Here is a 57671-nt window from a genome sequence, read left to right as displayed (position 1 = left end):
CTGCGGGAGCGGTTTCCCGACGGGGTGCTGCGCAGCGAACTGAACGGATTCGCCGACGGAGACGTGAGGCCCGCCGAACCGGACGAGGTCCTGGACGGCTTTCTGGCCGCGCTACCGCCCTACACCACGGTGACCGGAACGGAGAGCAAGAGCAACGCGCTGCGGTCGGCGCTGGCCCACCGGTCGGTGCTCATCGTCCTCGACGACGCGCTCAGCGCCCAGCAGGTGCTGCCGCTGCTTCCCGGAGACGGTACCTGCGCTGTTATCGTCACCAGTCGTAACGACCTCTTGCGGCTGCAGTCCGAGAGAAAGGTGCTGTTCCGCAAGATGGAGCCACTGCACGAGGCGGACGCGCTGGAGGTGCTCCAAGAGAAAGTGTCGGCCGAGGACCGGGCCAAGCACGCCATGGCCTTCAGCGAACTTGTCGACCTGTGTGGCCGACTGCCGCTGGCCCTTGTGGTGGTGGCCCGGCTCCTGGAAGGTGGTGCGCGTCCGCTGCACACCCTCCCTCTCCTGGTGCAAGAGATGAAGGAGGAGCGCAAGCGGGCGATGTTGGACACCCTGGACCTGCCCGAGCACGAACTGTCGGTCCGCGCAGCACTCAACTGCTCCGTGCGCGTGCTGAATGAGGAAGCCCGACTGCTGCTGTGGCAGCTCGCCGTCCACCCCGGGCCCAGCGCTTCCTGGAAGGCTGTGATGGATCTGGGACGGGCGGTGGAGGAAGGGACGCGTACCGACCGGGCCCTGGTGGACCTCGTGGCGGCGAACCTAGTGGAACATCACGGCGACCGCTACGGGCTGCACGACCTCGTGCGGGCCTTCGCCCTTCGGCACGTGCGGCCGGTGTTGGACGGAGAGAACGCGGAGATCGAGCGGGCGACCGTACGGCAGGTGCTGGAACACCAGCTGCACAACGTCCGAGCCTGTGACCGGATGCTCGACCGCGAACACCCCCTGCCCACCGGCGAGCCCGGAGCGGTCAGGGTCACCGACCCCGCGGACCTCGCGGAGGCGATGGCGTTCCTGGACGAGGAGTACCCGGCCGTCCAGCGAGGCATTCGCTTAGCGATCAATCGGTGTATCGACCGGTACGTGTGGCTGCTTCCGATGGCCCTGGTCATCTACCAGTGGCGCCGTCGCCTGCTCGATGATGCGCGGCAGAACCTCCGGTGCGCCGCCGAGGCGGCGGAAACCGTTGCCGGCCCGGTCGATTGCGCCATGGTCTACCGGTCGCTGGCAGGGACCCACTGGCGGCTCGGTGAGTACGACTTGGCTGTGGGCAACCTGCGCAGGGCCGTCCGGCTCAGCGAGGAGGACCGCAGCACGGAAGGCCGGCTGAGTCTGGCCCGTACGCTGCACCGGCTCGGACTCACCCTGCGCAAGCAGGGCGACCGGACGGGAGCGGAGGAAGCGCTCGGCCGCGCGCTGGAGTTGTGCCGGGAGGTGTCCGACCGGGTCGGGGAGGCGGCTGTTCTGAACGTTCTCGGCGCGATCGACCTCGACCGGCGCGAGCACGAGCAGGCGCTCCGTCGGTGCGCCGACGCCCTGGGCGTGGTGGAGCGCACGACGGAGCGCAGCGGCCTGGCCGATGTGCTGTTCACCCTGGCCAAGGTGCACCTGGCCCGTTCCGAACGGGACGAGGCCATCACCCTGTACCGGCAGGCCTCCGACATCTACCGCGAACAGGAGAACTGGCCCAACGAGGACAAGGTACGGATGCTCTTCGCTGAGGTCCTGGTGTCCGCCGGCGACACCGACGCGGCGGTGCGGGAGCTGGAGAGAGTCATCGTGCTGCGTGAGCTGATGGACGGTGAGGGGGTGCGGGAGGTCCGAGAGCGGCTGGAAGGGCTGAGGTGACCCGCCCGGTCGGCGGCCGTCGGTTCACCGTCAAAGTCGGGGCGAACGCGTGCGGTAGTACTCGGTCGGGTCCGGGCGCAGGGGCTTCGATGGCCGTTGCGAGCCGAGCTGGGGTAGATAGCAGCGGAGCCGATCGAACACTTCACGGACATCCGCGGGGCGCTCCGCCGCCTTCCACCGGACCATCCACAGCGCCAGGGAAGCGAACTCCGGGGGTAGTTTGGCGAGCCGGTCGGCCGGCAGCACCGGGATGCCCTCTTCCGCCCGCTCGTCCTGTCCGCCGTATGGCAGGCGCATCACGGTCATCTCCAGCAGGATGCAGCCGAGTGCGAAGATGTCCGCTTGCCGCGTCAGACCTGACGGGCACGCGTCAGACTGCTCGGGGGAGGCCCAGCCGCGCGTGCCGCGTGCGTATTCCGTCTCCTGATCCGCCACGACCGCGTGGCCCATGTCAATGAGCCGGAGACGGCCGTCCGGCTGCACGATGACGTTCTCGGGCTTGAGATCGCAGTGCACCAGATTCCGGTCGTGGACTTCTGCCAGAATTTCGCACAGTTGGCCGAGGACGGCCGCAACGGTCCCAGGATCCTTAACGGGCAGGGCCGCCGACAGGACCTTCTGCAGTTGGTGCCCTTCGACAAATTCCATGACCAGACACCGGCGTCGCCGGTGTGTCCCCTTGGCGATGACTTCGGGAATCGCCTGGATTCCCGTCAGCATCATCATGCGTGATCCCTCTTTGAGGAGTTCATCGCCGGCCCAGTGGAAATCGCTCTCCGGTCCGAGGTCCCGGGCCTTCTGAAGCTTCAACGCCACCTTCTGCCCGCTGTTGCGGTCACGCCCGAGGAAAAGGTCGCCTTGGCCGCCGTCGCCGACCATGTCCAGCACTTCGTAGCGCCTCTCCACATCGCCGACCTCCTCGATCTCCCTCACGGCCATCCACCTTTCCTCTGTACGGAAATGGAGCATGAAATGTCACAGCCATGGCTGCCCCCCGACGGGGTGACCCGCGCGTCCGACGTCATCACGGTATCCGCCGGAATGTTCAAGGGGGGAGAGTTCCGATGCCCCGCCGCTGACGCTCTCAAGACCCGCGGCTACCACACCACCGACCCTGTACCGCGGCGCCGTGAGCGGTTGGAGCACTTCGCTCTGGGCCCCTTCATGGCTGCCTGTGACATCCGTTCGAGGCCTGCCGGCCACCCGCCCCGGACACGTACCGGGCCCTTGCACGACGGTCTGCGGACCTGGTCGGAGCACGGCGTGACGTTGTACGAAGCGGCATTCCCCCTCGACCCGGAACGCGCCCTGCACGAGGTGCCCGAGCCGTGGACGTACCGCTACCGGCCGTCCGGTCCCGACCCGCGCGACGCCCAGGAGTACCGCCTCACCGTGTGGGGCCGCTGCCTGGCCTCCCCCGACGGTGCCTACCGCGAGCTTCGTCTGCCCGTGCACCGCCTGCGGGACCTGCCGCCCGACGGGTTCACCGCGGCCGTCGCCCTGGTGCTGGCCGAGGGCGCCCCCGGACCACCGCCGGAGCACGTACGCATCGTGGAGTTCGCGCTCTTCGACGGCCGTACGCGGGAACTCTTCGCGGGAAGCCGGGAAGAGGCGCGCGCCCGGTACCGCGAGCACGGCCCCGCTGCCCTGGCCGGCGTACTGGACGGACGGGAATACCGCCCGGGGTCCGCCTGTGGCGGATGTCCCTACCTGTCGGAGTGCCCGGCCCTGCGCACAGCGCCCGGGCTGCTGGGCATCGAGGCGCACGACCGGCCCCGCCGCTCCTGGTCGGTCACCAACGGGCGGGCCTACCGAGCCTGCCCGGCGCGTGACCATATGCGTCGGCTGCACCTGCCCACGGCGGATTCCGTCGAACGCGAGGTGACGGCCGAGCGCGGCCGGGCACTGCACGCCTACCTCGCCGAACGGCACGCCCACGGGTCGCCTCGGCCCTGCACGGTCGAGGTCCCCGAGGAGTGGGTACCGGAGGGATTCGACTTGCCCGCACACGAACGCGCACTCGGCGCCCGACTGTTGCGGCGGCACGCCGCGGTCTGTCCGCTGCGATACGTCGAGGACGGTACGGATGTGCGGACCGAGCCCCGGGTGGTCCGGCACGACACAGCCGCCGACGTGGTGGTCCTGGCCGCGCCCGACCTGCTCTACCGGGATTCCGGGTCATGGGTGTGGCGCGAGACCAAGACCTCCGTCACCGATCGGCGGTCCGACCGCCCCCTGCTGGAGAGGTATCCGCAGTTGGCCCTGGCCGTCGTGCTGATCGCCCGCGGTGACCTGGGCGGTGATCCGTTCCGCGCGCGGGTCGAGCTGGAGGTGCTGCGCCCCGGCGGCGCCGACTTGGAGATCATCGATCCCTTCGCCCCGGCCAATCGGGTCACCGCCGAGAAGGTACTGCGGGCGATGGTGGCCGACTGGCACGGGGACGACCAGTACGCGGCCCGGCCCGGACGCTCTTGCGAGCGGTGCGAAGTGGCCCGCTGGTGCACGGCGTCGTCCGTCAGCGAGGCCGCGGCATGAGGGCGGGGGCGGCCGGCCGGGCCGATCGGCCGGACGCCGGCGAGGCGCCCGAGGGCGTGGGCAGCGACCTCTTCGGCGAACTCGCCCGCATGGTGGCGGCTCTCTCCGAGGTCCAAGGGCTGCGCTCCTTCACCCTGCCCTATCCCGGCCTCGCCCAGCGGGCGCTGGATCACACGGTGATGCGCTGCCTCGATGCGGGGGAGGCGCCGCCGAGGAGTCTTCCGGAGCTGTGGGAGTGGTGCCGGACCAGGCCGTCCGACGACCCACTCTTCGCGGTCCCCTCCTCCCTGGTCTCGCCGGGCACCACGCTGGTGCACCGGGTCGGCCGGATGCCGACCCGGTCGTGTCTCGAGGTGGCCTCGCACGGACCGGACGGAGGCGTGGCAGGACACGCCCGCGCGCTCCTCGGGGACCTGCACGCGCGGAGTGGAACGGAGGAGCGCTACCGGCAATGCAGGGCGTTCCTGGCGCGTCACCCGGTCGTCCACCAGCAGGACCGCTTCGCGCCGGGTTGGAACAGGGCGGTCTGGAGCCGGGTCAAGAACCTCTACGGTCCGTTGCCCGAGTGCCTGCTCGTCGACGGAGACTTCCTGTACTGCCCCTTGTGCAGGCTCCCCGCGTTGCCCCGGGACAGTGCCGTGCCCGTACCCGGACCGTGCGGCACCGGCGCGGAATTCTGGTGCGAGGGGGAGGACTGCCCGCGCGACGCCCCTCCGCGGCTCATCCGTGAGCCGGATCAGGTGTGGATCCTGCAGCGCTCGCTGCGGTGGTACCTCGTATTGCCGCACCGCATCGACGAAGCAGCCCGGGAGGCACTGGAGCGCGCCGGAGTCGCGTACGAGACCCTGCCTGGTCTTCTGCCCGCCTACCGGTTCAGGGACACCGGCCCCCGCATCGTGGACATCCAGGTGTACGACCGCCTGCAGCCGGCGCTCCTCGCAGCCCATCTCACCGACAACACACCCCTCGCGGACCGCACCCTCGTCGTGGTCCCCGACGCGCTCGCCGGACGGGATGGCTACCGGCAGGCCTTCACCGACGCCCTTCCCGTGCTCCTGCGGGACCGGCTGGTGCTCACCACCCCCATGGACCTTGTGCCCGACCTGGGACAGGCCTGGCAAGAGGAGAAGGACGATGCGTAGCCTCACCCCGCCCTTGACCGACGTGTTCAACGCGCTCAAAGCATTTCTGGGGTCCTCCGTGCCCCAGCCCGCGCTGGAAGCTCTCTGCCAGGTCGAACTCGGCCTGTACCTCCAGCAGAAAATGATGCCGGGCAGCCCCGCGGGCAGCGCCTGGGTGCTGTTCAGCGGGTACGGGTTCGCCGAGGCGCACCGGGCACCGCTGCCATCCGATGCGGCGAAGACCCTGCGTATCGCCAGGTACTCACTGTGGACGCTGCGCCGGAGCCGTACCTGGCTCGAGGCGCTGGACACATACCAGAGGTTCGACCCCAGGGTGCGCGCCTACGACGTACCGGACGCCGAGACACCCGCTGCCCACCGCGACCTCTCCGTCGCCGGCGACCGCTTCTCCGTCTACGAACAACTGCTGCGTGCCGCACCGCCGCTGGCGGGCAGGCGCCTGCCGGTCGCGGGCCAGGGCCCGCACGCCTTCCCCGTCAGTCGCACTATGGCCGTCGTCGACCTGCCGCCCGTTCCCCGCATCCCCCTCGTCGCCCACGACATGGACCTGGAACCGGCCGGCGGCGGCGAGCCCTTGAGCTTCACCAGGGAGAGCCTGGAGCGCACGGCGGCGGAGATGGACACCCAGCACGCTCGCTTCGGCAAGGGCCGGGCTCCACGGTGGCTGGAGCGGCTACGGTCGTTCGACCTGTCCACCAAGGAAAACGGAACCTTCCACAAGGCGAGGAAGGACGAGGACTTCGCCTTCACGGTCGACGGCATCCAGCACCTGCTCGGCATCGTCGGCGCCGGCAAGAGCACACTGCGCGACATCATCGCCGTCCATCTCGCCAAGCTGGGCAAGCGCACCACCATCGTCGTCACCGATGTAGCGGAGGTGCTGAAGCTCGTCCGGCTCTACGACCTCTACACCGACGGCGCCGCCGCACCCGTGCTCGGCTCCTCGGGCCGTCAGCGGCACGCCCAGCGGTTGCACCGTCGGCTGGCGGGCCGGGGCGAGCACCGACTGCTCGCCCACGACGACCCCGCCTTCGCCTACCTCGGCACATCCTGCCTGCTCAACGTCAGACGGCAGGGCGCCACGTCAACGACCGAACCACTCGCCTACGGTGAGGCACCTTGCACTCGGCTCCGGCCCCCCTCGGCCCTGCGGCGTGACCCGAGCGACGGACGGCGCTCCGAGTGGCAGAAGAGGGTGACGAGCTGCCCGTACTGGTCTGCCTGTCCCCGGCACCATGGAGCTCGGACCCTGGTCGGCGCCCTGATCTGGGTGGCCACGCCGGCCGGACTGATCGACGCCTCGCCGCCCCGCCCTCAGAACGGCGAGCGCATCCGCTTCCTCGAACTCGCCTGCCGCCGTAGTGACCTCGTAATCATCGATGAGGCCGACCGCGTCCAGATGCAGCTCGATCAGACTTTCGCCCCCGCTGTGGTCCTCGCCAGCGACGAGGACAAGGGCCTCATCGACCAGCTGAGCCGGCACAAGATCCGGGAACTCGCGGCCGGCGGACGCACCCAGCTCTCTGAACGGGACGTCGAGACCTTCGCCGCTGCCCTCAACACCGCGGGCGCGGCCACCGACCGGCTGTACGCGATGCTCGTCGCCGGGTACGAGCTGCGCAAGTGGGTGCGGACGGGCTACTTCAGCGCCTGGACGCTCCAGCTGGGGCTTCTCGACGAACGCTACGAACTCCCCGACGACAGCGGTCAGGATCACCCTTATCACGCCCCCCGCGAGGCTCTCGGGAAACTGCTCGACGCGTTCCGGGACAATCCGTTTGGTGACCGTCTCCGTAGGACGGAGGAGGACTTCAGCCGACTGACCGCCCTCCTCAACGAACTGCTCCACACCGGCAACCCGGAGAACACTCGGCGCCGCCTCACCGAGGTCATGGACGAGGTCTTCGCCATCGACCCGAAGTACATGGCTGTCCGGCAGCGGAAGTACCAAGAGATGTACGACGAGTGGCGGCGCGAGGAGGAGGAACAAGAGAAGAAGCGCGGACGCCGCAGGAAGTCCAAGCCTCCGCCCCAGACTCCCGAGGAATGGCGGAAGCAACTCGCGGAGCGCTTCGAGTTCACACTGTTGCTCAGCGCCCTGGAACCACGGCTCGCCATGATCGACGCCATGTGGCCCCGCGTCGAGGCCGCCCTCAGCCTGGGCTTCAACACGATGTACCGCCGGCCGCTTGACTACGGCCCGATGGTGCCCGAGGCCCCGATGGGCAATGTGCTCGGCTTCCAGTTCCGGGTCCCGGGTGAGGACAAGGGCGGAGTCCGCAGTGGCGAACTGACCTTCTTCCGGTGCAGCGGCATCGGACGCGAGCTGCTGCGCGCCATCCCCGATCTCACCTCCGTCGACGGCAGGCCCGGTGCCCACTTGCTGCTCATGTCGGGCAGCAGCTGGGCGGGCGCGTCCAGCCGCTACCACGTCTGCGTCCCGGTCGGTGTGGTCATCGAACCGCCGGCAAAGGTGACCGAACGCATCGCCAACGAGAGCTCTATGCGCTTCGAGTTCATCGACGACGGCGACGAGAAACTGCGCATGTCGGGAACCCATCCGGACGACCGCCCGGAGAAGTTGCGCCGCATCGCGTGCCATCTTGGTGAGGGCGGAGACGAGTACGAGGTCAGTGAAGGTGGTCCGCTCCAGCAGGAGTTGCTCTCTCTTCCTCCAGGGCGCGACCAGATCCTTCTGCTGGTCGGCAGCTATGCCGAGGCACGTGTGGTGGCCGACACACTGCACAACCTCAACGTCCGCTGGCGCAACAAGGTGCTGTGCCTGGTGTCGGACGACGAGGAGATCACCGCGGAGGACGAGGCGCCGTCCGCCTACCACGCCCGATCACTGCGCCGGGGCGACGTCGAGCACCTGAAGGACCTCGAGGCGGACATCCTGGTGGCGCCCTTGCTCGCGCTGGAACGCGGCCACAACATCCTCAACGAGGACGACGAGGCGGCCATCGGCACGGTCTACTTCCTGGCACGGCCCCATCCGCACCCAGAGGACCTCCACCTGGCCGTCAATGCCGTCAACGACTGGGTCGTCCGCGCCGTCACCGGCGGTGACTTCGCCACCCTGGTACAGGGAAAACCCACCGTCGAGGAAGGAGCGGAGGAGTTCCGCCGCCTCGCCCGTTCGTACTGGTACCAGGTACTCGCCCGTTCGATGGCGTGGAGCCGTCTCCACGACGATGTACGGGAACAGGTCACCTGGGACATGCTGGTCCTGTTGTGGCAGGTGATCGGGCGACTGGTACGCGGTGGCGTACCGGCCCGGGTGGTCTTCGTCGACGCCGCCTTCGCCCCCAACCGCGGCGCCGTGCCGGCGCGGCCCGACACCCCCGAATCCAGTCTGCTGCACAGCGTCCTCGCCGTCCTGGACCCGTATTTCGACGGCGGTACGACGGCCGCGGAGGAGCAGTTCATCGTCCGCGCCCTGTACGCGCCACTGCGCAGCATGCTCACCCGCCTGCTTGCCGCCGTACCCGCCCATCCGTAAGCGCCGAACCCCTGTCCCAGGAGGTAATTCCGTGTACCACCACATTCGCGTTGCGGCCTACGAACCCGACCCGCTCCACGGACCCTGGCGGGAGGAGATGAAAGTGCTGCGGCTCGGCGAGGACGTGCACGCCGAGCTCACCGGGATGCATGCCGAGGCGAACAAGAACTCCGTCCACCCCCACCGGCTCCCCGTGCGCAGGCTCAACTCCCTGCTTCAGGCGATGGCGCCAGGCGTCATCGCGACCGGCCGCAACGCCGGGACGGATGGCCGTCTGCCGTGGCTCTACGCGCGGGAAGCCGTCCCGCCGGGTGTGCTGGCCCCGGTGGTAGGAGCTTGGGCGGCGGGAATGCACCGGGAGGACGACGACTCGGAGGGTGCCGATCTCGAGGAGAGGCTCCGTGCCGGTGACCCGGCCGAGACGGTACGTCTGCCCCACTGGGAGACGGAACCGGTCGACCTCGCCGAGAGCGTGCTCTCGGCGGGCGGAACCGCCGAACCCGCCGCGCGACTCTACAGCCTGCTGCCCGAGTGGATCGCCTTCCGGCTGGCCGCCCGGACGTTCCGCACGGGCGGCATCACACTCCACTTCCGCGTCGAGAGCTCGGGTGACGGCGCGCGACTTGTCTCTTGGCCGCCTCAGCGATACGAGCGCCGACGGCAGACCTGGTACTACTCGGCCTGCCTCACCATCACCGTCCACACAGTGCCGTTCGCCCCGCGGTTCCGTGTCCATGTGTCCACCCAGGTACGCCGGTGGGTCACCCGACTGGACGTATGTCCCCACCAGCTCGGCGGTACGACCGTCCTGCTCGACGCTCCACTGCCGTGGCCGGAAGGGCCGGACCGGGGCCACCGGCTGATGGTGAACACGCTGGGTTACGACCGGCGGTCGAAGGAACTGGCCTGGCGCCGGCACAGCCCCGCACCGCTCGTGCCCGAGCTGGACATCGTGCGCAACTATCCCCGGCCCGAAGCGCTCTTCTCCGACCCCGAACGCTGGATCAACGGTTCCGGGGATGTGGCCGCCGGCATCGTCTACCACCCGTCGATCGGCCCGCACGAGGTCGGACCCGGGCTGATGCCACGGGAGCGGGCGGATCTGGACGCCTGGGTCGAGGAAGGTCTGCGCCCCCTGCTGAGCCGGGTGCCCGACCTCACGCGCGTCTCCCGGAGCAACACACCCTCCCTGCTGCCCCGTTCCGGCGCCCGGCGCGTCCCGGGCGTCCGCGACGCCCAGCTGGCTCTGCAACGGCGGGTGGCGCTGACACGCGCACTGAACGGCTGCCCCCTGGAGATCGACGTCTTCTGGCAGTCCCCGGAAACCCGTGCGGCACTGCTCGCCGAGCTGCCCAAGCTCATTGGTCTTCCCGCCGGGCAGCAAGTGCCGTCAGCCGACGGGGAAACCTGGCAGTGGCAGTGCGAGGGGGTCGACATCCGCGTCCGGGCCAGGCCCGCGGGACCCTTGGCTGACGCCCTGCCGGCCACCCGAGCCCGCGGGCGCCTCAGGGCCGTCCGGCTGGCCGAGGCCATCGAAGGGCGCTGCGGGCTCGTCGCGGACCGGGCGGACCCGCTCCTCGGCGGGACCGGAGTCGTGATCACGGAGATCGCCGGCAAGGAGCGCTTCGCTGCCGTCCCGGACTCCGACCCCAAGCACGCGCTGCGCATCGCCTGGGCACGGCAGGGACGGCTGACCCAGTTCGTGAACTCGCCCGACGACACCGACAGCGCTCTGGAACACCGGGCCAGATGGGCCTGGCTGGACGCCTTCCGGCAGCTGGGCGCGATCAGCCCGCCCGCCCATCGGGTGGGAGCCGGCATTCCGGGCGACCTTCAGTACGCGGCGCTCTGGCTCGTACGCCACACCAGGAAGGGGCCAACGCGATGCCCCGTCCACCGGCTGGTGGCGGTGCGGGTGCGCCCCGGGGACGGACCGGGCGTCATCGAGGGGTGGGATGCAGAACGAGCCGAATGGGTGCCGTATCCAAGGCTGTTGCTGCTGCTCTCCCAGGCAGGGGGACCGGCGGCGAGCGGCGGGAAGGAGACCGGCACGGGGAAGTTCGTCGATGACTCGGCAGCCCCGGGAGGATCCCAGCCCGCTGCCCGCCCGGGCGTGGAACAGGACAGGCAGCGGGAGACCGAGCGGCAGATCCGGGCACTGCTCTTCCAGCTCCGCGACCGCCCGACGCTGCTGCTGGCGGACGCCGGCAATCTGCGCCAGTGCTGGCCTGGCCTGCGCAACGGTGCACTGGACCGCGACACGCTCGGCTTCGGGGCCGAACCCGCTCAGCGGCACACGCTCTACGGCCACGACCTGCGGGTGCTGCTCGTACGGGACGCCAACGCCCGGGGTGAAGTGGCGGAGTGGTACGCCCACGACACCGAGGATGGGGTCGGCTTCGCTGAAGGTGTGTGGGGGACGGCGGATACGGAGGGCCGTGTCTTCGCGAGTACGGCCTCGAAGCCGCACACGGTGGCGAAACTGCCGAAGGGGCTCATGAAGCTGGTGCCCACGGCACAGGGCCGGACAGCGCCCGGGAAGACCGCGTGGAACCCCGGGCAACTGGAGATCACGGTGCTCGGCTGTCTGTCGGAGAAGGCGCTGACGGACTCGGGGCGTGCGGGTGACCCGCCCGACCGGCCGGCGGAGTGGGCAACGCTCACGCACCAGCTGCGTTACCACGACGACTACCCGCCGCTCGCCCGGCCTCTCCCGCTGCACTGGGCGCGTCTCGCCGGTGAGTACGTGCTTCCGGTGGCCGGAACGAAGTAAGCGGCGGAGTACGTCATCCGCTTCCTGAGCGAGGTGCCGCCTGCATGAGACGGTCCAAACGATCGACGCCGCTAAGAATCGATGCTTCCCTCGTGCGGGTGCCGAAGCCTGCACCTGACCACGGTGGACGACGTCTGGTGCACTCCTTGCTGGGGGCACTGGGCGTCATTGTTTTCTCCGCCGTGACGCTCGTTCGACGCTCTTCGCGCCTGGTGGCTCCAAGGCGGAGACGAGAGACTTCACCTGACCTGCGGTTTTCTCTGGGCCCACCCGGGTGACATGCTTCCGATGACCCGCCACATGGAGTGCGTGGCGATCCTGGAGCCGGTCAAGAAGCGGCGCTGAGCTGTGGGGTCTGTCCGGTCGGTCAGGTGCGGAGCCAGATGACGAGGGCCCCGGCGGTGACGGGGCCGAGGCAGACGTAGCCGCGTTTGTCGTATCGCGTGGCCACGGTCCGCGACTGTTTCAGTTTGTTGATGGCCCGCTCTGCGGTGTTGTGTTTCTTGTAGCGCTGCTTGTCGAAGCCGGATGGCCGCCCGCCGCGTGATCCTTTGCGGCGGGCGGTCTGGCTGTCGGTCTTCTCCGGGATGGTGTGGCGGATGCCCCGACGGCGCAGGCTGTGTCGGATGAAGCCCTGCGCACGCGGCTCCGCGGCCGGCTCAACCAGCGCCGGCGGTTGCGGAGAGGCCACGTCACGCACGTCCGCGTCGGCCAAGCTGGGGCGAGGGCGGCCAGGAAGGGAGCACGGCCCCAGGTTCAGGAGGCCACCCGGACCACAGACTTCCCCGGCCCCGGGGCGCTCTGTTGGGCAATCATCCAAGGCACCTCCTCAAAGTCGTGCACCCGGCCCACCGGTGTCGTGATCGCGGCCTTGGCCGCCAGGTCGGCCAGACGGCTCCATACCAGGGCCTCCGCCTCCGGGTCCTCGTTCGGAGTCGCCAGTACGCCAACGGCTGCATAGTTGCGCACCACCATGTCCATCGGATCAAGTGCGACCGGTGCGCCGCTCGCGAGGCCGATCATGGCGATACGCCCGTTACGTGCCAGGCTCTTCACCGCGGTGGCCGCCGTGTCGCCGCCCACTGGATCGTAGATCAGGTCCACACCCTGCCCGCCGGTGATCTCGGCGATCCGGGCCGTCAAATCGTCCGTTCGACGGTTCACCACATGGTCCGCGCCGAGCCCGATGCAGAATTCGGTTTTCTCGCGGCTGCCCGCGACGGCGATGACCGTCGCGCCGAGAGCCTTGCCGAGTTGCAGAGCGGTAGCGCCGCTGCTGCCGGCGGCGCCGAGGATGAGGAGGGTCTGCCCGGACTGCACAGGGGCTCGCTCGACAAGCCCCGCATAAGCGGTACGGAAGCCGATGGGGAACCCGCCTGCCTGCTCGTCCGTCATGCCGTCGGGAATCCGGATCGCGGAATTCTCGCGGACGTATGCGTATTCGGCATACCCGCCCCACCCTTGCAGGAACGCGGTAATGCCAGTGATGTGGTCACCGACCGAGAATCGCGAACCCGGTGCCACGGCGACGACCTCTCCTGCTGCCTCTTCACCAAGACCGAAGGGAGGGGCACCCAGCAGGGGAAAGTGGCCGCCCGTCATCATGAGGTCCGGGAATCCGGCCCCCGCGGTCCGCACCCGGATGAGGACCTGTCCGGCCGGCGGTTCAGCCCACGTCATCTCCTGTAGCTCGGCCGCATCCTTCGGCTCACCGAACCTCACCACACGCCACGCACGACCAGTAAACATGTCACTCCCACCTTGATGGTTTGCGATTCGGTATTCACGCGGCCGCGCCTAAAGCGCCAGTGATGCAGGATCCTGCCGCCTGACCTGATTCACTCATGCGAGCGCTGCGCCGGTTGGGCTCGGGGACGGGCGCCGAAGGCCGGCCGGCGTGCGGGGATCATCGCAGTGCCGCCTGGGCGAGGCCCCACAGGCGGTCGGCGTTGCCGGGGTCGAGGGCGTGCGCGGCGACGCCGTCCCCGGCGCCGTCGATCGTGACGGGTGATTCCTGGTTGTCTTCGAAGTAGCGGCCGCTGACTCCTTCCAGGAGGGGTGAGGCGGCGAGCAGGACGCTCGTGGCCGCTCCCTGGCGGGGGTTCTTGTAGTGGGGCTGGTCGATACGGTTGCCGTTCTCGTCGGCGGCTCCCATCGCTTGCAGGGTCTGCAGGTCGAGGTGGCGCGACAGTCCGGAGTTGATCCAGCCGGGCATGAGCGCGTTGGCGGTGATCCCGTCGTCGGCCCATCTGCGGGCGATGCCCACGGCCATCAGCACGTCGGCGGTCTTGGAGCGGCCGTAGGCGACCCAGCGGTCGTAGGGGGTGCGCTCGAAGTGGGGGTCGTCGAAGTCGAACGGGTGCGGGCGGTGGGCGCCGGAGCTGACGGCGACGATCCGCGCCGCCCCGGCCTGCCGCAGGGCAGGCAGGAGGCCGGTGGCCAGGGCGAAGTGCCCGAGGTGGTTGGTCGCCAGTTGCATCTCCCAGCCTTCGGGGCTGCGACTGAGGTGGGGCAGGGCCATGACGCCGGCGTTGGCCACCAGGGCGTGCAGGGGCCCCTCCCAACTGCGGGCCAGCTCGTGGACGGTGGCGAGATCGGCGAGGTCGAGCCGACAGACCCGGACCTGCCCGGTCCATTCCTCGTGGTGCGCGCGGTCGGTGAGCGCGGCAGCGGCCGCCGGGTCGCGGACCGCGACGGTCACCTCGGCGCCGGCCCGCGCCAGCGCGGCGGCGGTCTCGGCTCCGATCCCGGACGCGCCCCCCGTCACCAGCATCCTCTTCCCCGCCAGGTCGACTCCGGCGATTACGTCGTCTGCGGTGGCCTTCGGCCCGAACGGGGTGCTGAGCAGCTCAGGCATTGCCCACACCCGCCGTCCGGGTCGCTCGGCTCAGGTGCTCGATGATGGCGTGCATCTCGGCCGGCAGGTCGCCGGGCTTGCGGGCGGTGAAGAACGGGCCGTCGTGGACCACGGCCTCGTCGACCCAGGTGCCGCCTGCTGCCGTGACCTCCTCGGCGACGCCGTACCACGAGGTCAGCCGCCGCCCGTCGGCCAGGCCCGCGCTGACCAGGACCTGCGGGCCGTGGCAGACCAGCCCGACGGGCTTGCCCGCGGCGGCGAACGCCCGCACGAAATCGAGAGCGGCGGGCAGTTCACGCAGTTCCAGCGGGGCGTGTCCGCCGGGCACGTACAACATGAGGTAGTCGGCCGGGTCGACAGCCGAGAGCGCGGTGGTCTGCTGGAGTTTCATCCCGCGGGCCGCGGTCAGCTCCCCACCGGACGGGGTGATCACCTCGACCTCGTACCCGGCCTCGGTGAAGCGGTAGTACGGGTAGAAGAACTCGACGTCCTCGACCACGTCGGCGGTCAGCACCGCGACGCGCCCCTTGGAGGGCACGGCGGGAGGGACGGCCGCACGGTTGTCGGCGGGACGGTCGGTGGCGGCGTCTGTCATGGCTTGCTCCTTCGCGTCTTTCTCTTGACTTGTCCACGGTAGGCGCCTCCGATTAGGCTTCTGGCTATCATGAGTACCGTGGATCATATAGATCGTCCATATGGCGCGGATCTCCCCGATACCGTCGACCCTCTAGAGGATGTTCTCGCCCTCATCGGGGCACGGGCGGAGCGCGCCGCCACACTCACCGGGCGGGGGGAGTGGTCCCTGCGCTTTCCTCCGCCCGCGGGGGCGAAGTTCAACGCCGTACTCGAGGGCTCCTGCTACCTCACCTCGGACGTACTGGAGCACCCGCTCACTCTGCGCGCAGGTGACACGTTCCTGCTGACCAGGCCCCAGGAGTTCACCCTCTCCACCGTGCCGCACCTGCCCGCGCAGGCCGCCTCACCCCTCTTCCGCGCCACCCGCGACGACGCCGCGGTGACCGGTCCTCCCACGCAGCCGGTCACCGCGCGGCTGGTGGGCAGCAGCTTCACCTTCGGCCGACAGGCCCGCACCCTGCTGCTGGACGCCCTCCCGCCCGTCATCCACCTGCCCGCCCACGCCGACGGCGCCTCGATGGCCCCCCATGTGCTGACCCGCATCGACCACGAGACCCGCACCCGCCGTCCGGGCGCCAACCCCGTGACCGAACACCTCGCCGTCGTCCTGCTCATCGACATGATCCGCCACCACTTGAGCCACCACACCGGCGGTACCGGCTGGCTCCACGGCCTGAACGACCCCGTCGTCGCCACCGGGCTCCGCGCCATCCACACCGACCCGGCGCACCACTGGACAGTGCGGCTCCTGGCCGACACCGCCCACGTCTCCCGTTCCGCCTTCGCCACCCGCTTCAAAAGGACCGTGGGACAAGGACCTCTCGAGTACCTGACCCGCTGGCGCCTCGAAATGGGAGCCCAACGCCTGGCGACCACGGAGCAGACCATCGCCGCCATCGCGGACTCCGTCGGATACGGCTCCGAAGCAGCCTTCTCCCTCGCCTTCAAACGCGAACTGGGCAAACCACCCGGCGCCTATCGCAGAAAGGCACGCCAAATCAGGCAGGCGTGACAGCGACCCATCGGCCACGCCAGACGCCTTCGCCGAGAAGCGGGGAGGGGGCCGGGGCCGCGGCGGGGCCGGGCAGGATGTGCGCGGCGCCGGCGAACAGCGCCTCGCGGGCGTGGTCGTAGGCGTCGTCCCGGCGGGCCTGCGGGGAGGAGGCCATGAGGCCGGTGTGGAAGACGACGGGCTCGATGAGCGTCACGTGGACGGTGTAGGCGGTGACCTCGGCGGCGAGCGACCGGCTCAGTGCTTCCAGGACACGTGGAGGCGTGGTAGAGGCCGAGCGACGGGTAGGCGACGACGCCACCGGGGGAGGAGACCTGCAGGATCAGGATGCGGCCGCCGCCGCGCTCGCGCATACCGGGCAGGACGGCCCGGGTGGTCCACCTTCAGCCTTGCTTCGTGAGACATGTTTCCGATGACACATCACGCGGAGTGTGTCGCGATCCTCGAACCGGTCAAGTAGCGGCGCTGAGCCGCGGTCCTGCCGAGGATGCGAGCGCTGAACCGGCGGGGGCCGGTCAGAGGACGGTCACGGTGCGGTCGTCGATGAAGTCCCAGTCGTACGCGATGCCGAGGCCCGGTGCGTCCGGGACGGCCGCGTGGCCGTCGACGATGTCGATGCCGTGCGCCAGGCCGAAGTCGTTGTCCGCCAGCGGGTAGAGCAGCTCCAGGTACGTGCAGTTCGTGAGCGCCGAGACGCACTGGAGGTTCACCAGGTCGAGCGCGTGGTAGACGCACGTGTGCAGTTCGCAGCGCATGCCGAACGCGTCGGCCAGGGACGCGGTCTTCATGACGTCGGTGATGCCGCCGCGCCAGGACACGTCGGTGCGCACGGCGTCGACGAGGCCCTGGGCGATCGCCTGCGAGGTGCCGCGGTGGCCGCCGGCGAGCGTCTCGGTACCGACGACGGGGATGTCCAGGGCGGCCGTCAGCTTCTGCTGGCTCAGCCAGTCGACGTCGTGGACCGGTTCCTCCAGCCAGCGGTAGCCCAGCCGTTCGAGCGCGCGCCCCGCGGTCAGCGCCTCCGCGTAGGTGTAGGCGCCGACCGGGTCGACCATGAGGGCGAAGTCGGGCCCGACCTCCTCGCGGACCGCCGCGTAGACGGCGAGGTCCTCGTCGAGCCGGCCGCCGGGGTGGATCTTGTAGCCGCGGAAGCCGGCCGCCTTGGCCTCGCACGCCTGCGCGACGTAGGCGTCCTCGCCCTGCGGCAGGAACATCGAGCTGACGTACACCGGGACGGTGTCGCGCGCCCGGCCGAGCAGCCGGGACACCGACCTGCCTGCCTTCTTGCCGATGATGTCCCAGCTGGCGTTGTCGAAGGGGCCGTAGGCGTAGATGGGCGACAGCGTCCAACTGCGGTCGAAGCGGCGGAAGTCGTACTGCGCGCGCTCCCGCTCGAAGACGTCGCGGCCGAGGAAGAACTGCTTGACCGGCACCATCGCCTCGCCCGCGGCGCGCGGGTTGAAGGTGGAGAAGGCGAACGACGTGCCGGTCACCCCGTCCCCGGTCTCCAGGGTGAGCACCACGAACGGCGGACGGCTCCCCCCGGGGAGCGCCGACGAGGCGCGCACGTCGTCAGGGGCGCTGTCGCCGCGGCAGACCCGGATCTCGATGCGCCTGATGGTGTCCGCGCCCCCGCCGCCTGCCGGGGCCGCTGCCGCGGATGTCGTTGCGTTCACGCCGTCGCTCCTGTTCTCGCTGTCGTGCCGGGTGTCCCACCGGCTGTCGTGCCGGGCGTCGCGCCGGCCCCTTGCCGCGCCGCGCCCCCGTCGGGCGATGCTCCCCGCTCCCCGGGGCCGGTGTGCGCGGGCGCGCCGACGCCCCCTGTACGGACGCCGGTTCAGCGCCCGAGCCAGCCGCCGTCGACCGCGAGCACCGTGCCGGAGACGTAGGCCGCCGCGGGCCCCGCGAGGAAGACGGCCGCGCCCGCGATGTCCTCGGCGCTTCCCCACCGTCCGGCCGGGATGCGCTCCAGGATGGCGCGCGAGCGCACCGGGTCCTCGCGCAGGGCCGTGGTGTTGTCGGTGGCGATGTAGCCGGGCGCGATCGCGTTGACCGTCACCCCCTGCCCCGTCCACTCGTTGGCCAGGGCCCTGGTGAGCCCGGCGACGGCGGACTTGGACGCGGTGTACGCCGGGACGTTGATGCCGCCCTGGAAGCTCAGCAGGGACGCGGTGAAGATGATCCGCCCGGCGCCCCGCTCGACCATCCGGCGGGCCACGGCCTGGGTCAGCACGAACTGGCTGGACAGGTTGACTTCGAGGACCGTGTCCCACGAGTCGAGCGGGTAGTCGAGCGCCGGGGTCCTGGCGATCGTGCCGGCGTTGTTGACCAGGATGTCGACGGGCTCGGGACGCTCGGCGACCAGCTGCGCGAACCGGGCCACCGCCCCCCGGTCGGCGAAGTCGACCCGGTGCGCCTCGAAGCGCCTGCCGAGCGCCTCGACGCTGCGCTGCACCTCGCTGCCGCGGGGCTCGATGCCGGACGAGACGCCGATGATGTCGGCCCCGGCGCCGGCCAGCCCCTCGGCGATGGCGCGTCCGATGCCGCGGTTGGCCCCCGTGACCAGCGCGGTGGAGCCGTGCAGTCCGAAGTCGGTGCTCACGCCGCCACCTCCCCCGCGACGTCCACCAGTACCTTCAGCGCCTCTCCCGTGGCGAGCGAGGCGAACGCGTCCGCGGTCCCCTCCAGCGGGACGACCGCGGTGATCAGCTCGTCGGCGGGGACCGCGCCGCGGCCGAGCAACGCCGCCGCGGTCTCGAAGTCGCGCCGCTCGTACACCCGCGCGCCCAGCAGGGTCAGCTCGCGCCAGAACACCCGGTGCAGGTCGACGGGGCGCGGCTGCCCGTGGATCGCGACGACCGTCAGGCGGCCGCGCACCTTCACGAGCGAGGTGGCGCCGAGCACGGCGGCCGCCGCGCCCGACACCTCGAACACCGCGTCGGCGCCCGCTCCGCCCGTCCACTCCTCGACCCACGCGACCTGGTCGACCGCGGCCGGGTCGACCGTCTCGAAGCCGAGGGCCGCGGCGCGCCCGCGGCGCCCCCGGTCGATCTCGACGACCGCGACCGAGGCCCCGAACTCGCGGGCGACGGTGGCGACGAGGACCCCGATGGGGCCCCCGCCGATGACCACGACACGCTCGCCGTAGCGCACGTCCGCGCGGCGCACGTCGTGCACGGCGACGGCGACCGGCTCCACCAGCGCGCCGTGCCGGAGCGAGAGCCCGGCGGGGAGCGGGACGACGCAGCGGGCCGGCACGTTCCACAGCTGCTGGAGGGCGCCGGGCGAGTCGATGCCGATGAAGGTCAGGTGCTGGCAGATGTGCTCGTTGCCGGCCAGGCAGGCGGGACAGGTGCCGTCCCAGTCGAGCGGCATGACGGTCACCGGGTCGTCCACACACGCCCCGCCTGCCCCCGGCCCGACCGCGGCGACGGTGCCGGACATCTCGTGGCCGAGCACGGCGGGCGTGGTCACCCGGGCGTCCATGTCGCCGTGCAGGACGTGCAGGTCGGTCCCGCACAGGCCGACGTAGGCGACCGCGATCTGCACCTGCCCGGGCCCGGGCGGCGCGGGGGTGCGCTCGATGGTCTCGATGGTTCCTTCGCCGGTGTAAGCGGCTGCGCGCATGGTGGGTTCCTTTGACGTCGGTGCGGCTGACATCGGTGCGGCGGGGGACGGTGTGACCGGCGGCGGTGCGGCCGGGGCCGGTGCGACCGTGGCCGGTGCGACCGGGGCCGGTGCGACCGAAATCGGTGCGACTGCCCCGCCCACCGCCGGCTCAGAGGACGCCATGGTCGTCCCACACCTCGCCGATCGTCCTGCCGGACAGCAGCTCCTCCAGCACCGTGGACTCGGTGGCGGCCCGCTGGTTGGCCCGCTCGACGGCGGCCGCCTCGACCCCGGCGGGGACGACGACGATGCCGTCGTCCTCGGCCACCACGAGGTCGCCTGGAGCGATCCGCACACCGGCGCAGACGACCGGCTGCTGGGCGGCGGCGATCCGCATACGCCCCCGGTAGTCCAGGGGCCGGGTGCCGAGCGAGAAGACGGGGAAGCCGAGGGCCTCGACCTTGCCGCGGTCCCGGGTGTAGCTGTCGCAGACCACGCCGACGGCGCCCTGGCCGAGCGCGGCCGCCGAGAACAACTCGCCCCAGTACGCGGTGCGTTCGTCGCCACCGGTCGCGACCACCACGACCTCGTCCCGCCGGACCCCGGCCATGAAGTCGATGAACGGCCGGTACGGGTCGGGCTCGGCGTACACCTCCTCGGCCGGGCGGGTCACCGGCTCGAACCGGATCGTCCTGGCCCGCCCGACGACGCGGAAGCCCTTCCGCAGGGGGCGGACGCGGCCGTCGAGCACCTGCCCCCGCACTTGGAGCGAGTCCAGCGAGTCGGACAGCTGCGCCGCGGTGACCCGCTCGTCGAGCGGGGGCAGCCCGCGGTGGGGCGCCGGGTCCTGCCGGTCGTCGGTGATGGCCACAGTTCGTTGCTCCTTAACGTTGCCGCGGCACGCCCCGCGTGCCCCCGCCGGTTGCTCACCGTAGGCGGCGACGAAAGACCCGTCAAGGAAATTGGCCCGACCAAAAGCTATAAACATCTCCAGTGCGCTGCTAACGTGACCGGCGATCCGCCATATTGGTCGGTCCAATCCGAGGGCAGGTTCCAGAGGAGAGTGAGTGCAATGACGCACGCGGACACCCCCGCCCACAGCGCCGCGGCACGGCGCAGCAGCATCAGATGGCGGCTGGCCGTGCTGGCGGGCGTCGGTGTGGTCATCACGAACGTCGACCGGTCCGCGATCAGCGTGGCACTGCCGTACATGAGCAAGGACCTGCACATCTCGTCGGTGGCGCAGGGATTCGTCCTCGGCTGGTTCTTTCTCGCCTACGCGGCGTTCCTGCTGCCGGTCGGCTACCTGGTCGACAAGCTGGGCGCGCGCCTCGCCTACGGCGTGGGCGCGATCGTCTGGGGCGTGGCGACCGTGGCCACCGCGGCCGTTCAGGGCGTGGGCGCCCTGATCGGCCTGCGGCTGCTGCTCGGTGCCGGCGAGTCGACCCAGTACCCCGCGTGCACGAAGGCGACGAACGAGTGGTTCCCGCGCCGGGAGCGCACCACGGCCACCGCCGTCTGGGACATCGGCGCCCGCGTCGGCGGCGTCGTCACCCTGCCGCTGATGTCCGGGATCATCGCCTGGGCCGGCTGGCGCACCGCGTTCGTGATCATCGGCGCCCTCGCGCTGCTCTGGTCGGTCGGCTGGATCGCCGAGTACCGCACCCCGCAGGCGCACCGGCGGGCCAACCGCGCCGAGCTCGACCACATCGCGAACGACCGGGACCCCGCGGAGCCGGCCGGGGCCGGGCAGGTGCGGTGGCTCGACCTGTTCCGCAGGCGCGCGACCTGGGCCATGGTCATCGGGTACTTCTGCTTCAACTACGTCGCGTACTTCTTCATCACCTGGTTCCCCACCTACCTGGTGGAGGCCCGCCACTTCAGCCTGCTCACGCTGGGCGTCTTCGGCGCGATCCCCGGCATCGTCGCCGTCCTGAGCGAGCTGGCCAGCGGGTTCCTCCAGGACCGGCTGATCCGTGCGGGGCGCGATGTGAACGCCGTCCGCAAGGGGTTCATCGTCTCCGGCATGCTGGTCTCCAGCCTCATCGCGATCGCCGTCGTGGCGCCCAACGCCGCCACCGCGCTGCTCCTGCTGAGCGTCAGCTACGGGGCACTGCTGATCGGCGGCCCCTCGCTCGGCACGTTCCCCAGCGAGTTCGCGCCGACCGCGCGGCACATCGGGTCGCTGGCCGGCATCCAGAACTCGGCGGGCAACGTCGCGGGGTTCCTCGGCCCCGTGGTGACCGGCGCCCTCGTCGCGGCGACCGGCTCGTTCGTGCCGCCCCTGGTGATCACCGGGGCGCTGGCCGTCGTCGGCGCCGTCAACTACATCGCGTTCCTCCCCGCCGTCAGGCACCGCAGGGCGGCGGCGCCCGCGCAGCCGGTGGCCACGGCCGACTGACCGGCGCGCGGCGGCCGGGCCACCACAGATGAGACCCGGCCCGTTCAGTAGACTTGCCGGCACGCGGACCCCGGGGGCCGGCGGCGCGCAAGCGGGGAGGAGTCGATGGTGGCAGACAGCTCCGGCGGCGCCGCCGACGGCTCGTCCGCGGTGGACGCGGTGGTCGCGAAGCTCAAGCTGATGATCACCTCGCAGCAGCTCAGGGAGAACGACAGGCTGCCGCCCGAGCGCCAGCTCGCGGCGGAGCTGGGCGTCTCGCGCAACACCATCAGGGAGGCGCTCGCCACCCTCGCCCGGATGGGCCTCGTCGAGGTCAAGCGCGGCTCGGGCGCCTTCGTGCGCAACGTCGCGTCGACGTCGCTGCTCGAAAGCATGGCCTTCATGGTCGAGGTGTCGCCGACCGAGCGGCTGCTCGAATACCTCACCATCCGGCGCATCGTCGAGGCGGAGACGGCGGCCCTCGCGGCCGTGCGCATCACCGACGACGAGGTGGCGAGGCTGGAGTCCTGCGTCGGGCGCATGTCGCCGCCCGGCGACGCGGCCGAGCACACCGAAGAGGACCTGGCGGCCGACATCGAGTTCCACGCCGTCCTCAACGCCGCAGCGCGCAACCCGGCCCTGGAAGCGCTGGGCACGGCCCTGAACAGCATGACCTTCCGCGTCCGCATCGCCGCCGGCATGTACCGCACCAGCGGCGGCGCCGTCGGGACGCGCGGCGAGCACGAGGCGATCCTCGCCGCGGTCCGCGACCGGGACCCGTCCCGGGCCACCACGCTGGCCGCGGCCCACGTCATCGCCGTCGAGACGGCCCTGCGCGCCGCGCTCGACGAGGACGGCGCCGGCGTCGCGCCCTGAGGCTGACGGTACCGGCGGGGACGTGCGGCGCCCCGGAGGGCGACGCGGTGCGACGCGGCGCGGGACCGGCCCGTGCCGCACGCTCACGGCCCGTGGCGCACACCCGCGGCATGTGCCGCTCCCGCACGCCTTCCACCGACACCCTCCGTCGACAGGAATTGGTCGGGCCAAAGTCATGGAGTTTCGCGATACCCGGCACTAACCTCCCTCTTGAGGGCACTTTTGGCCCTGCCAATAATCCTGGTGTCGGACCGCCGGAACGCCGGAACGATCGACCAGGACCGCCACAGGGAGAACCATGAGGATCAGGTCCATACGCTCCGTACTGCTGAGCCACGACAACTCCGGCCATCCGCCGCTGGAGTGGGTGGGCGGCCGGATCTGGGCGTGGAACGCGGCCCTGGTGGAGGTCACCACGGAGGCCGGCGCCCGGGGGCTCGGCGAGGTCTCCCAGTCGACGATGGCGGCCGAGGCCGTGCCCGGGCTGCTGAGCGCCTTCGAGCCGTACCTGCCGGCCGGCGAGTTCCGCGCCGTCGACATCGGCGACCACCTGCGCGCGTACACCCGCTTCTGGGCCCGCGGCGGCATCGCCTCCGGTGTCGTCGCCGCGATCGAGATGGCCTGCCTGGACGCGGAGGCGCGGGAGGCGGGCGTGCCGCTCTGGCAGCACCTGGCAGAAGACCCTGCCGCCGTGCCCGAGACCGTGCGGGGCTACGCGAGCGGCGGCCTCGGTGTGACCCACGAGCAGATCCGCGCGTGGGTCGGCGAGCAGGAGGACGCGGGCTTCGGCATCGTGAAGATCCGCGCCATGCGCGACCCGCAGACCACCGTGGACCTCCTGGAGTACCTGGCCCGGCGGCTGTCCCCCGGCACGAAGGTCGCCCTCGACCTGGTGCAGGGCTGCTCCTCGCACCCCTGGCGGGTCGATGACGCCGTCGCGGTCGGCCGCGCCTTCCAGGACACCCTGCCGTACGGCTGGTTCGAGGAGCCGTGCGCGGCCGAGGACATCGCGGGGTACGCGGCCGTGACGCGCGCCCTGGACGTACCGGTCTCGGGTGTGGAGAGCTACAGCGTCATCCAGGACTTCGAGCACCTCATGGCTGCCGACGGCGTGCGGGTGGTGCAGCCCGACGTCGGCATGATCGGCGGCTTCGCCGACTTCCGGCGCGTCGTCGAGCAGTCGAGGGTCCGGGGCCTGGACGCCATCCCGCATGTGTGGGGCAGCGGCGTCCAGTTGCTCAACAGCACCCATGTCGCGTTCGCCCTCGGCATGCCGCTGGTCGAGGTGTGCACCCTGCGCAACCCGCTGCGCGAGGCGACCCAGGCGGCGCCGTTCCCGATCCGCGGCGGCACCATCGCCCGCGCGGACCTCTCCGTGCCCGGCAGCGGCGCCCTCCTGACTCCCGAGATCGAGGAGGAGTTCGCGTTCATCCCCGCCCTCGGCATGAAGATCGGCCCGGGCACCGGCGGCGCCTGACCCTCGCACGGCCCGGAGCCGCCCGCACCGCCCTCAGGCCGTGCCGCACCGAAGGACGTGCGGCCGGCGGCCCCGCGGCGGCGGTTCCCCGGCAGCCCCCGCCGACGCGGAGCGAGCCCCTGCCGTGGGAGGGCCCTGGAAGACTGTCCGCATGAGTACGGAGCAGCGCGCGATCCTCGTCATCGGCATCGGGGCCGGCGATCCCGACCACCTGACCCTTCAGGCCGTGAAGGCGATCCGGCGGGCCGACGTCTTCTTCATCGTCGGCAAGGGACCGCACAAGGCGTCCCTGACCGACCTGCGCCGCCGGATGATCGAGGAGCACGCGCAGCGCCCGTACCGTCTGGTGGAGGTCGAGGATCCCGGCCGCGACAGGCGTCCGATGGACCGCTCCGGCTACACGGCGGCCGTCGAGGACTGGCGCGAGCGGCGCGGCGGGATCTTCGCGAGGGCCATGCGCGAGGAGATGGCGGCAGGTGAGACGGGGGCGTTCCTCGTCTGGGGCGATCCGTCCCTGTACGACAGCACGCTCGGCATCCTCGGGGACATCGAGGACCGCGGCGCGCTCTCCATGAGCGTCGAGGTGATTCCCGGCATCACCAGCGTCGCCTCCCTGACCGCACGCCACCGCATCCCGCTCAACCAGGTGGGCCGCCCGGTGCACATCACCCCGGCGCGCCGCCTCGCCGACGTCGCCCAGAACGACGACGGCGACATCGTCGTCATGCTCGACGCGGACGAGTCGTTCAGCCGGGTCGAGGGCGACGACGTATGGATCTACTGGGGCGCCTACCTCGGCACCCCGGACGAACTCCTCGTCGCCGGGCCGCTCCACGAGGTCGCCGACCGCATCCGGCGGGTCCGCGCCGAGGCCCGCGAGCGGCACGGCTGGATCATGGACACGTATCTGCTGCGGATCGCGGAAGGGCCGGCGCGAGCAGCCGCGTCGGTGCCGCCAGGGGAGACGGGCGGGAGCGGCGGGAACGTCGCCTGACACCCGCCGCGTCGCCGACTCGTCCTGCATGTGCTCGGCGTCGAGGAACACACCGCCCTCGCGCGGCAGGCAGGCCGGCACGCCGTGGAGGCGGACCGGCGGCCCGGTGTCCGGCCGGTGCAGGACGGTGGCCCCGGCGCCGGGGCACCGGTGCGGCACCCGGTCCGTGACGGCAGCGGTGCAGCGGGCCGGGCCAGCCCACGCCGGGCCGGGCCGGGCCAGCCCACGCCGGGCCGGGCCGGGCCAGCCCACGCCGGGCCGGGACGCGCGGCGCCGGGCCCGCCACCGCCTCGACCGTGCCGATCACGGCCCGGAAGCGCTCCTCCCCGGCCGGTTGAAGGGACCGGGCTCCTGCCGACGACCGCCCGTGCGTCACAATGAGCACACGAGGCGACGGAGACCAGGAAGCCGGTGCGAATCCGGCGCGGTCCCGCCACTGTGACCGGGAAGCGACCCTCCCGCACGCCACTGCCCGCGCGAGCGGACGGGAAGGCGGAGGCGAGCGACGATCCGGGAGCCAGGAGACTGACCCGTCGCCGGTCCGCCAGCAGGGGCGAGGACACCCCGGAGAGGATCGATGTGACGACGCATGCCCGAACAGGGCCGGAAGGGCGCAAGGAGCCGGGCCGACGCGGGGTACTGGCCGCCTCGGGCGCGATGGCGCTCGCCGGCACCGGCCTGCTCACCGGTTGCGGCGGCGACACCAGGGACGGGGGAGGCGGCGACCGGTTCCGCGCGGCGTTCACCTCCGGCGGCTCCCAGGAGACCCTGGACCCGCACGTCGCCCCGAACTTCGTCGACCAGGCCAGGGCCAAGGCGCTCTACGACACGCTCGGCACGTACGCGGACGACATGTCGGTGCGCAAGCGGCTCGCCGAGTCCTGGGAGAGCGGCGCCTCCGGCACCCGCTGGCGCATACGCCTGCGCACGGCACGGTTCCACGACGGCAAGCCGGTCACCGCCGAGGACGTCCTCTACAGCTACCGCCGCGCCGCCGACCCCAAGACCGGATCGCCCTCGCAGGTCCTGCTGTCCGCGATCGACTTCACCGCGAGCAGGGCCGACGGCGACCGCTCCGTCGTCCTCGTACTGAAGGCGCCGAACTTCGAGTTCCCCACGGTCTTCGCGGGCCCAGGCACCGAGATCATTCCGGCGGGCACGACGGAATTCCGCAAGCCGGTCGGCTCCGGGCCCTTCACCTACGTGTCGTTCACCCCCGGCGGCACCGCACGCTACCGCGGCTGGGCTGACCACTGGGACGGCGCCCCGCACATCGCAGAACTGGAGATCGTCCCCGCCGACGAGGAGGCGGCACGGCTCAACGCCCTGCTGTCCGGCCAGGTGCACTACGGCGCCGACATGGCCGGAGCGTCCGTGGAGCGGCTGAAGAACAACAGCTCCATCCGCCTGCTCACCGCGAAGCGGGCCACTGCGCAGCAACTGCTCCTGCGCACGGGGCGCACGCCGTTCGACGACCCCCGCCTGATCCGCGCCGTGCAGCTGGGCATCGACCGCGAGGCGCTGGTCCGGATCGCGCTCGCCGGGCACGGCGAGGTCGGCAACGACCTGTTCGGGATGGGCCTGCGCGGCTACCCCGACGGTCTCCAACCCCGCAGGCGAGACGTCGACGCGGCCCGCACACTCGTGAGGGAGGCCGGCGCGGAGGGGCTGCACATCACGGTGGAGACCAGCTCCGTGGACGCCGCCTGGGAGCCGGCCGCGGACCTGATGGCGCGCCAGCTGCGCGAGATCGGGCTGCGGCTGACCGCGAACACCCGTGCGTCGAGCACGTACTTCAGCGAGATCAAGACGCACGGGGTGGCGGCCTTCAACACCACCTCGACACTGCCGGTCTCCGACTTCCTGCAGCAGCGGGTGCGCGGAGGCGCCGCGCGCAACCAGACGCAGTACTCCTCGAAGAGGTTCGACGCGCTGCTCGACCGGGCCCGCACCAGCCGTGACGAGGCGGAGCGGCTCGGGTTGCTCGCACGCGCCCAGAGGATCGCCCGCGACCAATCCGGGCTTCTGGTGTGGGCGTTCTCCGATGCCAACGATGCCGTCGCCCGTTCGGTCGGCGGCCTGCGTGCCGCGCCGCCGAACTCGCACGACTGGGCCCGTTTCGACCGGGTCCGCGTCGGCTGACGCCGTGCGCGCCTACGTCGTGCGACGCTGTCTGCTCGCCCTCCTGCAGTGCCTTGCGGTGGTGGTGGCCGTGTTCGCCGTCGGCTCGCTGCTGCCCGGCGACACGGCCGACGTGCTGCGCGGCGAACTCGGCACTCCTCAGCAGGTGATGGCGTTGCGCGAGCAGCTGGGGCTCGACGAACCGGCGTCGGTCCGCTTCTGGCACTGGCTCGGCCGCCTGCTCACCGGCGACCTGGGCAACTCCCTGGCCACGGGGGTGCCGGTCGGCGACGACATCGGCCGCCGCGTCGGGGTGACGCTCTTGCTGGGGGCGCCTGCCCTGGTGCTCGTCACCGTGCTGGCGCCCGTCGTGGGCACGGTTTCGGGACTGCGTGAGGGAAGCCGCGTCGATCGCGCTTTGAACACCGCTGCCGTCGTGCTGCACGCCGTGCCGGAGTTCGTGCTGGGACTGCTGCTGGTCGCTGCGGTGTCGCTTGCGGCGGGGCTGCTGCCCGCCACCGCCGTCGGCATGGACCCGGACGCCCTGCTCGCCCAGCCGGCCGTGCTGGTGCTGCCCGTCGTCGTCCTGACGGCCCGGCACCTGTGCGACCTGGCCCGGCAGATCCGGGCGGGCGTGGCGGCCGAGCGGCACGGCGCCGTCGCCGAGCACCTGCGCCTGCTCGGCATGCGCGAGCGCACCGTCGTGCTGCGGCATGTGCTGCCCGGCGCGCTGGGCCCGGCGGCACAGCAGTACGCGCGCTGCGTGGAGGGACTGCTCGGCGGCGCGGTGCTGGTTGAAGCGGTTTTCGGATTCAGCGGACTCGGGGAGGGCTTCGTCGAGGCGGTCCAGAACCGGGACCTGCCCCAAGTGCAGGCGTACGCGCTGCTGTTCGCCGGGACGGCCGTCCTCGTGAACCTGATCGGCGATCTGGTCGCCCACCGCCTCGCTCCCCGACGTGAGGTGACCGCGTGAGCCTGCCCTCGACGACGGCATCCGGCCCGGTCGCGACGGGGCACCGCCGCCCGTGGACCGCCCTGGCCCTGCTGGGCGTGCCCGTCATCCTGGCCCTGCTGGGGCCGTTGGCGGCCGGAGGCGACGCACCCCTGCCCGGCGCTCTCCCGTCCCGGCCGCCCGGTTCCGGGCATCCCCTGGGCACGGACGTCCTGGGGCGCGACGCGCTCTCCCTCGTCCTGCGGGGCGGCGCCTCGGTCGTGGGCGGTGCGCTCGCCGCGCTCGCCGTGGGAACGCTGCTCGGCATCCCGCTCGGACTGCTGGCCGCGGGCCCGCGCAGGAGCCTCGACGAGACGGTCATGCGCACCATGGACCTCGTCCTCGCATTCCCGGGACTGCTGGTGCTGATGACGCTGGCGGCGACCGGCCACCGCGACGGGATCTGGCTGGTGGCGGTCGCAGGGGTGCTCCAGGTCCCGGCCGTGGCACGCCTGGTACGCGGCGCCGCGCTCGCACCGGGCTCGCGGACCGTCGTGGAGGCGCTGCGGATGCAGGGGCACGGCTGGGCCTACATCCATCTCCGGCACCTGGTACGGGAGGTGGCGGCGCCCTTGGCCACCGACGCGGGCGGCCGCTTCTCCACCGTGCTGTACCTGCTGGCGTCCGCCAACTTCCTCGGCCTCGGCCTGCCCGCGTCGTCACCGGACTGGGCGGTGCTCATCGAGCGCAACAGCGGTGCCCTGTTCACCCAGCCCGCCGCCGTCCTGGTCCCGGCCGGCCTGCTGACCTCCCTGTGCGTCGGAGGCAACCTGCTCGTCGACCGCGTCCTCGCCCGGAAGAGGAGCCACACGTGACCGGCCCGTCCCCCGCACCGCTGGTGGAGCTGGCGGAGATCTCGGCGCACGCGGAGGGGGCGCCACGACCGCTCCTCGACAAGGTCGGCCTTGCGGTGCCGGCGGGCACCGTGGTCGCCGTCGTCGGACCGTCGGGAAGCGGCAAGACCACGCTGGGTCTTGCCGCCCTGGGCGCCTCGCGCGCCGGCGTGAGCCTGTCGGGACGCGTCCTGCTGGAGGGCACGGACCTCCTGACCCTCACCCCGGCGGCGCGCCGCACGGCGCGGGCCGGACGGGCGGCCCACGTGCCACAGCACCCCGAATCGGCTCTCGACCCGGTCCGCCGCGCGGAGGGCGTACTGAGGGAACTCGCCGCTCTCGGACACGCCGGGAGGGCCGCGCGCAGAGCCGCCGCATCGCAGGCCCTGGCCGCCGCCGGCCTCGACAGGGCCCTGGTGCACAGGCGCTTCCCCCACCAGCTCTCGGGCGGCCAGCAGCAGCGCCTGGCGCTCGCCTCCGCCCTGGTCACGGGCGCCCGGCTCCTCGTCCTCGACGAACCGACCAGCGGCCTCGACCCGTCCCTAGCCCAGGCCGTGGGGCGCACCGTCCGGGCCCTTGCCGACGCCGGTACGGGCGTGCTGCTGCTCAGCCACGACCTGCCCCTGGTGCGGCGCACAGCGGACCGGGCCCTCGTGCTTGAGCACGGACGGGCCGTGGAGTACGGCCCCACGGCCGAGCTCCTCGGCCCCGGCGTACGCGTCGCAGGGCCGCGCGTCCTCGCACGTCACCGAGCCACCCGGGAACTGCTCGCCGCGGAGTGCCGCACGGGCACGGCGAGCCGTACGGCCCCGGTGCCCGAAGGACCGGCGGCGGCACGCTTCGGCGCGGTCACCGCCCGGGACATCGTCGTGCGCCGCCGGTCCGCCGCGCTCCTCGCGGGCCCGGTGTCACTGACGTTTCCGCCCGGCAGCAGAACCGCGTTGCTCGGCCCCTCGGGCTCGGGGAAGACCACCTTCGCCCGCGCCCTCGCCGGTCTGACCGCCCCGACCTCGGGCGAGGTCCGCGTCGACGGCGTACCGCTTCCCGCGCGGATCGACCGCCGTACGACCGCGCAGCGCCGAGCCGTCCAGTACGTGCACCAGAACAGTGCCGACTCCTTCGAGCGGCACCGGCCGATGCTGGACCAACTCGCGGCCACGGCAACCCTCTTGCGAGGCCTGCCCGGCGGGCAGGCGCAGGCAGAGGCGGTGGACATGGCGGCCGCCCTCGGCCTCGGGGCCGAGCAGCTCGACCGGACTCCCGACCGGCTGTCCGGCGGCCAACTGCAGCGCTGCGCCCTGGTCCGGGCGCTGGCCGCACACCCCGCGCTGCTGGTGTGCGACGAGGTGACATCGGCACTGGACACCGCTTCACGCGAACGCGTTCTCGACACGCTGCCGTACCTGCTCGCCCCGGCGGCGACGGCCCTGCTCATCATCAGCCACGACCCGTCCGCGGTACGCGCCCTGTGCACCGAGGCCGTCGTGTTCGACAGCGGGCGCTGCACCCGGCGCGGACCGGCCGACGAGGTGCTGTCACTCCTGGGGCCCGAAGCCACCACTGAGGACACGAAGGCTTCCGGGCCGGACCAGCCGGCCGACCGCGGCCCCGGGCGCTCAGCCGGCGGGCCGCCGGGCGGGGCTACGGTGCGACCCTCACCATCTTGCGGTTGAGGAACTCACCGATGCCCGCCTCGGCCAGCTCGCGGCCGAAGCCGGAGTTCTTGACCCCGCCGAAGGGGCGGCTCGGCGAGTCGGCGAAGCAGGAGTTGACGAACACCATGCCGGCCTCCAGGCGGGCGGCCACCTGCCGGGCGTGCTCGACGTCGGCGTCGAAGACGTAGCCGCCCAGGCCGAACCTGGTGGCGTTGGCCAGCCGGACGGCCTCCTCCTCGCTGTCGACGACGTAGAAGGACAGGACCGGTCCGAAGGCCTCCTCGTGGTAGAGCGGGTTGTCCTCGGTGATGTCGGCGATGATCGTCGGTTCGAGGTAGAAGCCGGGGCGGCCGACACGGCTGCCGCCCGTGACGACGGTGGCGCCCGCGTTCTCGGCCTCCTGGATCTGCCGGAGCAGGCCCTCCAGGGCGCGCTCGCTGGACAGCGGGCCGAGCTGGGTCTCCTTGTCGGCGGGGTCGCCCACCGTGAGCGCGGCGAAGGCGTCCGTGAGCGCGGCGAGCATCTGCTCGCCCCGTTCCCTGCCGACGACGATGACGCGCTTGATGTTGACGCAGCCCTGGCCCGAGTTGTACGTGCGGCCCCTCACGACCTGCTCGACGGCCTGGTCCATCCGCGCGCCGGGGAGGATCAGCGCCGGGTCGCTGCCGCCCAGCTCCAGGACGGCCTTCTTGAGGTTGCGGCCCGCGCGCTCGCCGACCGCGGTGCCGGCACGCTCGCTGCCGGTGAGGGTGACGCCCCGCACGCGGAAGTCGTCGATCAGCATGCCGACCTGCTCGACGCCGCAGAAGAGGTTCGTGTACGCGCCCTCGGGCGCCCCGGCCTCCTCGAACAGCCTGGCGAAGGCCAGCGCGCACTGGGGGACGCTCTCCGCGTGCTTCATCAGCACCACGTTGCCCGCGACGAGCTGGGAAGCGGCGACGCGGACCAGCTGGTAAAAGGGGAAGTTCCAGGGTTCGATCGCCAGGATCACGCCGATCGGTTCGGTGACCACCTTCGCGCCGGGCTCCTCGGGCAGCTCCTGCTCCGCGAGGAACCTCTCCCCGTGCCGGGCGTAGTAGTCCATGATGTCGGCGACGAGATCGACCTCGAAGTCGCCGAAACGGGTGACCTTGCCCATTTCCAGGGTCAGCAGTTCCCTGTACTCGTCGTGCTTCGCGCGCAGGATCTCCGCCGCCCGGGCGACGATACGGGCCCGCTCCGCGACGGGACGGAACCTCCAGTCCTCGCGGTAGAGCCGGTCCGCGGTGTCCAGCGCGGCGAACACCTCCTCGTCCGACTGGAGCGGGAATTCCTTCACGAACGCGCCGGTCGCCGGGTTGATTGTCTGAAAGCTCATGGTCTGCTCCTTGTTGTCGTACATCTCGGGGGCCGGGGGTGCCGTGCCCCAGGTCTCGGGCTACTGGGCGTCGCCTTCGAACAGCGGCCGGTGTGCGGACGGCTCGACCCAGTCCTGGGCCCGGCGCAGCCAGACCTCGGCGGTCGGCTCGATGCCGGTGTGGTCGTCGAGGGTGCCCGCCTTGACGATCATGAGTTCGGGCGCCTCGTGCAGGACGGTGAAGACCGGTGTGCCGCAGTCGCCGCAGAACTGCCGGTCGCGCGGACTGCCGTTCTCCGCGCCGGTGGTCCGTACCGCCTTGGGGGTTCCCTCGACCCGCAGGGAGTCGCGCGGCACCAAAACGTTCACCGAGAACGCGGAGCCGGTGTGGCGCTGGCAGTGGCCGCAGTGGCACACGACGACGGCCGCGGGCTCCGCGTCGAACCGGTAGCTGATCGATCCGCACAGGCAGTGACCGGTGCGGGTACGGGGGCGTGGTGCGAGGTCGGTGGCGCTCATCTCGTGTTCCGCTCTCCTGTGGACTGCCGGGTGCGTGCCCGCGCGGCGGCGGTGTGCCCCGCGGTGGGGGAGCCCGCGGGGCGAGCCTTCCGGTGCGGGCTTACGCCGCTGATCAGGGCAGTTCGAGAGTCGCCCGAAAGCCCGGGATCAGCCAGACACCCCTGTCGTCCACGTCTCGCGGAGCTACCACCGGCAGGGACAGGACCGGCCGCGCGAACCGCGCAATACTCGAAACATGGCAAGCCACCACGGGGCCCGGGAAGACGCTTCAGCAGCGGCAGGAACAGGCCCGCAACCGGAACCCCGGAACCAGCGGCACGAGGGTCTCGACCCGCGCGCGGAGCTGAGCGAGTTCCTGCGCACCCGCAGGGGCCGCCTCAAGCCGGCCGATGTCGGTCTCACCGACCACAGCCGCCGGCGTCGCGTCCCGGGGCTGCGGCGCGAGGAGCTGGCACAGCTCGCCGGAGTCTCCGCCGCGTACTACACGCGATTCGAACAGGGGAACGCCCGCAATGCCTCGCGTGAGGTGGTGGACGCGATCGCGCGTGTCCTGCGTCTCTCGGACGCCGAGCACGCCCACCTCGTGCAGCTGGCCCAGCCAAGGCGACACGCGGAGAAGCACATCGAACCCCCACGGCAGCAGGTCAGGCCCGAGGTACGGGATCTCCTCGCGGCCATGGAGGGGGTGCCGGCCTACGTGTGGGGCCGCCGCTCCGACGTGCTGGCCTGGAACCAGACGGCCTCTGCCGTATTCGGCGACTGGGCGGCCCGGGCCCCGCGGGACCGCAACTGGGCCAGGATCACCTTCCTCGACCCTGCCTCTCGCAGGCTTTTCACCGACTGGGACGGCAAAGCCCGGGACGTGGTGGGGCAGTTGCGGCTGTGGGCGGGCCTGCACCCGGACGACGCCCTCCTCGCCTCGCTGGTCGGTGAACTCTCCATGGAAAGCACGGAGTTCCGCAGGCTGTGGGCCGCGCACGACGTCAAGAAGAAGACCCACGGCACCATGCGTCTGACGCATCCGCTCGTGGGCGGGCTGACCCTGCGCTACGAGACCCTCGCGCTCCAGAGCGACCAGGACCAGTACCTGAGCAGCTACCACGCCGCACCCTCATCGGCCTCCGAGCAGGCGTTGCGCCTGCTGGCCAGCTGGGGCGCCGACGCCGCCAGGGACCGGTCCCCCGGCGCCCTGGGCGACTCGGAACGCTGAGTAGTACGCGCGCGGTGTCGCCCGTCGGGAGGGTGACGGCCCCGGGTCCGAGGGGACCCGGGGCCGGCGTCCGGTACGGCGGGGCCGGGCGGGTCAGGCGGCCGGGGCGCCGTTGATGTGGAAGGGCACCTGGACGATGTTGGAGGCGACGCCGAGGAGCCGGAGGTCCTTCGCGTCGATCCTGCCGTCGTGGTTCGCGTCCTTCACGACCGGGGGCGCGTCGTCGTAGACGCCGTCGTGGTCGAGGTCGGCCACGACGGCGACCGTCAGGACGCTGTCGACGTCCTTGCCCGCTATGGAGTCGCCGACGATCCAGGTGTCCCACAGCTCGGTCCCGTGCGGGGTGCGGTCGGTGACGCCGGTGAGGTTGAAGAGGTTGGCCAGGTTCGTCCCTGGGCCGGAGAACGGCGCGGTGGAGTTGACGGTGGAGTCGAGGACGACGAGACCGGGGTTGCGGTCGTCCTGACCGGGCGAGAACGTGCCGGGGAAGGGCGGTATGTCGTTGTGCGCGGCGGGCCCCGTCAGCTGCGGCCCGGTGAAGCCGGTCTGCTTCAGCGAGGCGTTGTGGAAGGACAGCTCCATGTCCACGAACCAGCCCTTGCCGTCGGCGCCCGTGTTGTCGCCCCGCTCGGGTGCGAACACCTCGACCGACACCGGCGCGGTGTGCGGGGGCCGCACGGGGGACGGCTTGCCGTAGTGGGCCGTCGCGCGGTGCGTGTCCGGTGTGGCGGCGTTCGCCGTGGAGAGGGAGGCGGTGACACCGCCGGCGACCGCCGCGAGGGCGGCGCCGCCGGCGAGGACGCGCCTGAGCTTCTTCCCGTTGCGCTGCATGGGGATTCCTTTCGTGGTGTGCGGGTGGGGGAAAGGCGGGGAGGGCGGCGTCACGTGGCCGGTGCGGCCTTGGTGATCTTGGTGCCCTGCGGGTCGACGGCGTGCCAGGCGCCCTTGACGCCTTGCCCCTTGGTGTCGCCCGCGGCGCTGTCGCCCGCGAACAGGTACACCGGCTGCGAGCCGACGGTGAGCTGGTGCGTGCCGTCCTTGCGGGTGATCGAACCGAGCAGGCTCGTGTTCACGCCGTCGGCGTGGGTGGTGGCGGGCACCGGGGGCCACTTGGCGGCGCAGTCCTGGTAGCAGGAGGAGGCGCCGGGGGTGGTGGCGTCCTGGTCGAAGACGTACAGGGTGCGGCCGGAGCCGTCGACCAGGACCCGGCCGAGGGCCGGCGAGTCCGAGACGCCGACGCCGCCCGCGCCGTCCGCCGGTGTGCTCGGCGCGGCGGCCGTGCCCGACGCGGCCGCCTTCGGCGTCGCCGGCGCAGAAGCAGCGGAGTCGGAAGAGCCGCCCCCCGAGGAGCAGGCGGTGGCGAAGGCGGCGAGGGCGAGGCCGGCTGCGGCGATCGCGGGGGTGCGCAGGGCGCGGATCATGGTGTTCTCTCTCTTCCCGTGTCGGTGGTGGTGCCGACGGCGTACGGGTGGGCCGGTGTGCGGGTGGCGGCCCGCTGGGTGGGTGCCCTTGGCGGCGGGCACGGGCTTGTCGGGGCATGCCGGAGCGGCGCGCGGCGGGGCGTGCGGGGGCCGGCGGTCCGTTCGCGCCCGGCGGGCCGGGGGCCGCCGGGCGCGGTGTGCGGTGTGCGGTGGTGTTGCGGTGTGGTTCAGGACGGGTGGACGGTGGCGAGGACGCGCCCGGAGTGGTCGAGGACCGACAGGGTCCTGATGTGCCCGGGGTGCACCGAGCTCGCCCCGGTGACCCGGGCCGCGGTGCCGGGGGTGGCCCCCCAGGCTGCCGCCTGCTGGGTACGGCCGTCGTCGTCGGCCACCCGCAGGGTGAACGAGCCCGTCGCCGGCAGATGGCGCAGGTCGAGATCGACGGCCGTGCCCCAGGGCTTGGCGGTGAGCTTCGCCTCGCCCGCCACGTCCGTCCCGCCGGCGGCGACGAAGGCCAGCGGCGGCGGGCCGTCAGGCTGGCCGGTGCGGACGAGTACGCCGCCCAGCAGCGCGGCCGCCACCAGCGCGGCGGCCGGCGCGAGCAGCCGCAGCTGCGGACGCCCGCGCCTGCGAGGCCCCGCCGTCTGGCGGCGTACCCCGTCCAGCAGCCGTTCGAGGGAGGCGTCGCGGGCGCTCACCCTTCCGTCCTCCGACTGCCGTGCGGGGGAGGTGCCTTGAGGGTGCTCAGGGGGCTCAGGGGGCTCGGGGCGTTCGGGGCCGGGGGCCCGGCCCGCCGGGCGCCCCGCGTCCGCGTCGTCCGGCCGGGCGGCGGGGACGGCGCGCCGCAGCAGGCCGGGCAGCGGTGTCAGGCCCGCCAGCTCGTCCCTGCACGCGGCGCACTCCGCCAAGTGGGCTTCGAACAAGCGGCGTTCACTCTCGTCGAGGCCGCCGAGAACATAGCCGCCCATCAGTGTGCGCACCTCGGCGTGGCCGCTGTTCACCGCAGCACCCCCATCTCCTCGAAGGCCGTGCGCAGGCTGCGCACCGCGTAGTAGGCCCGGGACTTCACCGTGCCCTCGGGCACCGTGAGCCGTCGTGCCGCCTCGGCGACGCTCAGCCCGTCGTAGTACAGCAGTCGGACCACGGCCCGGTGGTCCGCGGTCAGCCGTTCCAGGGCAGTGGCGACCAGTTGTGCCTCCAACGCGGCCTCGATGTCGTCGTGGGCCGACACCCGGTGCATCGCCCGGTCGTCGCTGACCGTGGCGGGGCGCACCCGCTTCGCACGCCATCCGTCCGTGACGACGTTGCGCGCCACGGTGAAGAGATAGGAGCGCGCCGTGTTCCTGTCGACCCGCTCGATCGTCCGCCAGGCCCGCAGCAGAGTCTCCTGCACCACGTCCTCGGCCTCGTCGCGCCCGTCGACGTAGCGCAGCACGAAGGCCATCAGCACGTCGTAGTGGTCGCGGTGCAACGCGGTCATCAGAGCCTCTTCCGGCGAGGGCACCGGCATCGATCCGCCTCCTGTCTGCGCGGGACGCTGGAGGCGTCCTGCCGGAAGCGTGTACGAGCCGGTGCGCGCCCCGGTTCAGCGAGCGCCCGCATTCCGTCGACGACCCCCCGACGCCCCGGATCGGCGCGTGCGGGCCGCAGCGCGGTGCGCGGTGGCGAACCCCGGCCTCAAAGCCCCCCTGATGCCTGGGTGTTGGGCGGGCCCGGCAGTTCGACCGTGGTGGTGACGCGAACGAGCGAGGGGGCCGGCGGCACCGAGCCGAAGCCGAAGCGCACGGGCGGCTCGATCCGCGCCATCGGGCCGAGGCCGGTGCCGTCCCAGGAGGCCGAGACCGCGGCCAGCGGCCGCAGGTCCCTGGCGCCGTACCACTCGCGGCGCCCGCCGCCCGCGGTGCCGCGCGTACGGACGCCGTCGAGCAGGACGCGGGCCGGGAGGTCCGTCAGCGCGCTCCACGCGGGGCGGCGGGCGAGCGGCCCCGGCACGGCGCGCAGGGCAAGCCCGAGCGGCCCCCTGCGGCCCGCGGTGAAGCGCCAGGCGAGCGGGCCCGCGGCGACGGTCCAGCTCGGCCCGGACGCCGTCACCGCGACCGGCACCACAAGGACGGTGTCGAAGAGATAGGTGGCCGCGACGAAGCCGGCGGCCTCCCGGGTGGGCGCGAGGAGCAGCCGGTGGCCGTCGGGGCGCTCGGCCATCACGTCGCTGAACGCGCCGAAGGGCGAGCGCGGCCAGTGCCCGAGCACGAGCCGCGTGCCCGACGCCGTGCCGGTGCCGGCGATCCATCCGTCGAAGCGCAGCCGCCCGCGGCGCGCGCCCGCGTCGGGATTCCCGCTCATCGCCGTCCCGTCCCTGTGCCGTCAGCCGTCAGCCGTCAGCCGTCAGCCGTCAGCCGTCCGACGGCCAGCAGACCACGGGCCGCGCGGCGCCGCCGTGTGCCGCGCCTGTCCGGCGAGCGCGTCCTGGTCCCGCGCGGTGCGCGCGCGTGCCGGTCCGATGCCGGGACCGCTCACCGCCGCCTGGTAAGCGGGCGGTGGCCAGGGACGTGCGGCGGCCCGCCCGCCGCCGCGCCGCCCCGCGGGCGCCGGCAGCGAGGCGGCGAGCGTGCGCCCCTGGCGCCCGCGCAGCACGAGCACCAGGACCAGCTCGGTGAGGAACACGGGGACCAGGACGGCCCCGTAGATCTTGTGGATCTGCGAGGGATCGCCGCCGGCCCGTCGCCGGCGCGATGCCCGACCTCTGCAACCCCGCACAGCTCGACGTGCTCGTCCGCGTCTGGAAGGTGGCCGGCCCGCTCTGAACCGGCCGGGGACCCGGCGGTGCCGGCCGGGGACCCGGCGGCCGCACACCGCGCCGCGCTCGTCCGGCATCCCGCGGGCGGTGGCGGGCAGACGCCCTCAAGGAAGCGGACGCGCACCGGAGCGCCCCGCCCCGGACCCGGGAGGTCCCGATGCTGGAGATCAGGCCGGAGCGGTTCGCCGGACGGAGCTGTCAGGTGCTGCTCGACGGCGAGCCGGTGGCGCGCTGGTCGGCCCGCGCCCTGCGGTCGGGCGGCGAGATCGAGCTGGCGGGGGAGACCCTCGTGCTGCGCTCCGCCGGCTGGGGGAGGAGCTTCGAGATGCTGGCGGGGGAGCGGGTACGGGCCTCCGCCACGCGCGAGGGCGCGCACTGGCGCATCGTCGGCGAGGGGGCGGAGTACGAGCTGACCCGCGCCACCGGCCTGCGCGGGCGCAGGCGGCTGCTGCTCGGCGGGCGCAGCGTCGGCGAGTTCCGGCGCAGCGGCCTGCGCGGCGGGCTGACCGCCGACCTCTCCGACGTGCCCGCGCCCCTCCAGGTCTTCACCGGTCTGGTGGTGCTCACGCTGTGGCGGCGCAGGAGCGCGGCGACGGCAGCCGCCGCTTCCAGCAGCTGACCGGCGACCGGGACCGCCCCGGCTGCCGGAGCGCGGCAGGGCATTCCGCCCGGACGACGCCCAGGGGCTCCGCGCGGTCGTCCGCTGCCCACGGCGGCGGGCGCCCCGCCGCTGGAGACCTCGATGCCGTTGGCGTGCAGGTAGTTGTTGATCTCGCGCACCTGTGAGTGCGGCGGCAGGCGCTGGGTGCCTGCGGTCCACTTCACACGGTCCAGGTAGGGCTCCAGCGTCTCCACGTAACCGCGCGGGTCGCCGATCGCGCGCGGCGGTGCGCACCTCGGTCAGGTCTGCGGTGCGCGGCGACGGGCACGCCACGGTCGGGCAGGCGGACACCGGGGGCGTCGTACGCCGACCTGATGCGACAGGCTTGTGTACTTGTCTGACAAGATGCTCTACTGAGGTGACTTCGACCACGGGAGGCCGCTCTTGTCCGATGTCACGGCACCGCCCGCCACCCCCGCGAGGACGCCCGCCTGGGTGCGCACCGCGACCCGCTGGATCCAGCTCACCCTCGCCGAGGACGACCCCGCCCACTTCGACGCCGGCTTCTGGCTCGACCTGATGCGCGAGAGCCGGGCCAACGCGCTCTGCCTCAGCGCGGGCGGCTACATCGCCTACTATCCGACGCGCATCCCCTTCCACCACCGCAGCGCGTACCTGGGAGACACGGACCCCTTCGGCACCCTCGTCGAGGGCGCGCGCCGCCTCGGCCTGCACGTGATGGCGCGCGTCGACCCGCACGCCGTGCACGCGGACGCCGCCCGGGCGCACCCCGAGTGGCTGGCGTGCGACCCCGAGGGCCGCCCGCTGGAGCACTGGGCGTATCCCGGCGCGTGGCTGACCTGCCCCGCTGGCGACTACCACCGGCAGTTCGTCACCGAGGTGGCCCGCGAGATCGTCCGCGACTACGACGTCGACGCGGTCTTCGCCAACCGCTGGGACGGGCACGGCGGCATCTCGTACAGCGAGGCCGCGCGCCGCTCCTTCCGCGCGGAGAGCGGCTGCGAACTGCCCCCGGAGGAGCCCGGGCCGGCCGGGCCCGACCCGGTGCGTGCCGCGTACGGCGCGTGGCGGCGCCGCCTGCTCGGCGGTCTTGTGGCCCGCTGGGACGCGGCGGTCAAACAGGAGCGCCCGCACGCCTCGTTCATCCCCAACCTGGGCGCGACGACCGTACGCGACCTCGACCCGGTGGTCGCCGAGCGGCACTCGCCGTTCTTCGTCATCGACAGACAGGGCCGCTCCGGTACAGAACCCCTCTGGACCGCGGGCCAGTTGGCGCGGCGCAGCCGGGCCGTCCACGCCGACCGCCCGGCCCAGCTGATCGCCTCGGTCGGCCCCGAGCACCGGCACCGCTGGAAGGACTCGGTGGCGCCGCCCGCCGAGGTGCTGACCTGGATGGCGGACGGTTTCGCGCACGGCATCAACCCCTGGGTGACCAAGTTCAACGCGACGGTGCCCGACCGCCGCTGGGTGGCGCCGGTGGCCGACCTGTTCCGCCTGCACGCCCGCATCGAACCCGCCCTCGCCGCGCTCGCGCCCGCCGCCGACGTCGCCGTGCTCGACGCCCCCGCGCCGCCCCACCGCACCGGCCGCGAGCAGCTGCGCGAGGGCCACCAGGACGGTGTGCACCAGGCGTTGACTGCGGCCCGCATCCCGTTCGAGCTGATCTCCGACGACGCGCTGAGCGCCGAGCGGCTCGCGCGGCACCGGGTCCTCGTCCTGACCGGTGCCGAGCGGCTGGGGCCCGGCCAACTCGCCCTGATCCGCGGCCATGTGGCCGGCGGCGGCGGGCTCGTCGCGCTGCACGGCGCCGGGCTGCTCGACGAAGAAGGCGCCGAGCGGCACGACTCGGCGCTCGGCGAGCTGCTCGGCGTGCGCCTCGCGGGACCGCCGCGCGCGGTGCGCAACAAGTACGCGGCGCTCACCGGGCCCGCACACCCGCTGCACGAGGGCTACGGCGGCGCGGCGCGGATCATCGGCGGCAGCAGTGTGCTGGACGCGGTGGCGGCCGAGGACACCGAGGTGCCCTTCCGCTTCGTGCCGGACTTCCCCGACCTGCCGATGGAGGAGGTCTACCCGCGCGCGGAGCCCGAGGCGCCCGCGGTGGTCTGCCGCCGCCGAGAGGGCGGCGGGCGCACCGTGTACGTGGCGTTCGACCTGGGCGCCGTGTACTGGGAGGCGCTCCAGGAGGACCACGCGCGGCTGCTGGCGAACGCGGTGCGCTGGGCGCTCGGCGCCCCGCCCGCGGTCCGCGTGGAGGGGGAGGGGCTGGTGGACGTGGCGGTGCGCGAGGGCCCCGGCGCGCTGAGCGTGGCGCTGGTGAACATCAACGACCCGGCCGCGATGCGCGGCACGCGCAGCTCCGTGCAGCAACTCCCGCCGCAGACCGTCTCGGTGGCGCTGCCGCCCGGGGTGCGGGGGGCAGCGGCGCGCCTCCTCGTCGCCGACGAGGAGGCGCGGGTGCGCGTCGCGGCGGGACGCGCCGACGTGACCGTGCCGGGGGCCGGGCTGATCGAGGTGGTGCGGTTCGACTGGCAGCGGGAGGCGGCGCCGGGCGGTGCGGGGTGAGCGCGCCCGGCGGGCCCGCGCCCTGGTGGCGCGAGCCGTTCAGGATGTTCCAGACGAACCTGCGCGAGACCGACGCGGGCCTCGACGTCGAGCGGGTGCTGGACTTCATCGAGGACTTCGGCGCCGACACCTGGCTGCTGAGCGTCGGCGGCATCGTCTCCAACTACCCCACGGGGCTGGGCTTCCAGACCCGCAATCCGGCGCTCGCGCGGCGCGCCTCCGGAGACCTCGTCGGGGACGCGGTCGCGGCGGCCGCGCGGCGCGGTGTGCGGGTGCTCGCCAGGATGGACTTCTCCAAGGTGGACCACGCGCGCGCGGAGGCCGACCCTGAGTGGTGCTTCGTCGACGCGGCGGGCGAACGGCAGGTCTACAACGGGCTGGTGAGCGTCTGCCCGCACGGGCCCTACTACCAGGAGCGGCTGTTCGACGTCCTCACCGAGGTGCTCGACCGCTACGGCGTCGCGGGCTTCTTCCTCAACTGGATGTCCTTCAACGAGGTGGACTACAGCAGGCGTTACCGCGGCGTCTGCCACTGCCCCGGGTGCCGGGAGCGATGGGCGGCGGAGCACGGCGCGCGCACCCCGCTCCCCGCGGGGCCCGCCGACCCCGGCTATGCGGCCTGGCGGCGGCTGGCGCGCGCCGCGCTCGACGAACTCACCGCGCGGATCAGGGCCCATGTCGCGCGGCGGCGCCCAGGAGCCGCGCTCATCCTCGGGGACCGCGCCGACGTCGTCTTCCACGAGGCCAACAACGCGGTGGGCCGCCCCCTGTGGCACCACGCGGCCGCCGAGGCGGTGAGCGCGGCCAAGTCCCGCAGGCCCGGGGTGCCGGTGCTGGTGAACGCGGTGGCGTTCCTCGACATGCCCTACCGCTGGGGCGGCGAGGACCCGCACCACTTCGCGCAGTACCTGGTGCAGGCGGTGTCCAGGGGCGCCAACCCGTCCACGTACGTGATGGGCACGCCCGACACGGCGGCCTACGGCTGCCTCGGCGCCGCCGCCCGCGTCACCCGCTTCCACCGGGACCACGCCGAGGTCTACCGCGACCTGCGCCCCGACGCCCCCGTGCTGCTGGTGCGCCCGGCGGCCGACCGGGCGGCGCCCGAGCGGGCCGAGCGCGCGCTCGGCGAGTTCCGCGGGGTGTATCTCGCCCTCCAGGAACGGCACATACCCTTCGACGTCGTCCCCCAGGATGCGCTCGCCGAGATGGGCGGCCGCGTGCCGCAGGGCGCGGGACACCGCGCGACGGCGTCGCTCGGCCGCTACCGGCTGCTCGTGCTGCCCGACCTCGCCCCGCTCGCGCCGGGCGAGAGCGACGCGGTCGGGGCCCATGCGGCGGGCGGCGGCGCCGTACTGGCCACCGGGGGCACCGGGCTCGGCGGTGACGGCGTCCCCGCGTGGCTGCCGTACGCGCGCGTGCGGGCCGGCTGGGAGGGCGAGGAGCCCACCCGCTCGCTGCACCTGAGCGGCGACGGCACACCGGAGCCGTACCTCCCGGTGACCGGCGCCTTCCACGTGGTCGAGCCGCGGCGCGGCTCGGCGACCGCGCTGCACGCGCTCTCCCGGCACCCGTACGGGCCGCCGGAGAAGTGCCACGGTGCGCGACCGCTGCCGCACCCCGGCCTGGTCGCCGCCGCGTACGGCGGGGGCCGGGTGGCGGCGCTGCCCTGGCACCCGGGCCTCGGCTACCTGGAGCTCGGGCTCGGCGCGCTGCGCGACCTGGTCGCCGACCGGGCGATCGAGGCGGGCGGCGCGGGGCTCGCGGTGGCGACGGAGCTGCCCGACCGGGCCGAGATCGTCCTCGGCAGGTCCGCCGCCGGCCGGGTGGCGCACGTGCTCAACCGCAGCGGGGACGCCGCCGGGCGGTTCCTCGCGCCGCTCCCGCTGGGGGAGTGCGGGCTGACACTGCCGTGGCAGGACGCGCCCGCCGAGGTCGAGGCGCTCTGCGCCGGCCGGTCCCTGCCGGTGGAGCGCACCGCCGAGGGGGCCAGGGTCGTCCTGCCGCGCCTCGGCCTCTTCGAGGTGCTGACGGCCCGCGGGTGAGGCACACGGCCGGGCCGCTCACCGGTCGTCAGAATATTGTCAAACAAGTATGCAAGAACTCTTGACGGGCAATCGGCTCGGCAGTGCAATGACCACATCGACCCACCCACCCGGCCACGACGCAGGGACCGCGACGACGGGAGAGCGCGATGGAGCGCAGGGTTCTGCTGAAGGCCGGTGCGGCCGCCCTCGCCGGCGGCCTGGCCGCGGCCTGCGGCGTCGGCAGGGACGACAGCGGCACCTGGGACGGCCACACCTCGCTGCGCTACGCCTTCTGGGGCGACAACATCCGGCTGAAGACGTACACCAGGGGCTTCGACGCGTTCTCCGCGGCCCACCGCACCATCGGCGTCGTCCCGGAGTTCGCCTCCTACGCGCCCGCCCAGGAGCGGATGACCACGATGATCGCCGCGCACGACCTGCCGGACGTCTTCTGGATCGCCTCGCCCCAAGTGGGCACGTACGGCAAGAACAAGCTCTACCACCGCCTCGACGGCATCCCCACACTGCGCCTCACCGACTACACACCGGGCCAGCTGGAGTCGTTCCGGCTCGGCGGGGCCCTCGACACCCTGCCCCTCGGCACCTACGTCTCCGCGTTCCGCTTCAACGAGGACTTCGCCCGGCAGGACGGGATCGACTTCCCCGAGGGCGACAGCCCCGGCTGGACCTGGGACAAGCTCGCCGAACTCCTCGTCGACTACAGCAGACACAACACCCACGGCCGCAAGGCGCTGCCCTACAGGTCCGACATCGACCTGCCCTTCGAGTCGTGGCTGCGGCAGCACGGCGAGCAGCTGTGGACCGAGGACGGGCGCATCGGCTTCACCGAGGACGGGCTCGCCTCCTGGTTCGAGTGGTGGGAGAAGCTGCGCCGCGCCGGCGCCGCGCTCAGCATGAGCGAGCAGGAGGGCATGGCCTTCGACTGGCCCACCGTGGGCGGCAAGGTCCTCGCCAACTTCGGCGACTCCAACCACATCGTCGACGAGGCCAAGATGTTCCCCCAGTACCGCTTCAGGCTGCGCCCCGCGCCCGTCGCGCCGGGCGCCGCCGCCCACCACAAGTTCCTCTACTGGCCGCGCATGGCGATCTCCGGCGAGATCGACCGCTCCCTGCTGCACGCCGCCGGGCTGCTGCTCGACTTCAACGTCAACAACGCGGTCATGCCGCTGCGCACGGGGCTCTCGATGGGCGCGCCGGCCAACCGCGCCGTCGTCGCCGCCTACCGCCCCCACGCCACCCGCGACGAGACCGAGATGCTCGACCTGGTCGCGGCCGACGAGGCGTCCCCGCAGCTGGGCGGCCGCTTCGAGGCGCCGCCCGGCGCCAACACCTGGCGCGACACCATGACCCAGGTGGGCGGCGACATCGCACTCGGCAGCACCTCACCGAAGGACGGAGCCCGCGAGATGATCTCCCGTGTCCGGGCCGACCTGGAGCGCGGATGAGCGCCAGGCGGACCGTCAAGTCCCCCGGCGGCGCCGTCTCCCACCTGCACCGGCAGGGGCGCGCCGCACACGTCTTCCTGATCCCCTGGCAGCTCGGCCTCGTGCTCATCACGGCCGTGCCCCTGCTCGCCTCCCTCTACCTCGCCTTCACCGACTACGACATCCTGGCCTCACCGCACTTCACCGGCCTCGATAACTTCCGGCGGATGGCCCAGGACACCCAGTTCTGGCACGCCGCCCGGGTCACACTGATCTACGTGGCGGTGTCGGTGCCGCTCCAACTCGCCTTCGCCCTGCTGCTGGCACTCGTACTCGACCGGGGGCTGCGCGCGCTGGCGTTCTACCGCAGCGCGTTCTACCTGCCCTCGCTGCTCGGGGCCAGTGTGGCCGTCGCCATCCTGTGGCGGCAGATCTTCGGCGACACGGGACTCGTCAACCGCGCCCTCTCCCTGATCGGCGTCCACGGGCACAGCTGGCTCCAGGACCCGGCCACCGCACTCGCCACCCTGATCCTGCTGCACGTCTGGGCGTTCGGGTCCCCCATGGTCATCTTCCTCGCCGGGCTCCGGCAGATACCCGACGACCTCTACGAGGCCGCCCGGGTCGACGGCGCCCGCCTCTGGCGGCAGTTCCGGCACATCACGGTGCCCCTGCTGACACCGATCATCTTCTTCAACCTGATCCTCCAGACCATCGGCGCCTTCCAGTCCTTCACCCAGGCCGACATCGTCAGCAAGGGCACAGGGGGACCGTCCGACTCGACCCTCTTCTACACCCTGTACCTCTACAAGCAGGGCTTCGTGAACTTCGACATGGGATACGCCTCCGCGCTCGCCTGGGTGCTGATGGCCGTCATCGGCGTCATCACCGCCGGCCACTTCCTGGCGTCGAAGTACTGGGTCTTCTACGGAGACGAATGATGAGCACCCGGCTGCGCTCCACCCTCACCCACACCGCGCTCGGCGCGTTCGTCCTGCTGATGCTCTACCCCCTGCTGTGGATGCTCGTCAGCGCCTTCAAACCCGGCAACCTGGTGCTCTCGGAACCCGGCCTGGTGCCGCACAAGCCGACCCTCCGCAACTTCCCCGACGGCTGGAACGTCCTCAGCCAGCCCTTCTCGGTTTTCTTCGTCAACTCCCTGATCGTCTCCGTGGGCGCCATCGTCGGCAACCTCTTCTCCTGCTCGCTCACCGCCTACGCCCTGGCGCGCCTGGAGTTCCGCGCCCGCAAGACCTACCTCGCCATCACCCTGGGCGCGGTGATGCTGCCGATCCACGCGCTGATCATCCCGCAGTACATCGTCTTCTCCCGGCTGCACCTCGTGAACACGTACGTACCGCTGCTGCTGCCGAAGTTCCTCGGCACCGACGCCTTCTTCGTCTTCCTGATGGTGCAGTTCATCCGCACCATCCCGCGCGACCTGGACCGCGCCGCGTGGATCGACGGCGCCGGTCCGTACCGCACGTTCTGGAACGTGGTGCTGCCGCTGATGAGGCCCGCGCTCGCGACCACCACCATCTTCACGTTCATCTGGACGTGGAACGACTTCTTCGTGCCGCTCGTCTACCTCACCCGCACCGGCGCCTTCACCGTGCCCGTGGCGCTCAACTCCATGGTCTCGGCGGAGAACCAGAGCGGCATCGGCATGCTGTTCGCCATGTCGGTGATCTCCCTCCTGCCGATCCTGGCCTTCTTCGCCTTCGCGCAGAAGCACCTGATCCGCGGCATCGCCACCACGGGGATGAAGTGAGCGGCCCCGGCGCCCCGCTCATCGTGGTGACGGGCGAGAACGACGCGCGGCGCCGAGCGGAGATCAGGGCCGCGGCCGAGCCGGCCGCCGTGGTCTTCGCCCCGGACGCTGCGGCGGCCGGAGGGGCGCTCGCCACGGCCGAAGCGGTCGTCGGCCGGGTGCCGCCGCACCTGCTCGGCACGGCCGGGCGGCTGCGCTGGGTGCACAGCCAGGCGGCCGGCGTCGACGCCGAACTCTCCCCCGAACTACGGGCCTCCGGAGCCGTGCTGACCTCGTCGGCCGGCAACGGCGCGGTGCCGCTCGCCGAACACGCCCTGCTGCTCATGCTGATGCTCAGCAGGGACGCCCCGCGCTGGGCCCGCGCCCAGGCGGAACACCGCTGGGACCGGCACACCCACGGCGAACTCGCGGGCCGCGTCCTCGGCGTCGTCGGCCTCGGGCACAGCGGCCTCGACCTCGCGGCGAAGGCCCGCGCCTGCCACATGCGGGTGCTCGGCGTCCGGCGCCGCCCAGGACTGCCCGCGCCAGGTGTGGACGAGGTGCACGGCCCCGAGGGGCTGCCCGAGGTCCTCGCGGCGGCCGACTTCCTGGTCGTCACCGCGCCGCGCACCCCCGCCACCGCGCACCTGCTCGGCGCCGCCGAACTCGCCCTGATGAAGCCCACGGCGTTCCTCGTCTGCGTCTCGCGCGGCGGCATCGTGGACGAGGCCGCGCTCATCGACGCGCTGCGCGCGGGACGGCTCGCCGGCGCCGGCCTCGACGCGTACGCGACGGAGCCCCTGCCGCCCGAGAGCCCCCTGTGGGAGCTGCCCGGGGTGATCGTCACGCCGCACAACGGCGCCACCACCCGGGCCACCGCGGACCGCGGCCACGCCGTCCTCCTCGCCAACCTCCGCCGCTTCGCCGCGGGCGAGCCGCTGCTCAACGTGGTGGACCAGGAGGCCGGCTACTGAACACCCGCCGCACACCGGGCAGACGTACACCCGGGGAGACGCACACGGTCTGGCGGGTGCACTTGTCTGACTGTGACAGACTGAGGCCGTGGCGAACGAAACACGTTTCCGGGTCGGCCCCTCCTCGCTGACCGAGGCGCTGTACGAGTCGGTGCGGCGCCGCATCGTCACCGGTGACATCAAGGCCGGTGAGAAGCTCACCGAGGTGCGCATCGCGACCGAGTACGACGTGGCGCGGCCCACCGCCAAGGCGTGCCTCGAACGCCTCGTGGTCGGGGGCCTGCTGCGCAGGTCGGCGCATAAGACGGCGGTCGTGCCCCGGCTCGACGAGGCGGAGATCAGGGACCTGTTCCTCAGCCGCGCCACCGTCGAGGAGGCGGCCGTCGCCGCGCTCGCGGCCGGGCGCTCGGTCCCCGCCGGAGCCGAGCAGGCCCAGGCCGCGATGGAACTCGCCGCCCGCGACCGCACCTTCGACGCCCAGGTGGAGGCCGACATCGCCTTCCACTCGGCGCTGGTGGACGGCACCGGCAGCTCCCGGCTCTCCCGGATGCACCACGTCATCCTGGGCGAGGTGCAGCTGAGCATGGGCCAGTACCAGGCCCACAGGACCACGGATCCCGAGACCGTGGCGGCCGAGCACGCCGCCGTGCTCGACGCCATCCGCGCGGGCGACCCGGAGGCGGCACGCACCCGCCTGCGCGACCACCTCGACCACGCGCGCGAGCGGCTGCTCGCCGCGCGCGCCGAACCGGACGGGCAGCAGGAGCCGGTGTGAGACCCCCTGCGCGCGAGGCCCGTTGTCAGATGGTCCCGCACACCGGCAGCGCCGGGGGACTGACGCGTCACTTGCCAGGGAAGTAAACTTGTCAGGCATCACAGTGAGTTGGCGCAGAACCCCTGCCGGGTGACGCACGGCGACGGGCACGCGTCGCGGCGGAAGGAGCGGCATGGAGACGATCGCGTTCATCGGTCTCGGGGTGATGGGGCTGCCGATGGCGAAGAACCTCGTCGGAGCCGGGCACGACGTCGTCGGCGTGAACCGCTCGCCCGCCCGGGCGCGGCTCCTCGCCGAGCAGGGCGGCCGCTCGGCGGCGACGGTCGCGGACGCCGTCGGCCAGGCCGACGTCGTGATCACGATGCTCCCCGACACCCCCGACGTGCAGGACGTGGTACTCGGGCCCGGCGGCGTCCTGGAGAACGCCCGCAGCGGAGCGCTGCTCATCGACGCGAGCACCATCAGGCCCGACGCGTCAGCCGCGGTCGCGGACGCCGCGGCCGCGAAGGGGCTCGACGCCCTCGACGCGCCGGTCAGCGGCGGCGAGGCCGGGGCCGTGGCGGGCACGCTGTCCGTCATGGTGGGCGGCAGTCCGGCCGCGTTCGAGCGCGCGCTGCCGATCCTCACCGCCGTGGGGAAGACGGTCGTCCACGTCGGGCCGCCGGGCTCCGGCCAGACCGTGAAGGCCGCCAACCAGCTCATCGTCGCCGGCACCCTCGAACTCCTCGCCGAGGCACTGGTGTTCCTCTCCGCACACGGCGTCGACCCGGCGAAGGCCACCACCGTGCTCGCGGGCGGCCTCGCGGGCAGCGCCGTGCTCGACCGCAAGGGCCCGGCGATGCTGGACCGCGCCTTCGAGCCCGGCTTCCGCGTCGACCTGCACCACAAGGACATGGGCATCGTGACCGCCGCCGCCCGCGAGGCGGGCGTGGCCGTCCCCCTCGGCGCCGCGGCGGCCGGGCTGCTTGGCTCGCTGCGCGCCCAGGGCGCGGGCCACCTCGACCACTCGGCGCTGCTCCTCCAGGTGGAGCGCCTCTCGGGGCGGGAGAACGAGCTGTCGGCCGACGAGTGAGGGCCCGGGTCACCCGGCGACGGCGGCGACCAGCTCGTCCTTGCGCACCCGGCCCGTGCTCCTGCCGACCACCCGGCCCTCGGGGTCGAGCACCAGCACCGTCGGCGTCCTGAGGATATTGAACAGCCGTACCAGGCGCATGTGCTCGCTCGCGTCGAGCTCCACGTGCACCACGCCGCCGTGCTCGGCCGACACCTCTTCGAGCACCCGCCGCACCGCACGGCACGGCGCGCAGAACTCACTGGAGAACTGGACCAGTGTGGCCCTGGCCCCGAGCGGCCCGCCCAGGTCGGCCGCCGCGAGCCGCCCCGCGTCGCCCACCGGCGTACGGGCCGCGGTGCGCGCCCGCAGCCTCCCTTCGGTGCGCCGCCGCACGAGCCCGAACACCGCGGCCGCCATCAGCACCGCCACACACACGACCAACCCAGCCACGTCCAGGGCCTCCGAGAGTTCACACGACTGCAAAACACCTCCCGGGGCCACCGGGCCGCGGGCGGGAGAGCATGGTGACCATGCACATCGACACAAGGGGACCACGATTCGGGGCCGCCGTCACCACGGTGGTGCTCGCCGTGGTCCTCCTCACGGGCAGCGCGGGCCTCCTGGCCTGGCAGGCGCTCTGCTTCGCCCTCGGCACCGCGCTCGGCGTCCAGAGGTCCCCGTACGGGCTCTTCTTCCGCTTCCTGATACGTCCCAGGCTCGCGCCGCCCGCCGAGACCGAGTCACCGGGGCCGCCGCGCTTCGCGCAGGGGGTGGGCCTCGTCTTCTCCCTCGCCGGGCTCGCCGGCTACCTCTTCGGGCAGGACTGGCTCGCCCTTGCGGCCACGGCGTGCGCGCTCGCGGCCGCGTTCCTCAACGCGGCCTTCGCGTACTGCCTCGGCTGCGAGATGTACCTCCTGCTGCGCAGGGCCACCGCGCCCGCGGCATGAGGCCGGCCGCCCAACCGCCCGGTCAGGGCCTGCGCAGCGGGGTGACGACCGGGCGGCCCGCCGCGTCGGGGGCGACCGCGACCCGGGCCGTGTAGACGCGGGAGACCAGGCTCTCGGTGACGACCTCGGCCGGGGGACCGGCCGCCGCGGTCCTGCCGCGGTCGAGCAGGACCAGCCGGTCCGCGTACTGCGCCGCGGCGGTCAGGTCGTGCAGGGTGGTGACCACCGTGAGCCGCTGCCGCGCGCGCAGGTCGTCGACGAGGTCGAGCACGTGCTGCTGGTGCCCCAGGTCGAGCGCGGAGGTGGGCTCGTCGAGCAGCAGCAGCCGCGGCTCCTGCGCCAGGGCGCGGCCCAGCGTGACGCGCTGCCGCTCGCCGCCGGAGAGCGCGGACAGGCGGCGGCCGGCGAACGCGCCGAGGTCGAGCGCCCCCAGGGCGCGCGCCGCCGCCTCCCGGTCGCGGGCGCCCGGCTTGGCGAGGTGCCCGAGGTGCGGGGTGCGGCCGAGCAGCACGTACTCCCGTACGGTCATCTCCGGCGGCAGCACCGGGGCTTGGGGCACGTACGCGACGAGCCGGGCCCGTTCCCTGCTGCGCAGCCGGCCGAGGTCGGTGCCGCAGAAGCGGACGGCGCCGGTGTGCCGGGCGAGACCCGCCATGGCGCGCAGCGCGGTCGACTTGCCCGCGCCGTTCGGACCGATCAGCGCGAGCCAGCCGCCGGGGGCGACGGCACAGGACAGCTCGCGCACCACCGGGGCGCCCGCCAGTTCGACGCAGAGGCGGGACACGTCGAGCCCCGCGGCCTCCCGCGCCTGGCCCGTCATGTGCGCACCGCCCTGGTGGTCCGCAGGATCAGCACGAACGCGGGCGAGCCGACGAGCGCGGTCACCACGCCGATCGGCAGCTCGGCCGGTGCCACGGCGGTGCGGGCCGCCGCGTCGGCGAGCACCAGGGCCCCGGCGCCGAAGAGGAGGGAGAGCGGGAGCACGAGGCGGTACGAGGTGCCGGCGAGCCGCCGCACCGCGTGCGGCACGACGATGCCGACGAAGCCGATCAGGCCGCTGACCGCCACGGCGCTCGCCGCGGCCAGCGCACAGGCCGCCACGACGACCAGCCGCACGGCGGCGGGGCGCAGCCCGAGGGCCCGGCTCTCCTCGTCGCCCACGGACAGCACGTCGAGGTGGCGGCCGTGCAGCAGCACCACCGCGAAGGCGACCGCCAGATACGGCAGGATCTGCACCGTCTGGTGCCAGGTGGCGGCCGAGAGCGAGCCGAGCAGCCACGAGTAGACCTGCTGGATGTCCTGGCTGGAGCGCTGGAGCACATACGTCTGGACGGCGGAGAGGAACAGCGAGACGGCGAGGCCGGCGAGCAGCAGGGTGGACGTGCCGGGGCCGCCGGTCACCCCCGCCAGGTAGGCGAGGGCCACCCCGGCGAGCGACCCGGCGAACGCCGCCCCCGGCACGGCGGGCGAGGCGGCGCCGCCCAGCGCGACGATGGCGACCGTGGCGCCGAGCCCCGCGCCCGCCGAGGAACCCAGCAGCGACGAGTCCACCAGCGGATTGCGGAACACGCCCTGGTAGCCGGCGCCCGCCAGCGAGAGCGCCCCGCCGACCAGCGCGCCGAGCACCACGCGCGGCAGCCGGATCTGGAACAGCACCCCGCGGTCCAACGCGCTCATCCCGGACGGCAGATGCACGAACGGCAGCCGGTCGAGCAGCGCGGCGGCCGTGCCGAGCGGATCGAGGTCGGCCGCGCCCGCACTGGCGCCCACCAGGACCGCGACCGCGAGGAACGCGACCGCGATGCCGTAGAGGCGCACGGTGCGTGCGCGACTGCGCGGCGGCCTCCCCGCCTCCGGCGCCCCCGCCTCCGGCGCCCCCGCGTGCGGCACCCCGGCCCGCGGCCGCCCCGCCTCCGACCCCTCGACGCGCCGTCTCACCGCTGCCGCGCGCCCCGCGTCACCGGGCCTCCGCCCGCTCCACCGCTCCGGCGATCCCGGCGACCAGCTGCGGCAGCCGCGGGCCCCAGCGGGAGGCCACGTCGCTGTCGAGGCCGAAGACCTGCCGCTCCCGCACCGCGGGGACGCCCGACCAGCCGGGGCGCGCAGCGACGGTCCTCGGGCTCTGCCCGCCGTCGGACGGCCCGCCGTCGGTGAGGAAGATCAGCTGGGGGCGTGCCGAGACGATGTACTCCTGCGACAGCTGCGGGTATCCGCCGTCGGACGCCTTGTCCGCCCTGTCCGCGATGTTCTTCAGGCCGAACAGCGAGGCCAGCTGCCCCACGAAGGTCGAAGAGGTCGCCGAGTAGTACGGGGCCGCGCCCAGCTCCCAGTAGTAGGTGAGGCCGGTGTGGTGCGCACCCGCGCGCTTCACCGTGGCGGCGATCTGAGACTTCATCCCGGCGACCGTGCGCGCGGCCTGCTGGCCGTGCCCGGTGGCCCGGCCGAGCTGGTCGATCTGCGCGTAGGCGTCGTCGACCGTCGCCGCCGCGGGCTCGATCAGCACCGGCACGCCCAGCTTGCGCAGCCCGCTCACCAGGCCGCCCGAGTCCTGCGACGCGACCACCAGGTCGGGCCGGTACTTCGCGATCGCCTCGATGTTCGGGGTCAGGCCGCTGAGGCTGGTGACCGGGGCGTTCGCGGGGCGGTCGGAGTCCGCGTCGACGGCGACGACCTGCTTGCCCGCGCCCACGGCGTACAGGTCCTCGGTCGCGGTCGGCGACAGCGAGACGACCCGCTCGGGCCGGTGGCCGAGGGTGACCCTGCCGTTCTGCGGGGCCACCGTGACGGGGAAGGACGCGCCGCCCGAGGCGGAGGGCGCGGCGGACTGTGCGCCGCCGCCGGAACCCCCGGAGCCGCAGCCGCCGAGCAGCGCGGCGACGAGGACGGCTGCGGCCGCCGCCAGCGCGCGCGGGAGCGCCGGGCGCCTGGGCAGCCGGCGCGGGGCCGTGGGGTGCGCCATGTGCGCTTCCTCCCGGTGAGGACGGGAAGAAGCCGATCCATCGGCATGCCGGACCCGGGCAGGCGCCGGGACGGCAGGACGGACCGCCCTTCCCACGAGGGCCGATGTCGTCGCGCGGCAGGAGGCGACCTGGCTTGGGCCGCCCGGCGGGGCGGCCTTCACAGTTGCGGGACAGCGCCGGACTGGCCCGCACCGCGGGCTTCACCGGCTTCGCTGCCTGGCGCGCAGCCGAGAACCGGCACTTCAGCACCGGCCACTCGGCCCCAGCACGCTAGCACGCGCCGCACACCGCCCCTCCGGCCGGCTCCCGGCTCCGCCGGGCGCGGCGGACGCCGGGGAGCGCCGCGCCCTGAGGGCGCGTGCCGTCGCGTCGCGGGGTGTTTTCCGGCGTGGTACGACGGAGGAGTGGGCCCGGGGCGTGGCGGGGGCCGTGCGCCGGGCGCAGCGAGACGAGCGACACGCCCTCCACGACCGAGAGAAGTGTTCCGCATGGCCGAGAAGCCCGGCGCGCACACCGAGGAAGAACCGCAGAGCGAACGGGGAGCGAAGGGCTCGCGTGACACGGGCTCGGACCGGCCTTCGGCGGGACCCGCGGACCGGCCGGCAGACAACGCGCGCGGCGACCGCGCCGACATCGACACCTCCGTCAAGCCGCACAAGCCGTCCGACCCGGACACACCGCACCTCCAGTCCGGAGGCGGCTGACCGCCACCACGAGAGGCAGGCGACACCATGGCAAGGGACCCGGACGAACACCGGGAGACCGACACGCGCGGCAAGGCCGTGCCGCCGTACGAGGGCCGACGGAAGTCGGCGGACGTCGAGAGCGGCGCCGAGCGGAGCGGGAGCACACCGCGCAGGGGCGGCGCGACCGGGCCCGTCGAAGACGGCTCGATGAAGGCGCCTGACCCCCGCCGCACCCCCGGCGGGGCGACCGGCTCGCCGGCGGACGAGCAGCCGGCCCGCCGCCGACGCGACGGGAGCGAGCCGGACGACGAGGGCACGGGACCTTCGCACCAGCCCGGTGTGGGCCGCGCGGAGAAGAGGCCCTGATACGACCGAGAGCATCCGGCGCCGCGCAGCAGGCCTGGCGCCGCGCGGGCCCGGCCGCGGCGAGAGGCGTGTGCCGCAGCCCGCCGCGGGCCGGTCGCGCGCGTGTCGTCAGCGCCCCTGCGAGGGCTGCCGGGGCCTCAGGAGGACGACAAGGCTGCGGCCCTCCGCCTTGAGGGCGCCGCCTGCGGGCAGTGACGCCTCCTCGTCGGGCGCGGCCGGGGCCGCCGTGTCCACGGCGACGCGCCAGCCGGTGCCGTAGGCGGGCCCCGGCATGCGGAACTCCACCGGCTCGTGGTGGCTGTTGAGCAGCACGAGGAACGAGTCGTCCACGATGCGCTCGCCCTGCGGGCCCGGCTCCGTGATGGCGTCGCCGTTGAGGAAGACGGCCAGCGCGTGGGCGTCGCCGCGGGCCCAGTCCGCCTCGCCCATCGTCTCGCCGTCCGGCCGCAGCCAGACGATGTCGGGCAGGTCCCCGCCGCGCTCACCCGGCCGGCCGGTGAAGAACCGCCTGCGGCGCAGCAGGGGATGGGCGTGGCGCAGCTCGATCAGCCGCCGGGTGAAGTCCAGCAGGCCGCGCCGCTCCGCGTCGAGATCCCAGTCCACCCAGGCGAGTTCGCTGTCCTGGCAGTACACGTTGTTGTTGCCGCGCTGCGTGCGGCCGAGTTCGTCGCCGTGCGCGATCATCGGCACTCCCTGCGACAGCAGCAGGGTGGCGAGCAGGTTGCGCTGCTGCCGGGCGCGCAGGGCGAGGATCTCCCGGTCGTCGGTCTCGCCCTCGGCGCCGCAGTTCCACGAGCGGTTCTCGCTCTCGCCGTCCCGGTTGCCCTCGCCGTTGGCCTCGTTGTGCTTCTCGTTGTACGAGACCAGGTCGCGCAGGGTGAACCCGTCGTGCGCCGTGACGAAGTTGATGCTGGCGAGCGGGCGCCTGCTGTCGTGCTGGTAGAGGTCGGACGAGCCGGCGAAGCGGGACGCGAGCTCCGGCATGGACGACTCGGCACCGCGCCAGAAGTCCCTTATGGCGTCGCGGTACTTGCCGTTCCACTCGGTCCACAGCGGTGGGAAGTTGCCGACCTGGTAGCCGCCGTCCCCGATGTCCCACGGCTCGGCGATCAGCTTGACCTGGCTGACCACCGGGTCCTGCTGGACCAGGTCGAAGAAGGCCGAGAGCCGGTCGACCTCGTGGAACTGCCGGGCCAGGGTCGCCGCCAGGTCGAAGCGGAAGCCGTCGACGTGCATCTCGGTGACCCAGTACCGCAGCGAGTCCATGATGAGCTGGAGGACGGCAGGGTGCTTGACGGAGAGGCTGTTGCCCGTCCCTGTCGTGTCGTAGTAGTGGGCGGGGTCCCCGTCGACCAGCCGGTAGTAGGCGGTGTTGTCGAGGCCCTTGAAGGAGAGCGTCGGCCCCTTCTCGTTGCCCTCGGCGGTGTGGTTGTAGACCACGTCGAGGACGACCTCGATGCCCGCCGCGTGCAGGGTCTTCACCATCGACTTGAACTCCTGCACCTGGCCGCCCGGACGGCCGCTCACGGCGTAGGCGTTGTGCGGGGCAAAGAAGCCGATCGTGTTGTAGCCCCAGTAGTTGGACAGGCCCTTCTCGCGCAGCACGCCGTCCTGCGCGTACTGGTGCACGGGCATCAGCTCCAGGGCCGTCACCCCGAGAGCCGTGAGGTGCTCGACCACCGCGGGGTGCGCGATCCCCGCGTACGTGCCGCGCAGCTCCTCCGGCACGTCCGGATGGTTCATCGTCAGACCGCGTACGTGCGCCTCGTAGATCACCGTCTCGTGGTAGGGGCGGCGCGGCGGCCGGTCGTCGCCCCAGTCGAAGTACGGGTCCACGACGACGCCCGTCATGGTGTGCGCCGCGCTGTCGTCTGTGTTGGACTCGTCGGGCCGCCCGAAGCGGTAGTCGAACAGCGACTCGTCGCCGTCGATCTGGCCGTCGACGGCCTTCGCGTACGGGTCGAGCAGCAGCTTCGACGGGTTGCAGCGCAGGCCGCGCTCGGGCGCGTGGGGGCCGTGCACGCGGTAGCCGTAGCGCTGCCCGGGCCGTACGCCGGGGAGACAGGCGTGCCACACGAAGCGGTCCACCTCGTTGAGCCGGACGCGCTCCTGCGTGCCGCGCTCGTCGAGGAGGACGAGTTCGACCAGCTCGGCGGCCTCGGAATAGAGCGCGAAGTTGGTGCCGGAGCCGTCGTAGGTGGCTCCGAGGGGATAGGGCTGTCCCGGCCAGGTCTGCATGCCTGGAAGGTAACCGCGCAGGCGGCGTCCACTCCTGTCCGCCGGGTGCTTCCCACGACCGGCGGTGCGCGCCCGCACCCGGGCTGCCCCGTTCTCAGGCCGCGGCGGCCAGCCGCCGCAGCCTGCTCGCGGCGGGCGTGCCCGCCTCCGCGCCACTGAAGACCACCCGGACCCCGGGGTCGTCCGGCAGCCTGACCACCTCCTCGTTCAGCACCATCGCCCCCACCAGCGGGTGGCGGTACTCCCGCACCGAGTGCACGCAGTCGCTGACCGGGTGCGCCTCCCAGATACGGGCGAAGTCGGCGCTGCGCGTGCCCAGTTCGCCGATCAGGTCAGCCAGCTCCTGGTCGCAGGGGTACTGCGCGGCGGCGAGCCGCAGATAGGCGGTGAGGTCGCGCGCCTGCGCCTCCCAGTCGGGGAAGAGGCCGCGCGCCGCGGCGTCGAGGAACGTGAAGCGCGCGACGTTGGGGGCTTCACCGCACGCCGCCGCGGGATCCTGAAGGCCCCACAGGGCGAAGCCGAGCGCGTTGCCGCCCAGCAGGTCGGCGCGGCGCCCCACGATGATCGCCGCCTGTCCTGCGGCCCCGTCCACCAGCGCCCGCACCGCGGGCCTGACCCGCTCGGGGCCGCCGCCGCGCAGCGCCGCGCGGCCGGGCGACGCGAGCCGCACCAGATGGGCGCGCTCGTCGGCGCCGAGGCGGAGGACCCGGGCGAGCGAGTCGAGCACGGAGT

The 57671-nt window shown here is 72.8% G+C and carries 50 protein-coding genes, 1 pseudogene and 1 riboswitch (2 of these 52 only partly in view); of the genes and pseudogenes, 27 read left to right on the top strand and 24 right to left on the bottom strand.

The genetic code is table 11. The features are described from left to right. Positions 1 to 1857 carry the 3' portion of a tetratricopeptide repeat protein gene (locus tag AB0910_RS06305; RefSeq protein WP_366743369.1) on the top strand. The gene continues 903 nt to the left of window position 1, outside the view, so the window shows 1857 of its 2760 coding nt (coding positions 904-2760); its start codon lies beyond the left edge, outside the window; its stop codon occupies positions 1855 to 1857. A gap of 30 nt (positions 1858 to 1887) precedes the next feature. Here AB0910_RS06305 and AB0910_RS06300 read toward each other — a convergent pair whose 3' ends face one another. Next, complete coding sequence (locus AB0910_RS06300; RefSeq protein WP_366743368.1) at positions 1888 to 2790, bottom strand: serine/threonine-protein kinase; 903 nt, start codon at positions 2788 to 2790, stop codon at positions 1888 to 1890. A 330-nt stretch (positions 2791 to 3120) separates the two neighbouring features. On the opposite strand from AB0910_RS06300, the gene AB0910_RS06295 reads away from it, so the two are divergent. The 4 genes from AB0910_RS06295 to AB0910_RS06280 are packed head-to-tail and all read left to right on the top strand — an operon-like array spanning position 3121 to position 11809. Further along, a complete protein-coding gene (locus tag AB0910_RS06295; protein ID WP_366743367.1) occupies positions 3121 to 4392 on the top strand; it encodes a PD-(D/E)XK nuclease family protein in 1272 nt (423 codons plus the stop codon). Positions 4393 to 4448: 56 nt separating this feature from the next. After that, the gene (locus tag AB0910_RS06290) at positions 4449 to 5534 is read left to right on the top strand and encodes a hypothetical protein (protein WP_366743366.1); all 1086 of its coding nucleotides are present in this window, start codon (positions 4449 to 4451) and stop codon (positions 5532 to 5534) included. Beyond that, the gene (locus AB0910_RS06285; RefSeq protein WP_366743365.1) at positions 5527 to 9036 is read left to right on the top strand and encodes a hypothetical protein; all 3510 of its coding nucleotides are present in this window, start codon (positions 5527 to 5529) and stop codon (positions 9034 to 9036) included. The genes AB0910_RS06290 and AB0910_RS06285 overlap by 8 nt, the downstream gene beginning before the upstream one ends. Positions 9037 to 9067: 31 nt before the next feature. Then, positions 9068 to 11809 carry a DUF3962 domain-containing protein gene (locus AB0910_RS06280; RefSeq protein WP_366743364.1) on the top strand — a complete coding sequence of 914 codons (2742 nt, stop codon included), beginning with the start codon at positions 9068 to 9070 and terminating at the stop codon, positions 11807 to 11809. Positions 11810 to 12176: 367 nt separating this feature from the next. Here AB0910_RS06280 and AB0910_RS06275 read toward each other — a convergent pair. The 4 genes and pseudogenes from AB0910_RS06275 to AB0910_RS06260 form a co-directional block, all read right to left on the bottom strand. Then, a pseudogene (locus AB0910_RS06275) lies at positions 12177 to 12425 on the bottom strand (IS5/IS1182 family transposase); the annotation flags it as partial. A gap of 140 nt (positions 12426 to 12565) precedes the next feature. Continuing rightward, positions 12566 to 13558 (bottom strand): NADPH:quinone oxidoreductase family protein, encoded by a 993-nt coding sequence (locus AB0910_RS06270; protein ID WP_366743363.1) that lies wholly within the window; start codon positions 13556 to 13558, stop codon positions 12566 to 12568. A 157-nt stretch (positions 13559 to 13715) separates the two neighbouring features. Beyond that, positions 13716 to 14666 (bottom strand): SDR family NAD(P)-dependent oxidoreductase, encoded by a 951-nt coding sequence (locus AB0910_RS06265; RefSeq protein WP_366743362.1) that lies wholly within the window; start codon positions 14664 to 14666, stop codon positions 13716 to 13718. Further along, positions 14659 to 15261 carry a type 1 glutamine amidotransferase domain-containing protein gene (locus tag AB0910_RS06260; RefSeq protein WP_366743361.1) on the bottom strand — a complete coding sequence of 201 codons (603 nt, stop codon included), beginning with the start codon at positions 15259 to 15261 and terminating at the stop codon, positions 14659 to 14661. The genes AB0910_RS06265 and AB0910_RS06260 overlap by 8 nt, the downstream gene beginning before the upstream one ends. 69 nt (positions 15262 to 15330) lie before the next feature. On the opposite strand from AB0910_RS06260, the gene AB0910_RS06255 reads away from it, so the two are divergent. Next, positions 15331 to 16314 carry an AraC family transcriptional regulator gene (locus AB0910_RS06255; protein ID WP_366743360.1) on the top strand — a complete coding sequence of 328 codons (984 nt, stop codon included), beginning with the start codon at positions 15331 to 15333 and terminating at the stop codon, positions 16312 to 16314. Here the strand turns inward: AB0910_RS06255 and AB0910_RS06250 are convergent. The 5 genes from AB0910_RS06250 to AB0910_RS06230 form a co-directional block, all read right to left on the bottom strand. Continuing rightward, positions 16301 to 16510: a hypothetical protein gene (locus AB0910_RS06250; protein ID WP_366743359.1), complete on the bottom strand. Its 210-nt coding sequence runs from the start codon at positions 16508 to 16510 to the stop codon at positions 16301 to 16303. The two genes, AB0910_RS06255 and AB0910_RS06250, sit on opposite strands and share 14 nt — an antisense overlap. A gap of 319 nt (positions 16511 to 16829) precedes the next feature. Then, positions 16830 to 17990, bottom strand: a complete 1161-nt coding sequence (locus AB0910_RS06245; protein ID WP_366743358.1) for an enolase C-terminal domain-like protein — start codon at positions 17988 to 17990, stop codon at positions 16830 to 16832. 161 nt (positions 17991 to 18151) lie between these two features. Continuing rightward, entirely contained in the window at positions 18152 to 18916 is a 765-nt protein-coding gene (locus tag AB0910_RS06240) for an SDR family oxidoreductase (RefSeq protein ID WP_366743357.1), read from the bottom strand. After that, entirely contained in the window at positions 18913 to 19941 is a 1029-nt protein-coding gene (locus tag AB0910_RS06235; RefSeq protein ID WP_366743356.1) for an alcohol dehydrogenase catalytic domain-containing protein, read from the bottom strand. Before AB0910_RS06235 ends, AB0910_RS06240 begins: the two co-directional genes overlap by 4 nt. A 151-nt stretch (positions 19942 to 20092) precedes the next feature. Next, positions 20093 to 20794: an RraA family protein gene (locus AB0910_RS06230; protein WP_366743355.1), complete on the bottom strand. Its 702-nt coding sequence runs from the start codon at positions 20792 to 20794 to the stop codon at positions 20093 to 20095. Positions 20795 to 20995: 201 nt separating this feature from the next. Between AB0910_RS06230 and AB0910_RS06225 the strand changes: the two genes are divergently transcribed. The 8 genes from AB0910_RS06225 (at position 20996) to AB0910_RS06190 (ending at position 31268) form a co-directional block, all read left to right on the top strand. Then, the gene (locus AB0910_RS06225) at positions 20996 to 22324 is read left to right on the top strand and encodes an MFS transporter (protein ID WP_366743354.1); all 1329 of its coding nucleotides are present in this window, start codon (positions 20996 to 20998) and stop codon (positions 22322 to 22324) included. 108 nt (positions 22325 to 22432) lie between these two features. Further along, positions 22433 to 23179 carry a FadR/GntR family transcriptional regulator gene (locus tag AB0910_RS06220; protein ID WP_366743353.1) on the top strand — a complete coding sequence of 249 codons (747 nt, stop codon included), beginning with the start codon at positions 22433 to 22435 and terminating at the stop codon, positions 23177 to 23179. Between the two features lie 298 nt (positions 23180 to 23477). Then, positions 23478 to 24656: an enolase C-terminal domain-like protein gene (locus AB0910_RS06215; protein ID WP_366743352.1), complete on the top strand. Its 1179-nt coding sequence runs from the start codon at positions 23478 to 23480 to the stop codon at positions 24654 to 24656. Between the two features lie 151 nt (positions 24657 to 24807). Beyond that, positions 24808 to 25650 (top strand): precorrin-6A synthase (deacetylating), encoded by an 843-nt coding sequence (gene cobF / locus AB0910_RS06210; protein WP_366743351.1) that lies wholly within the window; start codon positions 24808 to 24810, stop codon positions 25648 to 25650. Positions 25651 to 26049: 399 nt separating this feature from the next. Then, positions 26050 to 26178: riboswitch (cobalamin riboswitch) on the top strand. A gap of 51 nt (positions 26179 to 26229) precedes the next feature. Further along, entirely contained in the window at positions 26230 to 27792 is a 1563-nt protein-coding gene (locus AB0910_RS06205; RefSeq protein WP_366743350.1) for an ABC transporter substrate-binding protein, read from the top strand. A gap of 4 nt (positions 27793 to 27796) precedes the next feature. Beyond that, positions 27797 to 28744, top strand: coding sequence for an ABC transporter permease (locus tag AB0910_RS06200; protein ID WP_366743349.1), 948 nt, complete (start codon positions 27797 to 27799; stop codon positions 28742 to 28744). After that, on the top strand, positions 28741 to 29577 hold the full coding sequence (locus AB0910_RS06195; RefSeq protein WP_366743348.1) for an ABC transporter permease: 837 nt from the start codon (positions 28741 to 28743) through the stop codon (positions 29575 to 29577). The genes AB0910_RS06200 and AB0910_RS06195 overlap by 4 nt, the downstream gene beginning before the upstream one ends. After that, positions 29574 to 31268: an ATP-binding cassette domain-containing protein gene (locus AB0910_RS06190; protein WP_366743347.1), complete on the top strand. Its 1695-nt coding sequence runs from the start codon at positions 29574 to 29576 to the stop codon at positions 31266 to 31268. Before AB0910_RS06195 ends, AB0910_RS06190 begins: the two co-directional genes overlap by 4 nt. Here AB0910_RS06190 and AB0910_RS06185 read toward each other — a convergent pair. Beyond that, positions 31237 to 32607: an NAD-dependent succinate-semialdehyde dehydrogenase gene (locus tag AB0910_RS06185; protein WP_366743346.1), complete on the bottom strand. Its 1371-nt coding sequence runs from the start codon at positions 32605 to 32607 to the stop codon at positions 31237 to 31239. The genes AB0910_RS06190 and AB0910_RS06185 overlap by 32 nt on opposite strands. A gap of 60 nt (positions 32608 to 32667) precedes the next feature. Further along, entirely contained in the window at positions 32668 to 33105 is a 438-nt protein-coding gene (locus AB0910_RS06180; protein WP_366743345.1) for a GFA family protein, read from the bottom strand. 235 nt (positions 33106 to 33340) lie between these two features. On the opposite strand from AB0910_RS06180, the gene AB0910_RS06175 reads away from it, so the two are divergent. Next, positions 33341 to 34315 carry a helix-turn-helix transcriptional regulator gene (locus tag AB0910_RS06175; RefSeq protein WP_366743344.1) on the top strand — a complete coding sequence of 325 codons (975 nt, stop codon included), beginning with the start codon at positions 33341 to 33343 and terminating at the stop codon, positions 34313 to 34315. Positions 34316 to 34408: 93 nt separating this feature from the next. On the opposite strand, the gene AB0910_RS06170 is transcribed toward AB0910_RS06175, so the two are convergent. From AB0910_RS06170 to AB0910_RS06145, 6 genes are all read right to left on the bottom strand, one after another. After that, a complete protein-coding gene (locus AB0910_RS06170; RefSeq protein WP_366743343.1) occupies positions 34409 to 35146 on the bottom strand; it encodes a hypothetical protein in 738 nt (245 codons plus the stop codon). A 50-nt stretch (positions 35147 to 35196) separates the two neighbouring features. Beyond that, entirely contained in the window at positions 35197 to 35736 is a 540-nt protein-coding gene (locus tag AB0910_RS06165) for a hypothetical protein (protein WP_366743342.1), read from the bottom strand. Positions 35737 to 35963: 227 nt separating this feature from the next. Continuing rightward, positions 35964 to 36737, bottom strand: coding sequence for a zf-HC2 domain-containing protein (locus AB0910_RS06160; RefSeq protein ID WP_366743341.1), 774 nt, complete (start codon positions 36735 to 36737; stop codon positions 35964 to 35966). After that, positions 36734 to 37216, bottom strand: coding sequence for a sigma-70 family RNA polymerase sigma factor (locus AB0910_RS06155; protein ID WP_366743340.1), 483 nt, complete (start codon positions 37214 to 37216; stop codon positions 36734 to 36736). The genes AB0910_RS06160 and AB0910_RS06155 overlap by 4 nt, the downstream gene beginning before the upstream one ends. A 197-nt stretch (positions 37217 to 37413) precedes the next feature. After that, positions 37414 to 38079, bottom strand: coding sequence for a hypothetical protein (locus tag AB0910_RS06150; RefSeq protein ID WP_366743339.1), 666 nt, complete (start codon positions 38077 to 38079; stop codon positions 37414 to 37416). Positions 38080 to 38121: 42 nt separating this feature from the next. Further along, entirely contained in the window at positions 38122 to 38400 is a 279-nt protein-coding gene (locus AB0910_RS06145; RefSeq protein WP_366743338.1) for a hypothetical protein, read from the bottom strand. A 290-nt stretch (positions 38401 to 38690) separates the two neighbouring features. Between AB0910_RS06145 and AB0910_RS06140 the strand changes: the two genes are divergently transcribed. The 9 genes from AB0910_RS06140 to AB0910_RS06100 all read left to right on the top strand — a co-directional run bounded on the left by AB0910_RS06140 (position 38691) and on the right by AB0910_RS06100 (position 49760). Then, positions 38691 to 39152: a hypothetical protein gene (locus AB0910_RS06140; protein WP_366743337.1), complete on the top strand. Its 462-nt coding sequence runs from the start codon at positions 38691 to 38693 to the stop codon at positions 39150 to 39152. A 426-nt stretch (positions 39153 to 39578) separates the two neighbouring features. Further along, on the top strand, positions 39579 to 41720 hold the full coding sequence (locus AB0910_RS06135; RefSeq protein WP_366743336.1) for a hypothetical protein: 2142 nt from the start codon (positions 39579 to 39581) through the stop codon (positions 41718 to 41720). After that, on the top strand, positions 41717 to 43762 hold the full coding sequence (locus AB0910_RS06130; RefSeq protein ID WP_366743335.1) for a hypothetical protein: 2046 nt from the start codon (positions 41717 to 41719) through the stop codon (positions 43760 to 43762). The genes AB0910_RS06135 and AB0910_RS06130 overlap by 4 nt, the downstream gene beginning before the upstream one ends. 149 nt (positions 43763 to 43911) lie before the next feature. Beyond that, positions 43912 to 45210, top strand: a complete 1299-nt coding sequence (locus tag AB0910_RS06125) for an extracellular solute-binding protein (RefSeq protein ID WP_366743334.1) — start codon at positions 43912 to 43914, stop codon at positions 45208 to 45210. After that, positions 45207 to 46130: a sugar ABC transporter permease gene (locus tag AB0910_RS06120; RefSeq protein ID WP_366743333.1), complete on the top strand. Its 924-nt coding sequence runs from the start codon at positions 45207 to 45209 to the stop codon at positions 46128 to 46130. The genes AB0910_RS06125 and AB0910_RS06120 overlap by 4 nt, the downstream gene beginning before the upstream one ends. Further along, positions 46130 to 46960 (top strand): carbohydrate ABC transporter permease, encoded by an 831-nt coding sequence (locus AB0910_RS06115; protein WP_366743332.1) that lies wholly within the window; start codon positions 46130 to 46132, stop codon positions 46958 to 46960. Before AB0910_RS06120 ends, AB0910_RS06115 begins: the two co-directional genes overlap by 1 nt. Then, positions 46957 to 47913: a D-2-hydroxyacid dehydrogenase gene (locus AB0910_RS06110; RefSeq protein WP_366743331.1), complete on the top strand. Its 957-nt coding sequence runs from the start codon at positions 46957 to 46959 to the stop codon at positions 47911 to 47913. Before AB0910_RS06115 ends, AB0910_RS06110 begins: the two co-directional genes overlap by 4 nt. A gap of 88 nt (positions 47914 to 48001) precedes the next feature. Then, entirely contained in the window at positions 48002 to 48688 is a 687-nt protein-coding gene (locus AB0910_RS06105; protein ID WP_366743330.1) for a GntR family transcriptional regulator, read from the top strand. Between the two features lie 172 nt (positions 48689 to 48860). Then, on the top strand, positions 48861 to 49760 hold the full coding sequence (locus AB0910_RS06100) for a 2-hydroxy-3-oxopropionate reductase (RefSeq protein ID WP_366743329.1): 900 nt from the start codon (positions 48861 to 48863) through the stop codon (positions 49758 to 49760). A 9-nt stretch (positions 49761 to 49769) separates the two neighbouring features. Here AB0910_RS06100 and AB0910_RS06095 read toward each other — a convergent pair whose 3' ends face one another. Continuing rightward, positions 49770 to 50192, bottom strand: a complete 423-nt coding sequence (locus AB0910_RS06095) for a thioredoxin family protein (protein ID WP_366743328.1) — start codon at positions 50190 to 50192, stop codon at positions 49770 to 49772. A gap of 80 nt (positions 50193 to 50272) precedes the next feature. Between AB0910_RS06095 and AB0910_RS06090 the strand changes: the two genes are divergently transcribed. Then, positions 50273 to 50689: a DUF4395 domain-containing protein gene (locus AB0910_RS06090; RefSeq protein ID WP_366743327.1), complete on the top strand. Its 417-nt coding sequence runs from the start codon at positions 50273 to 50275 to the stop codon at positions 50687 to 50689. A 22-nt stretch (positions 50690 to 50711) separates the two neighbouring features. Here AB0910_RS06090 and AB0910_RS06085 read toward each other — a convergent pair whose 3' ends face one another. The 3 genes from AB0910_RS06085 to AB0910_RS06075 form a co-directional block, all read right to left on the bottom strand. Further along, positions 50712 to 51509, bottom strand: a complete 798-nt coding sequence (locus AB0910_RS06085; protein ID WP_366743326.1) for an ABC transporter ATP-binding protein — start codon at positions 51507 to 51509, stop codon at positions 50712 to 50714. Then, positions 51506 to 52507 (bottom strand): iron ABC transporter permease, encoded by a 1002-nt coding sequence (locus AB0910_RS06080; protein ID WP_366743325.1) that lies wholly within the window; start codon positions 52505 to 52507, stop codon positions 51506 to 51508. The genes AB0910_RS06085 and AB0910_RS06080 overlap by 4 nt, the downstream gene beginning before the upstream one ends. A gap of 139 nt (positions 52508 to 52646) precedes the next feature. Then, a complete protein-coding gene (locus AB0910_RS06075; RefSeq protein WP_366743324.1) occupies positions 52647 to 53648 on the bottom strand; it encodes an ABC transporter substrate-binding protein in 1002 nt (333 codons plus the stop codon). A 489-nt stretch (positions 53649 to 54137) separates the two neighbouring features. Here AB0910_RS06075 and AB0910_RS06070 point away from each other — a divergent pair, with 489 nt between their 5' ends. Both AB0910_RS06070 and AB0910_RS06065 read left to right on the top strand, forming a co-directional pair. Next, complete coding sequence (locus AB0910_RS06070) at positions 54138 to 54353, top strand: hypothetical protein (RefSeq protein WP_366743323.1); 216 nt, start codon at positions 54138 to 54140, stop codon at positions 54351 to 54353. 27 nt (positions 54354 to 54380) lie between these two features. Further along, positions 54381 to 54701, top strand: a complete 321-nt coding sequence (locus tag AB0910_RS06065; RefSeq protein ID WP_366743322.1) for a hypothetical protein — start codon at positions 54381 to 54383, stop codon at positions 54699 to 54701. A 108-nt stretch (positions 54702 to 54809) separates the two neighbouring features. On the opposite strand, the gene glgX is transcribed toward AB0910_RS06065, so the two are convergent. Both glgX and AB0910_RS06055 read right to left on the bottom strand, forming a co-directional pair. Beyond that, entirely contained in the window at positions 54810 to 56939 is a 2130-nt protein-coding gene (glgX, locus tag AB0910_RS06060; protein WP_366743321.1) for a glycogen debranching protein GlgX, read from the bottom strand. Positions 56940 to 57033: 94 nt separating this feature from the next. After that, positions 57034 to 57671, bottom strand: the 3' portion of a protein-coding gene (locus tag AB0910_RS06055) for a helix-turn-helix transcriptional regulator (protein WP_366743320.1). The gene runs 196 nt beyond the window's last position; 638 of the gene's 834 nt are visible here — the last part of the coding sequence; its start codon lies beyond the right edge, outside the window — the gene reads right to left on this strand; the stop codon is at positions 57034 to 57036.

This window comes from Streptomyces sp. NPDC047002, from assembly GCF_040704505.1.
In the GTDB taxonomy this organism is placed as follows: domain Bacteria; phylum Actinomycetota; class Actinomycetes; order Streptomycetales; family Streptomycetaceae; genus Streptomyces.
The sequence above is the reverse complement of the archived record's forward strand: the minus strand, read 5'-3'. Positions and strand labels throughout refer to the sequence as shown.

What these genes read in the sequence shown, in the direction of transcription:
- AB0910_RS06285 (WP_366743365.1), top strand. Translation starts at nt 5,527, where the DNA reads ATGCGTAGCCTCACCCCGCCCTTGACCGACGTGTTCAACGCGCTCAAA.
- AB0910_RS06270 (WP_366743363.1), bottom strand. Translation starts at nt 13,558, where the DNA reads ATGTTTACTGGTCGTGCGTGGCGTGTGGTGAGGTTCGGTGAGCCGAAG.
- AB0910_RS06265 (WP_366743362.1), bottom strand. Translation starts at nt 14,666, where the DNA reads ATGCCTGAGCTGCTCAGCACCCCGTTCGGGCCGAAGGCCACCGCAGAC.
- AB0910_RS06260 (WP_366743361.1), bottom strand. Translation starts at nt 15,261, where the DNA reads ATGACAGACGCCGCCACCGACCGTCCCGCCGACAACCGTGCGGCCGTC.
- AB0910_RS06255 (WP_366743360.1), top strand. Translation starts at nt 15,331, where the DNA reads ATGAGTACCGTGGATCATATAGATCGTCCATATGGCGCGGATCTCCCC.
- AB0910_RS06235 (WP_366743356.1), bottom strand. Translation starts at nt 19,941, where the DNA reads ATGCGCGCAGCCGCTTACACCGGCGAAGGAACCATCGAGACCATCGAG.
- AB0910_RS06225 (WP_366743354.1), top strand. Translation starts at nt 20,996, where the DNA reads ATGACGCACGCGGACACCCCCGCCCACAGCGCCGCGGCACGGCGCAGC.
- AB0910_RS06215 (WP_366743352.1), top strand. Translation starts at nt 23,478, where the DNA reads ATGAGGATCAGGTCCATACGCTCCGTACTGCTGAGCCACGACAACTCC.
- cobF (WP_366743351.1), top strand. Translation starts at nt 24,808, where the DNA reads ATGAGTACGGAGCAGCGCGCGATCCTCGTCATCGGCATCGGGGCCGGC.
- AB0910_RS06185 (WP_366743346.1), bottom strand. Translation starts at nt 32,607, where the DNA reads ATGAGCTTTCAGACAATCAACCCGGCGACCGGCGCGTTCGTGAAGGAA.
- AB0910_RS06180 (WP_366743345.1), bottom strand. Translation starts at nt 33,105, where the DNA reads ATGAGCGCCACCGACCTCGCACCACGCCCCCGTACCCGCACCGGTCAC.
- AB0910_RS06175 (WP_366743344.1), top strand. Translation starts at nt 33,341, where the DNA reads ATGGCAAGCCACCACGGGGCCCGGGAAGACGCTTCAGCAGCGGCAGGA.
- AB0910_RS06170 (WP_366743343.1), bottom strand. Translation starts at nt 35,146, where the DNA reads ATGCAGCGCAACGGGAAGAAGCTCAGGCGCGTCCTCGCCGGCGGCGCC.
- AB0910_RS06165 (WP_366743342.1), bottom strand. Translation starts at nt 35,736, where the DNA reads ATGATCCGCGCCCTGCGCACCCCCGCGATCGCCGCAGCCGGCCTCGCC.
- AB0910_RS06155 (WP_366743340.1), bottom strand. Translation starts at nt 37,216, where the DNA reads ATGACCGCGTTGCACCGCGACCACTACGACGTGCTGATGGCCTTCGTG.
- AB0910_RS06150 (WP_366743339.1), bottom strand. Translation starts at nt 38,079, where the DNA reads ATGAGCGGGAATCCCGACGCGGGCGCGCGCCGCGGGCGGCTGCGCTTC.
- AB0910_RS06140 (WP_366743337.1), top strand. Translation starts at nt 38,691, where the DNA reads ATGCTGGAGATCAGGCCGGAGCGGTTCGCCGGACGGAGCTGTCAGGTG.
- AB0910_RS06125 (WP_366743334.1), top strand. Translation starts at nt 43,912, where the DNA reads ATGGAGCGCAGGGTTCTGCTGAAGGCCGGTGCGGCCGCCCTCGCCGGC.
- AB0910_RS06120 (WP_366743333.1), top strand. Translation starts at nt 45,207, where the DNA reads ATGAGCGCCAGGCGGACCGTCAAGTCCCCCGGCGGCGCCGTCTCCCAC.
- AB0910_RS06115 (WP_366743332.1), top strand. Translation starts at nt 46,130, where the DNA reads ATGAGCACCCGGCTGCGCTCCACCCTCACCCACACCGCGCTCGGCGCG.
- AB0910_RS06100 (WP_366743329.1), top strand. Translation starts at nt 48,861, where the DNA reads ATGGAGACGATCGCGTTCATCGGTCTCGGGGTGATGGGGCTGCCGATG.
- AB0910_RS06090 (WP_366743327.1), top strand. Translation starts at nt 50,273, where the DNA reads ATGCACATCGACACAAGGGGACCACGATTCGGGGCCGCCGTCACCACG.
- AB0910_RS06085 (WP_366743326.1), bottom strand. Translation starts at nt 51,509, where the DNA reads ATGACGGGCCAGGCGCGGGAGGCCGCGGGGCTCGACGTGTCCCGCCTC.
- AB0910_RS06075 (WP_366743324.1), bottom strand. Translation starts at nt 53,648, where the DNA reads ATGGCGCACCCCACGGCCCCGCGCCGGCTGCCCAGGCGCCCGGCGCTC.
- AB0910_RS06070 (WP_366743323.1), top strand. Translation starts at nt 54,138, where the DNA reads ATGGCCGAGAAGCCCGGCGCGCACACCGAGGAAGAACCGCAGAGCGAA.
- AB0910_RS06065 (WP_366743322.1), top strand. Translation starts at nt 54,381, where the DNA reads ATGGCAAGGGACCCGGACGAACACCGGGAGACCGACACGCGCGGCAAG.
- glgX (WP_366743321.1), bottom strand. Translation starts at nt 56,939, where the DNA reads ATGCAGACCTGGCCGGGACAGCCCTATCCCCTCGGAGCCACCTACGAC.